The organism is Anaerostipes sp. 992a, assembly GCF_001940245.1.
GTDB lineage: Bacteria > Bacillota > Clostridia > Lachnospirales > Lachnospiraceae > Fimousia.
Genome location: NZ_MJIG01000003.1, coordinates 115344 through 173014 on the forward strand (window position 1 = coordinate 115344; position 57671 = coordinate 173014).

The window sequence follows — 57671 nt, forward strand, 5'->3', positions numbered from 1 at the left end:
AGCCCATATTGATTTTGATGGAAAACTGGTGTTGAGAGGAGAAGCGATTATTCGATATTCGGATTTTGAGGCTATGAATGCCAGCATTCAGGAAGTGGATGCAAAGTATAAGAATCCAAGAAACCTTTGCAGTGGTTCTGTGAGACAGTTGAATAATGAAGTGACGGCCAGAAGAAAGGTGCAGTTTTATGCATTTCATTTGGTAAGTGCAGAGGGAGTTGTGCTTCCCAATTCTGTCGAAGAACGTTTTGTGTGGCTTTCCAGCCTTGGTTTTCAAGTGGTGGAGTATGAACGAGTAACCCGTGATACCATTGCTCAGGCGGTAGAGCACTTTTCACAAAAGATTGGAAAGATGGATGAGCCATCTGATGGATTGGTTCTGATCTATGATGATATTGCCTATGGGGAAAGTCTTGGGAGAACAGCCAAGTTTCCGCGGAATTCCATTGCGTTTAAATGGGCAGATGAGACAGCTGTGACAAAGCTTTCTTATATTGAATGGAGTCCATCCAGAACTGGATTGATCAATCCGGTAGCGGTATTTGAACCAGTAGAATTGGAAGGATCAACGGTAAGTCGTGCCAGTCTTCATAATTTGAGCATCGTAGAGGGGCTGGAATTGGGAGAAGGCGATGAGATCACGGTCTATAAAGCGAATATGATCATTCCCCAGGTGGCCGAAAATCATACCAGAAGTAATACCATTGTTCCAGTTGCCTATTGTCCGGCCTGCGGTGGAGAGACTGTGGTAAAGGAAGAGAATGGGGTAAAATCACTGTATTGCTCCAATGAATTTTGCAGTGCTAAGAAGCTAAAGCTTTTTGGACATTTTGTATCCAGAGATGCTATGAATATTGATGGAATGTCAGAAGCGACGTTAAATAAGATGATCGAACAGGAACTTTTGACAGAGCTTCCGGATTTATATCGACTAAAAGAAGAAAAGGAAGCTATCGTTGCGATGGAAGGATTTGGAGAAAAATCCTACGACAATCTGGTAAAATCCATTGAAAAGTCTAGAAATGTATTGCTTCCAAATTTTATTTATGCATTGGGAATTTTAAATGTTGGATTGTCTAATGCAAAGCTGATCTGCCGGCATTTCCACTCTGATTGGGAATCCATTAAGAATGCAGATGTAGAAGAACTGATAACGATCGATGGAATTGGACAGGTGATTGCAGAATCCATTGTCCATTATTTTGCCAATGAGCATAACCAGAAGATTTTGTCTAAGTTGGAAGAAATCATTACATTTGAAAAAATGGAAGAAAGCAGTAAAGAAGCAATTTTTGATGGGGTAACATTTGTGATTACCGGAGCCGTTCACCACTTTAAAAATCGAAAGGAAGTAAAAGCCAAAGTGGAAGAGTTGGGAGGAAAGGTAACCGGATCCGTTACTTCAAAGACAGATTATTTGATCAATAATGATAAAAACAGCAGTTCCTCAAAGAACAAAAAAGCAAAAGAATTAGGAATTCCAATCATCACGGAGGAACAGTTTATAGATATGATTGGTTAGGAAGGTGGTCTTAGTATGCCGATTAGAATCGATAAGGAGTTACCGGCAAAAAAAATTTTAGAAAAGGAAAATGTATTTGTCATGGATATGGAGAGGGCAATCTCACAGGATATTCGTCCATTAGAGATTGTAATCTTAAATCTGATGCCTACGAAGCAAGATACAGAACTGCATCTGCTCCGAAGCCTGTCTAATACACCATTGCAGATTGACATTACATTTTTACAGACGGAAACATATCGCCCACGACATGCTTCCGAATCTCATATGGAGAAGTTTTATATGTTCTTTTCTCAGATCAAGCATAGAAAATTTGATGGAATGATCATTACGGGAGCACCGCTGGAGCAGATTGAATTTGAAGAGGTGAAGTATTGGGAGGAATTAAAAGAGATTATGGAATGGTCCAAGACTAATGTTACTTCAACACTTCATATTTGCTGGGGAGCGCAGGCTGGACTGTATTATCATTATGGGATTAAGAAGATTTTTCTGGATAAGAAGCTGTCTGGTGTGTACAAGCATTACCCAATACATAAAAAGACACCGTTGGTAAGGGGATTTGATGATATTTTCTATGTACCACATTCTCGCTATACAGCCAGTGATATGGATGCTATCAGGAATTGTAAAGAACTGACAATTGTAGGAGAGTCTGTAGAGGCAGGACCATATCTGATTATGAATGAAACGGGAAGTCAGATTTTCGTAACCGGACATCCGGAATATGATGTTCTGACACTGGATTATGAATATCGACGGGATGTGGCGAAGGGATTAGAAATTGATGTTCCACAGAATTATTATGTGGATGATGATCCGGCTAAGGGACCGATCAAATCCTGGAGATGCCATGCCAACATGATGTATACTAATTGGCTGAATTATTATGTATACCAGGCTACGCCATACGATCTGGGTAATCGAAAATAGACCGGATGGATTTTTAAATATATAGTATAAGAGGATGGAAAGATGATTAAATTAGTAATTACTGACGTAGATGACACCATTGTAGAAGAAGGCAGCAGGAATTTAAATCCAGAATATTATGACATTATACAAAAATTCAGAGAAAAAGGAGTCATTTTCGCGGTTGCCAGCGGGCGTCAGAAGCCTAGCATTAAGAAGACTTTTTTTCAGGTAAAAGATGATATTATTTATTTGGCAGATAATGGAACGGATATAGCAGCGGGTGAATTTGTGGCTTCTATGAAATTTGAAGATGAAGATTACCATCAGCTGATCAGGGATGCCAAAGCACTGGGAGAGGATTATGAGATTATGGCCTGCAGACCGGATTGCGCCTTTATTGGAAAGGATTCGCCTAAGTTTTATGAACGCATGACAAAAAGTTATGGTTATTGTGCCAAACAGGTGGAGGATGTGGAAGCATTGACGGATATCTGTAAGGTTTCTGTATATAATCGTAAGGGAATCTCTTCGGTAATAGAAGAGAAGATGCAAAAACTTTGGTCAGATGAGATGGATGTGTGTATGGCAGGAGACTTATATCTTGATTTTATGCCGAAGGATGCCAATAAGGGAAAAGGACTGTCTATTCTTCAGGAGCATTATGGAATTACTCCAGAGGAAACAGTTGCTTTTGGAAATGCGGACAATGACATTCCTATGTTAAAACGGGCAAAATACAGCTATGCAGTGGCAAATGCCAGTGAAAGATTAAAAGAAATTGCCAGGGAAACCATAGGTTCTATGACAGAAGATGCAGTATTGAAAAAAATGAAAGTAATATTAGAAAATTTATAGAAGGAGCAATGCTCCTTCTTTTTATATAGTTGAAAAAATATAAAAATCTTATTGACAAAGTAGGAAATACACACTATACTTTAATGAGAATAATTATCAATAAATAATAGTTATCAATTAGCTCTTTTGAAAGGGGATACAAAAGATGACATTAAAGGATTTAAAAATAGGAAAAACTGCAACCATTCTTTCTGTAGGTGGAGAAGGAGCACTTCGCCAGCATTTTCTTGATATGGGAGTGATTCCTGGTGCGGAAATTACAATGGTAAAATATGCACCCATGGGTGATCCCATTGAATTTGAGATTCACGGATATGAATTAACCTTAAGGCTGGCAGATGCTCAGAAGATTGAGATCAGTAATATGCATGAAAAAACGGAGAAAAAGCAAAGTACTAAAAGTAGAAAAGAAGCAAGGCATCCAGGACTGGGCGAGGGAGGAAAATTTCATATTAAGGAAGAGGAGCATCCTCTGCCAGTGGAGGAAAAGCTGACCTTTGCGCTGGCAGGCAATCAAAACTGTGGAAAAACTACGTTGTTTAATCAGTTGACCGGATCTAATCAGCATGTGGGAAATTTTCCGGGTGTGACGGTAGACCGAAAGGATGGTGTTATTAAGGGACAGCCGAATACACTAGTAACAGACCTTCCTGGTATTTATTCCATGTCACCGTATACCAGTGAGGAAATCGTAACGAGAGAATTTGTTTTAAACGAAAAGCCAAAGGGAATTATCAATATTGTAGATGCTACAAATATTGAACGAAATTTATATCTGACTATGCAGCTGATGGAGCTGGATACCCCTATGGTATTGGCATTGAATATGATGGATGAAGTCTGGGAGAATGGAGGTTCCATTTTGGTCAATGAGATGGAAGAGCTTATGGGAATTCCGGTTATTCCAATATCTGCGGCAAAGAATCAGGGAATACAGGAGCTGATTGACCATGCGGTTCATATTGCCAGATATCAGGAGGCACCAAAGCGAAAAGACTTTTGTGATTCTGATGAAAATGGAGGAGCGGTTCATCGATGTCTGCATGGAATTATGCATTTGATCGAGGACCATGCAAAAAAGGCAGGAATTCCGGTTCGATTTGCTGCCAACAAGCTGGTAGAAGGGGATCCATTGATTTTAAAAGCTCTTTCGCTGAGCCAGAATGAGGAAGAGATGATCGAGCATATCATTTTGCAGATGGAAGAAGAACGTGGCTTGGATCGGGCAGCGGCCATTGCGGATATGAGATTTTCTTTTATTCAAAGAGTGTGTGATGCAACCGTGGTAAAACCAAAGGAAAGTAAGGAACATGTAAGAAGCAGAAAGATGGATGCCATCTTAACGGGCAAATACACAGCAATTCCAGCCTTTGTTGGAATTATGGGACTGGTATTTTTTCTGACATTTAATGTAATTGGTGCTAAACTGTCTGAATGGCTGGAGGCTGGTATTGGGATGTTGACGGCTGTGGTAGATCAGGCGCTTTTGGCAGCGAATGTGAATGAGGTACTTCATTCATTGATTATTGATGGAATTTTCAATGGGGTAGGAAGTGTCTTAAGCTTCTTGCCGGTCATTGTAACGTTATTTTTCTTCCTGTCCATGCTGGAAGATAGTGGTTATATGGCAAGAGTTGCTTTTGTTATGGATAAACTGCTTCGAAAGATTGGGTTATCTGGAAGAAGTATTGTTCCTATGTTGATCGGATTCGGATGTACCGTTCCTGGCGTTATGGCCAGTCGAACGTTGCCATCTGAACGAGATCGAAAGATGACTATTTTACTGACTCCATTTATGAGCTGTTCTGCGAAGCTTCCAATCTATGCATTTTTTACAGCAGCATTTTTCCCTGGACATGGAGCATTGGTCATGGTGGGATTATATATGTTTGGTATTTTGATGGGGATTATTACTGCGTTGGTGTTTAATGGAACAGTGTTCAAAGGTGAGCCGGTGCCATTTGTAATGGAATTACCAAATTATCGTATGCCAGGAGCAAGAAATGTGACACAGCTTTTATGGGAAAAGGCAAAGGACTTTTTGCAGAGAGCATTTACGGTAATCTTTATTGCTACGATGGTTATCTGGTTTTTGCAGACTTTTGATATACATATGAATGTGGTCGTAGATTCTCATGACAGCTTATTGGCAGCAGTGGCAGGTGTGATCGCACCGATCTTTCGGCCGCTTGGATTTGGAGACTGGAGAATTTCTACAGCATTGATTACAGGATTTATGGCAAAGGAAAGTGTTGTTTCTACCTTATCCGTATTGTTTGGCTCTACAAAGAGTCTTGTAGGAGTGATTACACCAGTGGCAGCAGTGGCTTTGCTGATTTTTTGTCTGCTCTATACACCATGTGTGGCAGCAGTATCATCTGTGAAACGGGAACTGGGAGGTAAATGGGCGCTACTGGTCGCATTGGGACAGTGTGCCATTGCATGGGTAGCAGCATTTGTTGTTCATATCGTTGCGGGACTGTTTCTTCTATAAATAGAAAGTGAGGATAAGGCAAAATGTTAAAGGCTGTTATTTTTGATATGGATGGAGTGATTTCCGATTCAGAACGACTGTATGTGGATGTGAAAAACGAAGCATTGGCGTCTTTGGGGATATATGATGTACCGTACGAATACCACATGCAATTTATAGGAACAACTCATGAATATCAATGGAAGGTGATGAGCAGGGATTTTCATGCAGAGCATATTTCGACGGAGGAGTATCTGGAGGTGTTATATGCTACGAAGAACAGGATTTTCCGGGAAGCTGGGATTGCACCGATTCGAGGCGTTCTGGAGTTTATCGATCATGTCAAAAAAGCCGGGTATCCCATTGCGGTAGCTTCATCATCTACAATTGAAGAGATTAGGGAAATGTTGGATTCCTTTGGGATTACACAGTGGTTTGATGCGCTGGTCAGTGGCTGGGAGGTAGCACATGGAAAGCCGGCGCCGGATATTTTTTTCGAAGCAGCACGAAGAATGAAGATGAGACCAGAAAACTGTATGGTAATTGAGGATTCACCAAACGGAGCGATAGGAGCTAAGAAAGCGGGAATGTTCTGTCTCGGATTTTCCAATATGGATTTTCCAATGAGTGATATGAAAGAAGCGGATGCTGTATTTAAACAGTATGAAGATATTAGTGTAGAATATTGTAAAGAGCTTATGGAATAAAAGCCTCCGGCAAATGGCAGGCGTGTGAAAATGATAATGTCAGCAAAGCGGGCACACACGCCGCCACAAGGAGGCCGAATAGCATTCTTATAATTATTCGTTTAATAATTCCTGAGCAGTTAAGTGATCAGTGATCAGCACGTTGATCAAACCGGATTGTAAGGCCACTTTGATGGCCTCTATTTTTTTGGTACCATAGGCAATACCGACTCTGGTTGGAATTTTTCGAAGATCCTCCAGAGAAAGACCAATGATCTTTTGATCAAAGTCGCTGTGAATGGTCTGTCCGTTTTGGTCAAAGACACGGCCCAGAATTTCTCCTACGCCACCTTCTTTTTTTAGTTCACGAAGCATTTGCGCTTTTTCTTCATCCAGACACCCAATGGCAGAATCTTCATTGGGAAGTCCAATGCCGATTAGAGCAACCTGACATTGGGTTGCTTTTTTTAAGGTAATGGAAATTTCTGGTTCCTGGATCAAAAGGTTGTAAAGCTCTGGGTTCTTTACATACATAGGAGCTGGAAGACTGTAATTGATTCCGCGGATCAATTCGGCCAGTTTAGAGGATAACAGACTTGAGTAAGTAAGCCTCAGATAATCATTGTCCGTGGAGGAAGGGGAATTGGTCCCCAGAAACGGAACTACCTGGACTCCCTTGATCTTTAATGTCTTTCCCAGATTTTCTTCGTCAAAAGCGTCGATCAGACGCTTCATAGTCCGGCCCCAGGTCAGGCCAACTACCATATTATTTTTTAATACCCGTGCCAGATAACGGGCAGCCGTTTTAGATACTTCGTATTTTGATTCAGAAGGATTATTTACGAGGGCGACGCCGGCTTCCTTAATGTTATATTTCTTTTCAATCTGTTTTTCAATCTCCACAGAGGATTCGGTGGGAAAATCAAACACAATTTTAATATATCCGGCCTGTTTGGCAGAGGTCAGTGCGCGGGAAACGGTTGTCCTGGATATATTCAGCTTGGATGCGATCATATCCTGGGATAATTCATCGCGGTAATACATATCAGCTACTTTCATCAGAAAGCGTTCATCTCTTCGTTTCATGGCGGCTCCTTTCTTAAATAAATGAAGATGGAATGCACAAATGTGCAATTAAGAACATATTTTCTAATCTTATGATAAAATGAATTTTTTATGAAGTCAAGGATATTAATTGAAGAAAAAAATGAATGGTGATATAATCTTTACGTTGATATGTGTAGATTTCATCGGAATTGTTTCCGGTGATGAATAGATAGAATGAAATGGAGATTAGAAGATATGGGAAAATATTTTGGAACAGACGGTTTTCGTGGAGAAGCTAATGTAAATTTAACAGTAGACCATGCTTATCAGGTGGGCCGTTTTTTAGGATGGTATTTTGGAAGAGAGGATCACAGAGCACAGGTTGTGATCGGTAAGGATACCAGAAGAAGCAGTTATATGTTTGAATATTCTCTAGTTGCTGGACTGACTGCATCAGGAGCAGATGTTTATCTTCTGCATGTAACCACAACACCAAGTGTTTCTTATGTGGTAAGAACAGAGGGATTTGATTGTGGAATTATGATTTCGGCCAGCCATAATCCTTATTATGATAATGGAATTAAGATCATTAATGCAAAAGGTCATAAGATGGAAGCAGAAGTAGAAGAAAAGATTGAAGCTTATATTGACGGAGAATACGGAGAAATTCCGCTTGCAAAGAGAGAAAATATCGGAGCAACTACTGATTATTCTATGGGACGGAATTTATACATAGGATATTTGATTTCTCTTGCTACTCGTTCCTTTAAGAATATGAGAGTTGGACTTGACTGTGCCAACGGAAGTGCATATGCGATTGCAAAGAATGTGTTTAATGCTTTAGGAGCCCATACTTATGTAATCAATAACACTCCAGATGGAACGAACATCAATACAAATTGTGGTTCTACTCATATTGAAGTGCTACAGCAGTTTGTGAAGGACCATAAGCTGGATGTTGGATTTGCTTATGATGGTGATGCAGATCGATGCATTGCAGTAGACGATAAGGGTAATGTGGTAGATGGTGACTTGATCTTATATGCCTGCGGTACCTATATGAAAGATCAGGGCGCATTGAATAATAATACGATCGTCACTACGGTTATGTCCAATTTAGGACTTTATAAAGCTCTGGATGTGGCAGGTATTTCCTATGAAAAGACAGCTGTTGGTGACAAATATGTCAATGAAAATATGACAGAGCATGGACACAGCCTTGGAGGAGAGCAGTCTGGACACATTATCTTCAGCAAACATGCAACCACTGGAGATGGGGTTTTAACTTCATTAAAGATCATGGAAGCTATGCTGGAGCAGAAGATGCCGCTTAGCAAGCTTGTTGAGCCGGTAACGATCTATCCTCAGTTATTAAAGAATGTAAAAGTAAAGGACAAAAAGGCTGCACAGGAAGACAAAGACGTGATCGCAGCAGTGAAAGCAGTCGAAGAAGCACTTGGAGAGAATGGAAGAATTCTGGTAAGACAGAGTGGTACCGAGCCACTGATTCGTGTCATGGTAGAAGCAGAGACGGACGATATTTGCCTGAAATATGTAGATCAGGTAGTAAAGGTACTGGTTACAAATGGACATGTTGCCGAATAGCCGGAGGTTATGGATATGGAACATCTATTATCACAATTAGAGAAAGGGCCAATGTCACAGGAAATGGCAGAAGTCATGATGGAAGAGATTCTTACCGGCAGACATTCGGCGAAAGAGCTGGAAGAATGGCTGGATGCTATGAATCCGATAGAGCGGATTCCTTCTTCCGAGGAACTGGTTGGATTTGTAAAAGCGATTCGAAAGCACATGGCACTGGTTTCTGTAGACAGCGGTAATTATATGGATATTACTGGAACGGGAGGAGATGGAAAAGGAAGCTTTAACATTTCTACAGCGGCTGCATTTCTGACAGCAGCCTCTGGTATGCCAGTGGCAAAAACCGTGAATCGTGCGATATCCAGTCAATGTGGATCGGCAGATGTTTTGGAAACACTGGGCGTGAATATTATGGCGGATGGAGAGAAGGCAGCAAAAGCCATTACAGATGTGGGAATTGGATTTTTCTTTGGAGATAATTATTATCCACAGGTTCCTGAACTTTCAGATGCAATGAAAGGCAATCATCAGACTATTATTCATTTGATTCGACCACTGCTTAACATTACCAATGCAGAGAAGATGCTTCTTGGGGTGTTTCATCCAGAGCTGATTGAACCTGTCATTTATGCGATGAGGGAGCTTGGTTTTTCTCAGGCACTGGTTGTCAGTGCGGCAGATGGAATGGATGAATTTTCTATTCAGACGAAAAATTATGTAGGAGAGCTGATGCATGGGCAGATAGAGCTCTATACAGTAGATCCTGCGGATTATGGATTTGAAGCCAGTGAGCTGCAGGATATGATTCGGGGAGATGATCCTGGATTAAATGCACAGGTGATGAGGGCGATGTTTTTCGGAGGAAAAGGGTTCCGAAGAGATTTTGCCGTTCTCAATGCGGGTGCAGCTCTGTACATCGGTGGAGCCGCCGGATCCATTGAGATGGGAATTACGATGGCCAACGAAGCCATTGATTCTGGTAGAGCAGATTTGGTATTAAATTTGCTGGCGGATTTTACAAATTAACAGGAGTGAAGCAATGTCAAAGTTATATGCAGACATTATTATCAATATTTCACATGAGGCACTTGATAAGGTATTTCAATATGAGGTGCCTCTTCCTTTATGTGGGGAGATTTTTGTAGGGACCAGAGTAGTTGTTCCATTTGGACGGTGGAATAAAGAGCAAAGTGGTTATGTGGTGGGATTGTCTGAGACACCGGATTATGAAGAAGAGAAAATCAAACAGATTATAAGGATTTCTACGGAAGGAACGTCTCTGGAGGCAAAGTTGGTGCAGCTGGCATACTGGATTCGGGAAAACTATGGCTCCACCATGATCCAGGCGCTTAGAACTGTGCTTCCAGCAGCACAGAAGGTGGAGCGCAAGCAGGAGAAGATCGTAAGATTGTTGCTTTCAAAAGAAGAAACAGAGAGGGTACTGGAAACAGCAAGAAAAAAGAATCGAAAGGCACAAGTACGTCTTTTGGAAGAGATGAAAGAACAGACGGTTCTCTCTTGGGAGATGGTTGCGAAGAAGTTAAAGATCTCCAAATCCACTCTGGATCGTCTGAAGGAACAGGGAATTCTTGAGATACAAAAAAGAAATTTATATCGCAATCCCATTTCGTTTTCTATCTCAAAGGAAATACCCAAAAAACTGAATATGGAACAGCAGCGGCTAATAGATATGTTTGCCCATGACTTTTTAAATAAAAACTATAAAACTTATTTGTTGCATGGGGTAACGGGAAGTGGAAAGACCGAGGTCTATATGGCAGCCATTGAGACTGTGCTGGCACAGGGAAAACAGGCCATTGTCCTGATTCCGGAAATTGCACTTACGTATCAGACAGTTAAGCGGTTTTATCAGCGGTTTGGAAATCGGGTATCCATTATGAATTCTCGATTGTCTAAGGGAGAGCGGTATGACCAGATGCTTCGGGCCAGAGATGGCGAGGTCGACATTATGATCGGTCCCCGCTCGGCATTGTTTACCCCGTTTCAGAATCTTGGTCTGATCGTGATCGATGAGGAACATGAAAACAGCTATAAAAGCGAGAGTATTCCTAAGTATCATGCTAGAGAGACGGCCATTGCCCGGGCCGGAATGGAGGGGGCTTCTGTCATATTAGGATCGGCAACTCCAAGCATCGAATCCTATCAGAAAGCCGTCACTGGAGAGTTTGTCTTATGGGAGCTTACGAAGAGGGCAAATCCTGGAAGCAGGATGGCAAATGTCTATATTGAGGATCTGCGGGAGGAGCTAAAATCAGGAAATCGTAGTCTGTTTAGCCGCAGGCTGAAGGCCATGATGGAAGATCGTCTGGAAAAAGGACAGCAGATTATGTTATTCCTAAACCGAAGGGGGTATGCAGGATTTGTATCCTGCAGAAGCTGCGGACATGTCATGAAATGTCCGCATTGTGACGTATCGCTGACAGCTCATCGGGGAGGGCGCCTGGTCTGTCATTATTGCGGATATCAGGTTCCAATGCCAAAGGTGTGTCCAGAATGTCAGAGCCCTTACATCGGTACATTTGGAACAGGGACACAGAAGGTGGAGGTTATGGTTAATAAGGAATTTCCACAGGCAAAAGTACTTCGAATGGACATGGATACCACAAGAAAGAAGAACAGCTATGAAGAAATCTTATCAGCCTTTTCCAATGGAGAAGCGGATATTTTAATCGGAACCCAGATGATCGTAAAGGGACATGACTTTTCGAATACTACATTAGTTGGAATACTTGCGGCGGATATGTCTTTGTATGCTAATGACTTTCGTGCCAGCGAGCGAACCTTTCAGCTCTTGACTCAGGCAGCGGGAAGGGCAGGACGAGGGGCGTTGGCGGGAGACGTGGTGATTCAGACTTATCATCCGGAGCATTACAGCATTGTGACAGCTGCAGCACAGGATTATCATCAGTTCTATGAACAGGAAATAGCATATCGCGAATTTTTGCAGTATCCTCCAGTTTATCAGATGATGGTGGTGTTTATTGGCTGTGATCAGTTAGATATCGGGCAGGCAGCGGCAAATATGCTGGGAAAAGAGCTTCGAAGGCAGACGGCAGATTTAGACGGATATTGGGTTATCGGACCCAGTCAGGCTACCATTACAAAGGTGAAGGACGTATATCGCCATGTTATTTATGTCAAACATAAGGACTACGAGGCGCTGACCAGAATGAAAGATCTACTGGAACATTATATGGAGGATAAGGGAATTTTCGAAAAAGCGGTGGTCGCCTTTGACTTTAACCCTATGATTGGTTACTGATTTGTGGTATGATAGACAATGAGATAGATTAAGATAATAGAAGGGATTTAATAAAATGGCAATTAGAAATATTCGTGTAATGGGTGATGATATCTTAAGAAAGAAATCAAAGCCGGTAAAAGAAGTAACAGAAAGAATTCGTACGATGATCGATGACATGTATGAAACCATGTATGAGACCATGGGCGTTGGTCTTGCTGCGCCTCAGATTGGAATTTTAAAAAGAATTGTCGTGATTGATATTGGAGATGGGAATCAGATTACATTGATCAATCCAGTGATCGTAGAAAAGGATGGAGAACAGATTGGAGATGAAGGCTGTCTTAGTATTCCAAATAAAGTAGGAACTGTAAAACGTCCAAATCATGTAGTCTGTGAGGCTCTGAATGAAGAGATGGAACCAATTCGTGTAGAAGGAGAGGGCTTTCTGGCAAGAGCAATCTGTCATGAATGCGACCATTTGGATGGAATTCTGTATGCGGATGTGGCGGAAGGACCATTGGTTGATCTGACAGAGGCAGAACCAGAAGAGATCGAAGAATAGGAGGCTGCTTGTGAAAGTCATATTTATGGGAACACCGGACTTTTCGGTTCCAACACTGCAGGCGGTGATTGATCACCATGACGTCATTGCAGTAGTGACACAGCCGGATAAACCGAAAGGAAGAGGAAAAGCAATGGCATTTCCTCCGGTAAAAGAAAAAGCAATGGAGTACGGAATTCCAGTGTATCAGCCGGTAAAGGCAAGGGATCCGGAATTTGTAAAGATTTTAAAAGATCTGGCACCGGATGTGATCGTAGTAGTAGCATTTGGTCAGATTCTTCCAAAGGAGATTTTAGAGATACCAAAGTATGGATGCATCAATGGACATGCTTCTATATTGCCGATGTACCGTGGAGCAGGACCGGTTCAATGGGTGGTCATCAATGGTGAGCAGGAAACCGGAATTACAACGATGCGAATGGATGAAGGTCTGGATACCGGTGATATGATCGAGAAAGCGGTCATTCCGATCGAACCAAAGGAGACAGGGGGAACCCTTCATGATAAACTGATGGTTTTGAGTGGAGAGTTGATGGTATCCACGTTGGAAAAATTAGAAAAGGGAACGGCAGTCTTTACCCCTCAGGGAGATGGAAAGACTTGTTATGCAAGCATGTTGGATAAGAAGATGGGTGATATCGATTTTACCAAATCGGCAGTTGAGATTGAAAGATTGATTCGAGGTCTGAATCCATGGCCGAGTGCCTATACAACATTGAATGGAAAGACCATGAAGATCTGGGATGCAGATGTAGTAGCAGGGAAAGAAGGCGTTTTGCCAGGAACCGTTCTTGAGGTGACGAAAAAATCCATAATCGTTCAGACAGGAAAGGATGCACTTTCCTTAAATGAAATTCAGTTAGCAGGTAAAAAACGGATGAAGACAGAAGCATTCCTGTTAGGATATCACATCGAAACGGGAAGCAGACTAGGTGATTAATATGAGTCAGACAAGAGAGCTGGCATTGGATATTTTGCTGGACATTGATAAGAAAAAGAATTTAAGTCATCTGGTTCTTTCCGATACATTACGAAACTATCAGTTTATGGAAAAGAAGGACAGGGCCTTTCTTACCAGACTTTGTCAGGGGACTCTGGAAAATCAAATTCAGATTGATTATATCATCGATCAATTTTCAAAGGTTAAGATCCACAAATGCAAGCCGGTCATTCGGGCCATTTTGCGTATGGGAGTTTACCAGCTGAAGTTTATGAATCAGGTGCCGGATTCAGCAGTATGCAATGAAGCAGTGAAACTGGCGAAGAAAAGAGGTTTTCGGAATTTGACTGGCTTTGTCAATGGGGTGCTTCGCAATATTGCAAGAAATCTTGATCAGGTTATATACCCAGACCAGGAGAAAGAGCCGGTAAGGTATCTGTCTGTCTGGTATTCCATGCCAGAATGGCTGGTAAAGGAATTCTTATCTGAGTATGATAAAACTACCGTAGAAAAGATGTTAGAAAGTTTTTTAGAAGTAAAAGAAACCAGCATAAGGGCCCAGCTTACCAATGGGACAATGGAAGAACTGAGAAGATCCTTAGAAGCACAGCAGGTTGTAGTCGGAAAGGGTGCCTTTATGAAAGAGGCCTTTCGTATATCTGGCTATAATTATCTGGAAGATCTGGATGCCTTTTGTGAAGGAAAGTTCCAGGTGCAGGATGAAAGTTCTATGCTGGTGGCACAGCTGGCAGATCCGAAAGAAGGAATGCTGGTTATCGATGTATGTAGCGCTCCAGGAGGCAAGAGTCTTCATATGGCAGACCGGCTGAAGGGAACCGGCAGGGTCATTGCCAGAGATTTAACAGAGTATAAGGCGGAGCTGATCCAGGAGAATGTGAATCGTCTTAAATGTACCAATGTGAAAGTCCAGGTAGCAGATGCAAGGATATTGGATGAAGAGCTGATTGGAAAAGCAGATATTGTAATTGCAGATCTTCCGTGTTCCGGTCTTGGGATTATGGGAAGAAAAAGAGATATTAAATACAATGCAACAAAAGATGGAATTTTAGAATTATCAAAACTTCAGAAACAGATATTATCAGTTGTAATCCAATATTTAAAACCAAATGGCATTCTTATGTACAGTACATGTACCATCAGAAAAGAAGAAAATATAGAAAATGTGCAGTGGATGAGTAAGAATCTGGATATGGAGCTGGTAGGCTTTGAAGAGCTGATGCCGGATCAGCTTACTGTAGAGACAGCAGAGGAAGGATATATTCAGTTGCTTCCTGGCGTTCACCCATGTGATGGATTCTTTATTGCCAAGTTAAGGAGAAAATCAAATGCCGGATATTAAGTCGATGACGCTTACAGAGCTGGAGGAGTATGTCGAGTCTATTGGTGAGAAAAAGTTTCGTGCCAAGCAGCTGTATGAATGGATGCATAAAAAGCTGGTACGCAGTCTGGATGATATGACTAATATACCAAAAGCTTTAAAGCAGAAAATCAAAGAGGGAGTGGGAATGCTCTCTGTAACAGAAGTGGAGAGATTGACTTCTAATATAGATGGAACTGCCAAGTTCTTATTTGAACTCCATGATGGTAGTATCATTGAAAGTGTTTTAATGAGATATAAGCATGGAAATTCCGTATGCATCTCTTCTCAGGTAGGATGCCGAATGGGATGTAGATTCTGTGCATCTACGATTGGAGGACTGACAAGGTGCCTGGAGCCATCGGAGATGCTGGATCAGATTTATCATATTCAGCATGCCATTGGGGAACGGGTTTCCAATGTAGTTGTAATGGGAACGGGTGAACCTTTTGATAATTTTGATCATCTGCTGCGTTTTTTGGAATTGCTGACAGATGAAAAGGGTTTACACATCAGTCAGAGGAATATTACCGTATCTACTTGTGGAATCGTACCGAAGATTTATGAATTGGCGGATAAGCAACTGCAGATTACGTTGGCAATTTCGTTGCATTCTCCAAATGACGAGATGAGGAGAGCATTAATGCCGATTGCCAATCGCTATTCTATTCAGGAGATTATGGATGCCTGTGATGCGTATATTAAGGCTACCAATCGAAGGATTACCTTTGAATATAGCTTGGTAAAGGGAGTCAATGATAAACCAGAGCATGCGAAGATGTTGATTGACCTGCTTAAGGGAAAGCTGTGTCATGTGAATTTGATTCCAGTAAACCCGATTGATGAAAGAGATTATGAGCAGTCAACCAAAGATTCTATTTATGAATTCCAGCATTTGCTGGAGAAGCATCATATACGGGCTACGGTCAGACGGGAAATGGGAAGAGACATCAATGCTGCCTGTGGGCAGCTTAGAAAACGCTATGCCGAAAAGAAGGGGTTATAGTATGAAATCTTATGGAATGAAAGATATTGGATGCGTCAGATCAGAGAATCAGGATAATATATTCTATACGGACGCTCCAATCGGAATGTTAAGTAATTTATATATTGTTGCAGATGGAATGGGAGGCCACAATGCCGGAGCCTATGCCTCTAAATATGTAACGGATCAGCTTGTGGATAATGCAAGAAAATCAAAGGGGTGGGACGTGATCGCCTTCCTCGAAAATGTATTAAAGCAGCTGAATTATCAGCTTTTGAAAAAAGGTTCTGAGGAGGAAGCATATGCAGGGATGGGAACCACAACAGTAGCAGCATCGGAAAAGGATGGAAAGCTCTATGTGGTCAATGTTGGTGACAGCCGTCTGTATCATATTCATGATGGTGAGATGAAACAGATTACGGTGGATCATTCCTATGTACAGGAATTAATTTCAGCTGGAGTGATCGATAAAGAGGATGGAAGAAATCATCCAAATAAAAATGTGATTACCAGGGCAGTAGGTGCCCCGCAGTCTCTGAATGTAGATCATTTTATTGTTCCACTCAGCGAGGGAGATTATGTTATCCTGTGTTCAGATGGACTGCATGGGATGGTAGAGGATGAAGAAATCAAAGAAGTCGTGCTTGGAAACGGCTCAATCGAAGAAAAAACAAAGGAATTAGTCCGACGGGCAAAGCAGAAGGGCGGCAAGGACAATATTGCGGTTATTCTGGCAAGGATGGGAAACCGAGGTGATGAATTATGCTAGAAGCAGGAGCGAAGCTGGGAGGCCGTTATGAGATTATAAAGAAGATAGGGGCAGGCGGAATGGCAGATGTCTATATGGCAAAGGACAACAAATTGGGCCGTTTCGTTGCGATAAAGGTCTTGAAGGAAGAATTTAGCTCCGATGAGAATTTTTTAAGAAAATTTGATATAGAAGCACAGGCTGTGGCCGGATTGTTGCATCCTAATATTATTAATGTATACGATGTTGGGATTGAAGGAGATGTGCATTATATTGTCATGGAATTGGCAGATGGAATTACATTAAAGGAATATATCCGTAATGAAAAGCGATTAACTGCAGAGGATACAGTGAATTTCTCCATTCAGATCGCGGAGGCCATCGGATGTGCCCATGAGCATAAGATCATACACAGAGATATTAAGCCACAGAATATTCTGGTATCCAGCTATGGGGCCATTAAAGTAACGGATTTTGGAATTGCCAAAGCTGCCAATTCCAATACGATGACTTCGACAGCCATTGGCTCTGTTCATTATTTATCACCAGAACAGGCACGAGGAGGATTTTCTGATTCACGCAGTGATATTTATGCGCTGGGGATTACCATGTATGAGATGGTAACTGGAAGAGTGCCATTTGACCATGAGAATGGAGTTACCATTGCGCTTATGCATTTGCAAAATGATGCGATTCCTCCAAGGGAGATTAACAGCAATATTCCCAAAAGTCTGGAAAAGATTATTTTAAAATGCCTTGCCAAAAAGCCAGAGGAGCGTTATCAGACAGCCGGAGAGCTGATCGTTGATTTAAAAAAGGTATTTGAAGATCCGGAAGGAAGTTTCGTAAAAATGCCGGTTTTTGTGGATGATTCACCAACACAGCTGATCGGAGATGCAGAAATCAGCCAGATCAAATCTCAGATTGCAGATAGATCCATCGAAAAAAGTGAACTATCTAATACAGAAATAAAGAAACAGAAGGCATCAAAGCAGGAAGAAGGTATGGTAGATGGTGATGAAGAAGAGGATATAGCTGTCAGTGGAAAACTGGAAAAGCTGGTAGTGATTCTTGCCATTGTAGTAGCAGTGATCATTGCCATTGGAATTTTCTCCTTCATTGGAAAAGCCAGCGGTCTTTTTAAAGTTGGAAAGAACAACGTTACGACAGAGAATACAGCAAATGTTGCTGGAGATACCAGTACAGAAGAATATAAGACGACAACGGTACCGGATCTTTATAAGTTGACAGCAGAAGCGGCAGAAGAAAAGCTGGATGCAGAAAAACTGAAATGTCAGATAGAATATGAAGAAAGCGATGAAGTGCAGCTGGGATGCGTGATCCGTCAGAATATAGAAGCAGGGCGGGAAGTGGAAGAAGGAACCACAGTCATTATCACGGTGAATTCCGGAGAGGTGAAAAAAAGCGTACCTCAGGTGACCGGACAAACCCAGGCAGCGGCTACGAAGATTCTTCGCAATATTCCATTTCGGGTTTCCGTACAGGAAAAATATAGCGATGAGGTAGCAGAGGGAATTGTAATTTCACAAAGCCCTGATGCTGGAAAAAAGGCCGCGAAAAATTCTACAGTGACCATTGTAGTCAGCAAGGGAAGCAGTAAGGTTACGGTTCCTAGCCTGACCAATTATACACAGTCCGAGGCATCCAGACAGTTGCGCAACATGGGACTTGTGCTTGGTAATGTTGCTTCAGAATATAATGATGATGTAAAAAAAGGTTATGTGATACGACAGGGCGTTGCAGCTGGCACAAAAGTCAGCAATGGAACGGCAATCAGTATCGTCATCAGTCTGGGACCAAAGGCGACGGAGGAACCGACGACTACAGAGGAAGAACATGAGCCAGATACTGAGGAAGAGGAAGACTATGAATAATGTCCAGGGAAAAATTATAAAAGGAATTGCCGGATTTTATTATGTGCATGTGAATGAATATGGGATCTTTGAATGTAAGGCAAAAGGTGCTTTTCGAAGCAAAAAGATCAAGCCTTTGGTAGGTGACAACGTGCAGATTCAGATCATTAGTCTGGAGCAGATGACGGGCAATATCATAGAGATACTTCCGCGGATCAACGAATTGATTCGTCCAGCCGTTGCGAATATTGACCAGGCACTGATCGTATTTGCCATGAAGGATCCAAAGCCAAACTTAAATCTGCTGGATCGTTTTCTGATGATGATGCTAAAGCAGGAAGTGCCGACGATTATCTGCTTTAATAAGAAAGATATTACGGAAGAGCAGGAACAGAAGGAATTGGAGGAAATTTATAAAAATTGTGGATGCCGCCTTGTATTTACCAGCACATACACCGAAGAGGGCATGCAGGTCATCCAGGATCTGATCAAAGGAAAGACGACAGCGCTTGCCGGTCCTTCCGGTGTGGGAAAGTCTTCTATGCTCAATAAGCTTCATCCAGATGCCAACATGGAAACCGGCTCGGTCAGTGAGAAAATCAGGAGGGGACGCCATACCACCAGACATTCTGAGCTGATTCACATTGAAGAGGAGACGTATGTGATGGATACGCCTGGTTTTAGCTCTTTGTTCATTCATATGTTTGAGAAAGAGGAAATCAAGGATTATTTTTATGAATTCCGTCAATACGAGGCATACTGTAGATTTCAGGGATGTATGCACATCAGTGAACCAGACTGTGGAGTCAAGGAAGCGTTGGCAAAAGGAGAAATTAGTCAGGCACGTTATGACAGTTATCTGACGATTTACGAAGAACTAAAAAATCAAAAGAAAAAGTGGTAGCTATGCATATTTTAATTATTACAGGTGGAGGGATTGATATGCCCTTCACCCATTCTTATATAAAAGAACAAACATTTGATAAGATCATTGCAGCTGACAAAGGAGTACAGTATGCGATCCAGCTAGGGGTAAAACCAGATTTTATTCTAGGGGATTTTGATTCCCTAGGGGAAAAATGGAAAAAGAAGATGGAACAGTGGCAAGTACCAATCCTTACCTTTCCACCGGAAAAAGATTATACGGATACCCATCTGGCCATAGAATATGCCATTGAGCAGGGAGCAGAAGAGATTACCCTTTTGGGAGCGACTGGAACCAGATTGGATCATACCTGGGCCAATATCGGGCTTTTGCAGCTGGCAATGAAAAAAGGTGTTCATGCTCATATTGTGGATAAGCATAATCGGATTACGATGATTTGTGAAAAAACTGTGATAAAAAGGGAGGATGCCTTTGGTGATTTTATTTCTCTGATTCCATATACAGAAAAGGTGACAGGCATTACGCTGACAGGATTTTATTATCCATTAGAGGATGCAGAACTGACGCTTGGAATCAGCCTTGGAATATCCAATGAGCTGGTGGATGAGATTGGAATCATCCAGATTGGCAGAGGAAATCTGCTCGTCATAGAATCCAGAGATTAAACTTACCTGGAATTTCTGCGCAATATCTTGATAAATCGTGGAAATTGTGCTAGATTCTAAAGAATAAAGAACAGAAAGGAACGAAAAGAATGGCAAATATAATTACCGATGAAACCATCGATTATGTAGGCATTTTAGCAAAGCTTGAGCTTTCTTCAGAAGAAAAAGAACAGGCGAAGAAGGATATGGCTAATATGCTGGACTATATTGATATGCTGAATGAATTAGATACTGATGGAGTTGAACCAATGTCACATGTATTTCCAGTACACAATGTATTTCGTGAGGATGTAGTGGTCAACGGAGATGTGAGAGATGAAATGTTAAAAAATGCACCAGAAGAAAAGGATGGATCCTTCATGGTTCCAAAAACAGTTGATTAGGAGGAGCGCATGATGAGTCTTTTTAATATGACAGCAGTGGAGCTGGGCAAGAAGATCAAAGCGGGAGAAGTAACCGTTGTAGATGCCTGTAAAGCTGCATTAGAACAGATCAAAGCAACAGAAAAGGAATTAAACTGCTATGTTCAGGTACTTGAGGAGGCGCAGATTATGGAGCGTGCCAGAGAAGTACAGGAACAGATAGATGCAGGAGTTTTGACCGGACCTTTGGCAGGTGTGCCAGTGGCGATCAAAGATAATATGTGTACAGAAGGAATTACGACAACCTGTAGTTCCAAGATTTTATATAACTTTAAGCCAACCTTTAGTTCAGAGGCAGTGATCAATCTGGAAAAAGAAGGTGCGGTTATTCTGGGAAAAACTAATATGGATGAATTTGCTATGGGAAGTACCACAGAGACCTCCTATTTTGGTGAGACAAAGAACCCATGGAATACTCAGCACGTACCGGGAGGATCATCTGGAGGTTCTGCAGCAGCAGTGGCAGCGGGAGAATGTTTTTATGCATTAGGATCTGATACAGGTGGATCCATTCGCCAGCCGGCTTCTTTTTGTGGAATTGTTGGAATGAAGCCAACCTATGGAACGGTATCCCGTTATGGATTGATCGCTTATGGTTCTTCTCTGGATCAGATTGGGCCAATGACAAAGGATGTTACTGACTGTGCAGCAGTTTTAGAAGCTATTGCTTCTTATGATTCCAAGGATTCTACATCCTTTAAACGTGAGGACTATGATTTTATGTCAGCACTGGTGGATGATGTGAAAGGATTAAAAATTGGAATTCCAAAGGATTATTTTGCCAAAGGACTGGATGGGGAAGTCAAAGAAGCAGTACTGGGCGCTGTGAAAAAACTGGAAGAAAAGGGAGCGATTGTAGAAGAGTTTGATCTGCATATGGTGCCATACGCAATTCCAGCATATTATGTGATCGCATCAGCAGAAGCAAGCTCTAACTTATCCCGTTTTGATGGAGTAAAATATGGATACCGTGCTGATGAATTTGAAGGACTTCACAATATGTATAAGAAGACCCGCTCAGAAGGATTTGGACCAGAAGTAAAACGTCGTATTATGCTTGGTTCCTTTGTATTAAGCTCTGGTTATTACGATGCATATTACTTAAAAGCACTTCGTACGAAAGCATTGATCAAGAAGGAATTTGATCAGGCATTTGAAAAATATGATATTATTATCGGACCGGCAGCACCGACAACGGCTCCAAAGCTGGGAGACAGCCTAAGTGATCCATTGAAGATGTATTTAGGTGATATTTATACGATTTCCGTAAACCTTGCAGGACTTCCGGGAATCAGTGTACCTTGTGGAAGAGATCAGAATGGACTTCCGATCGGGGTACAGATGATTGCAGACTGCTTTAAAGAAAAAACATTGATTCAGGCTGCATATTCTTATGAGCAGGCAAGAGGACCATTTGATATCTGTCCTGCACAGAAAGGAGCAAAATAGAATGTCTAAACACTATGAAACTGTCATCGGACTGGAGGTCCATGTAGAATTAGCAACAAAAACAAAGATTTTCTGTTCCTGCAGTACCGAATTTGGAGGAGCGCCAAATACACATACCTGTCCAGTATGTACGGGAATGCCAGGCTCTTTGCCGGTTCTTAACAAGCAGGTAGTGGAATATGCCATGGCAGTAGGTCTGGCTACCAATTGTACGATTACACAAAATTGTAAATTTGACAGAAAGAATTATTTTTATCCGGATAATCCACAGAACTATCAGATTTCTCAGCTGTATCTGCCAATCTGCCGAGATGGCCATGTGGATATAGAAGTAGAAGGAAAGAAGAAATCCATCCGTATCCATGAAATTCATATGGAAGAGGATGCTGGAAAGCTGATCCATGATCCAATTACCGATTGTTCACTGGTTGATTTTAACCGTTCTGGGGTACCATTGATCGAGATCGTATCTGAACCAGATATGCGTTCCGCAGAAGAAGTAATCGCTTACCTGGAAAAGCTGCGCCTGATCATTCAGTATCTTGGAGCATCTGACTGTAAATTACAGGAGGGATCTATGCGTGCGGATGTTAACCTTTCTGTGCGTGAATACGGTTCTGAGGAATTCGGTACAAGAACAGAGATGAAAAACTTAAATTCCTTTAAGGCTATTGCAAGAGCTATTGAAGGAGAGACGGAACGTCAGATCGATCTGCTGGAGGATGGAAAGCAGGTAGTACAGGAAACCAGACGATGGGATGATGAGGAGGAATATTCCTATCCAATGCGTTCCAAAGAGGATGCACAGGATTACCGTTACTTCCCAGATCCAGATTTGGTACCTGTTATCATCAGTGATGAATGGTTGAATGAAGTCAAAGAGCGTCAGCCAGAGCTTCGTGATGAGAAGATGATCCGCTATAAGGAAGAATTTGGACTGCCCGAATATGACATTGAGATATTGACAGCATCCAAGCATCTGGCAGATTTATTCGAAGAAACCAATGCAATGGTTGAGAAGCCAAAAGAAGTATCCAACTGGCTGATGGGTGAGACGATGCGTCTTGTAAAAGAAAGTGAGATGGATGTGGATGATATTACCTTCTCACCAAAACATTTGGCAAAACTGATCGAGATGGTAGATGATGGAGCTATCAACCGAAAAGTGGCAAAGCAGGTATTTGAAGAAATCTTTAAAAAAGATGTGGAGCCAGAAAGCTATGTAGAGGAGAATGGATTAAAATCCATGAACGATGAAGGTGCACTTCGCACAACCATTGAAGAAATTGTAGCGAAAAATCCTCAGTCTGTAGAAGATTACCGGGCAGGTAAGAAAAAGGCCATTGGATTTTTGGTTGGACAGACGATGCGTGCCACTCAGGGAAAAGCAGATCCAGGTATGGTAAACAAAATTTTAAAAGAAATTCTGGGTTAATATAGGGTAAAAAATATTGACAAGTTATTCTGGAATGTTATAATAATTCAAGAAAATATTTTCTGATATAAAATGAACACGTTGATGAGACGAGTACATATAAGGAAATTGACAGAGAGAAGGCGTCATGGGCTGAAAGCGCTTTTCAGTGAAATTATATGGAAAACTACCTCGGAGTGGCTCTAATCAAGCCCGGTCGACACCGTTACCGTCAGTAATAAGTGGTTTAATGTATGGCTTTGCCATATCATCTGAAACAATCAGGGTGGAACCGCGGGTTATGAATATACTCGCCCCTTGCAGCTTTGTCTGTAAGGGGCATTTTTTATTACATAAGAAATTTTCCGAATTTCTTATGCAACAAAAAAACTCCGAGGGATGTACACGATGTGTATAGGAAGACTACCATGCAACCACACATCAGTACACAAAACGGAGCAAGGAAAAGGAGAAAGAAAGCAATGATTATTACATTAAAAGATGGATCAAAAAAAGAATATGAATCTCCAATGTCTGTATTGGAGATTGCATCTGATATCAGTGCAGGTCTTGGAAGGATGGCCTGTGCAGGTGAAGTAGATGGAGAAGTTGTAGATTTACGAACAGTAATTGAAAAAGACTGTGAATTAAATATTTTGACATTTGATAACAGTGAAGAAGGGAAAGCGGCTTTCCGTCATACGGCCTCTCATGTGTTGGCTCAGGCAGTAAAAAGATTGTATCCAGATGCAAAATGTGCCATTGGACCATCCATTGAGAATGGATTTTACTATGATTTCGATATGCCATCCTTAAATCGTGAGGATTTGGATAAAATCGAAAAAGAAATGAAGAAAGTGATCAAGGAAAATCACAAATTGGAATACTTCACTCTCCCAAGAGAGGAAGCAATTAAGCTTATGAAAGAAAAAGATGAGCCATATAAAGTGGAGTTAATCGAAGATCTTCCAGAAGATGCTATTATTTCTTTCTATAAACAAGGAGATTTTACAGATCTTTGTGCAGGACCTCATTTGATGAGCACAAAAGCGATCAAGGCATTTAAGTTGATTTCTTCTTCTGGTGCTTACTGGAGAGGAAATGAAAAGAACAAGATGTTAACACGTATTTATGGTACTGCTTATACAAAGAAGGCAGATTTGGAAGAGCGTCTTGCATATTTGGAAAATATTAAGAACCGCGACCATAATAAACTGGGAAGAGAGATGGAACTGTTTACAACTGTAGATGTGATCGGTCAGGGACTTCCACTATTGATGCCAAAAGGGCAGAAGATCATTCAGACCATGCAGAGATGGATTGAGGATCTGGAAGATAATGAATGGGGCTATGTAAGAACAAAGACACCATTGATGGCAAAGTCTGATCTGTATAAACTTTCCGGACACTGGGATCATTACAAGGACGGAATGTTCGTTCTTGGTGACGAGGAAAAGGATAAAGAAGTAATGGCACTTCGCCCAATGACTTGTCCATTCCAGTATTTTGTATATAAGAATTCTCAGAAATCCTACCGTGATCTTCCAATTCGTTATGGGGAAACATCAACCTTATTTAGAAATGAGGATTCTGGAGAAATGCATGGGCTGACTCGTGTGCGCCAGTTTACGATCTCTGAAGGACATTTGATTGTTCGTCCGGACCAGATGGTAGAGGAATTTAAAGGCTGTATGGCATTGGCAAAGCATTGTCTGACGACACTTGGACTGGAAGAAGATGTAACCTATCATCTTTCTAAATGGGATCCGGATAATAAAGAAAAATATATCGGAGAACCAGAAGTCTGGGAAGAAACACAGCAGCACATTAGAAATATTTTAACAGAACTGGATATTGATTTTGTAGAGGACGTGGGGGAAGCTGCATTCTATGGACCGAAAGTAGATATTAATGCAAAGAATGTATATGGAAAAGAAGACACAATGATTACAATTCAGTGGGATGCTCTGTTGGCAGAACAGTTCGATATGTATTACATTGATCAGAATGGCGATAAGGTACGTCCATATATTATTCATAGAACAAGTATTGGATGCTATGAAAGAACATTGGCATGGCTGATTGAAAAATATGAGGGACTGTTCCCAACATGGTTATGCCCAGAGCAGGTAAGAATTCTTCCAATTTCTGAAAAATATATGGATTATGCAAAGAAAGTGGAAAAAGAATGTAAGGCAAATGGCATTCAGGTAACGGTAGATGGACGTTCTGAAAAGATTGGCTATAAGATTCGTGAAGCAAGACTGAACAAAGTTCCTTATATGCTGGTTGTAGGTGCAAAAGAAGAGGAAGAAGGCAAGGTATCCGTAAGAAGTCGCTACTTAGGCGATGAAGGGGCTAAGGATTTACAGGTATTTATCGATGATATTTGCAAAGAAATTCGGACAAAAGAAATCAGAAAGATTGAAGTTGAGAATTAATCGGTGGAAAGGATTGCCGATTAGGAGAAAGAAGGAGGAAATAGGATGACGATATTGGCATACCAGGTGTTTTATGCAGTGGTAAAGGAACGAAGTTTTCAAAAGGCAGCAGAATCCTTAAATCTTACTCCATCTGCCATTAGTCATACGATTTCTTCCATGGAAAAAGAACTTGGTTTTCCACTTTTTGTACGAAGTAAGCAGGGAGTTCAGTTGACGGGATATGGAGAAAGTTTAAGACCATATATATTAAATGTTTTACAAAGTGAAGATTCTCTTCAGGAAGCCATTGCCCAGATGAATGGGTTGGAGAAGGGAACCGTAAAGATTGGTGCATTTAATAGTATTTGTACCACATTGCTTCCGCAACTGATCAAATCTTTTCGGGAGCAGCATCCTTCCATTGAAATTGAAGTATATCAGGGAACCTATGATGACGTGCTGAAATGGATCAAGAACGGCACTGTGGATTTGGGCTTTCTGTCTATTTCTAGTGCAGGAGGACTTCCCATCATTCCACTATTTAAAGATCGCCTGGTATCCGTAATGCCAAAGGGTACCAATGTAGGCGGTAAGGAATTTGTTCGTATGGAGGATCTTCGCGGAAAAGGCTTTGTATCTCAGCGGGAAAGTACCGATGCAGATATTCAAAATCTTTTGAAAAAATACGATGTGGAAGTGCAATCCAACTGTCATGTGGTAGATGACCAGTCTACCATTGCTATGGTAGAAAGCGGACTTGGCATCTGCATCATGCCATCGTTGTTGATGTCAACCATGCGAAGTGATGTGGATATCTATCCTATTGAGCCACCGGAATATCGTGTAATCGGTATCTGCACAAAGAAGGAGATGATCATCTCGCCTGCAGTTAATAGTATGAGAGAGCATATCATAAAAACTTTAAAAGAAATATAGGATAAAAACGGGCCGGCAAAACTGTTTGGGTTTTGCCGGCTTTTTCCATTTATTACATATAAATACCATTGGTGAAGGGAAGGTAGAAAGGAGTTAGAACGGGAGATATAATATACGAAGTAGTATTTTCAAGCTAAATACATAAATAATAACAGAAAGGGGAACAAAGATGATGAAATTGAAAAGGTAGAATGGGATACAGATTATACGGTACAGGGAAAGCCAGTTTTTATTGGAGGTATGGATTCGATTAAGGCCAAGATTACGTATAAAGATAGAACGGAAGAAACTGTAGTTTATAATGAGAATGGAAACTATGATCCTACCAGTCATGGGGATAGTATTTATCTGTCATGCATACAAGAAAGAAAAGATTCTCTGTATTGCATGGGATCAAGAAGTGAGTCTTATATTGAGATTAACGGCAAGGAGTATTGTACAACAGAGATTATTGTATGGGATATTGGAGAGGATGCAGCTGTATTTCGTGCCAAGGGAGATTCTGTTCAAGTGGTCCAGGAAGCAGGAAAAACAAAAAGAGCGATTATTTTATGTGAAAAAACAGGGAAATATGCATTGCGATATGAGAATCCCGATAATAAAAAAGAGGTTACCTTGAAAGGTTATGAGGAAGATTATAGTTTTGTCGATGCATATGATATATATCCTTTCAAGGGATATACCGGAGAAAGAGAAGATCGTTTTAATTACAGAGAAGCGAATATAGCATTAGAATTAAAAGCAGGAACTACTTATGTAGTTACGATGAAAAATACGACTAAAGGAACAATGAATTATCAGCTTTCATTGTTGGGAATTCCTAGTGTAACAAAGATTACTGTAAATAATGCTGAATCAGATGTAGAGGCTGGTGGCGATAACTGGTGGGGAGTCAATGGATGGCCTTTGGATGTTACTTATAGTGATGGAAGTGAACAACATTTATGGGGACCAAGAGATACGTATAAAGAATTTGATGAGGATGATCCCTATAGACCATATGATGATTATGGAAAAGCTTTCTACATCAAATTAAAAGATTCTAAACAGAAAAAAGCATTTCATAATCAAAAATTAGGAACGTATCCGGTTACGATTAAAGTCTCTGGAAAGACTTTTGAAGGAAAGTTAAAAATCAAGCGTTCTGTATCCAAGGCAGAGATTAAATTAGCCTATAATAGTTGTTATTATAATGGAAAATATCGTAAACCTGCTGTAAAATCAGTAAAAGTAGGTGATAAAGTTTTACAGGAAAATAAAGATTATCAGGTTAAATACAGTAGGAATAAGAATACTGGAATAGCAACGGTATGTATTATCGGAAAAGGAATTAATTATGCTGGAATGACATACAAGGATTTTAAGATTCTGCCAGCAAAAACATCATTAAAAACGTTATCTGCCAAATCCAAAGGATTTACAGTAAAATGGGAGAAACAGGATGTTCAGTCAACCGGATATCAGCTTCAGTATTCAACAAGTAAGAGCTTTTCTAATTCTAAAATAGTCACTGTAGCGAAGAAAAGTACAGTTTCTAAAACTATTGGTAAATTAAAAGCGAAGAAGAGATATTATGTACGGATTAGAACATATAAGCAGATCAAGTACCCGGATACAGGAAAAGCAATGAAGATTGTTTCTGGATGGTCAGAGGCAAAAAGTGTGGTAACCAAGTAAAAAAAATAGATCCACATAAAGAATAATAGGGGAGTATAATCATAATAAAAAACTGCAAAACCATTTTTCGGTTTTGCAGTTTTTGTGCTATAGTGCTATCTATACAATAGAAATCTTATAAGTGATTACTTCTGTCTTACCTGGTTCTAATAATTTCACGCCTCGTTTATGCTCAAAGATATCATCTTCTGAGGACATGGTAGCGGTTCCGGTCCATGGTTCTAATGCTACAAATGGTCCATCGTTGGAGCTGCTCCAGATCTGGAAGAAATCAAATCCCGGAAAATCTACACGAACACCATGGGAGGAATCTTTATGACGCAGGATTGCGTAGGTAGATCTTGGATGTTCTAGACAAAGGGCATCCTGATAGAACAGGTCATGGGTCATCGGAAGAATGGACTGGTTATCAAAGCGCAGCGTACGTTCTTCATCGATTAAAAGACCAGAATCGCTGATGGTTGGACATTTGGCGTATTCTGGACATTCCATCTCTACCACATAGTCCTCAAAGCGTTCGCCTTTGTGTGCCGGACAGTTAAATGCCGGATGTCCGCCAACAAAGTATGGCATGGTTTCATCTCCCGTATTTGTAATGATATGATTGATCGTCAGGCAATTTTCTTTCACCTTATAATTCATCTGTAATAGGAAAGGAAAAGGATAAGCTTCCAGCATATCTTCATCTGGAACCAATTCGTAGGTTAATTCGGTGTCCGCTGCATTTTTTAATACAAATTCATGTCTTCTGGCAAATCCATGGCGAGCCAGAGTCACAGTCTTTCCATTCAACAGCTGTGCGGTTCCGTCACGAAGACATCCGCAGATTGGAAACATGATCGGAGCCTGTCCGAACCAGTAAGCAGGTTCTCCCTGCCATAAATATTCAATATCATCCCGCATGATGGAAGTCAGACCTGCACCGAAGGAATCAACAGTTACACTTAAGACATCGGATTTGATTGTATGCTTCATATTTCTTACCTCACTTTACTATAAATTTCGAGCATCGTTTTACTTAATTATAGCATGGGTGGAAGGATATGAAAAATAGAAAGTGAGAATAAAAAAGGAAGATATGATAATTCCAGTTGCCAATCGATTTCTAAAATGGTATCATTGATAAAGTGCCCTATTAGGGCTTTTGGAAATAGTAATACAGTATTAGTACATTGGAATTTAAATAAATGGAGAAAATTATGAGTCAGATCAAAGATGAAATTAAGAAACGAAGAACCTTTGCGATTATTTCTCACCCGGATGCGGGTAAGACAACCTTAACAGAAAAGTTTTTATTATATGGAGGGGCTATTAATACTGCCGGTTCTGTAAAAGGAAAGGCAAACTCCAAGCACGCAGTGTCCGACTGGATGGAAATCGAAAAACAGAGAGGAATTTCCGTTACCTCCTCTGTATTACAGTTCCAGTATGATGATTTTTGCATCAATATTCTGGATACCCCAGGTCATGAGGATTTCTCAGAGGATACCTACCGTACTCTAATGGCAGCTGATTCTGCAGTAATGGTCATCGATGCTTCCAAGGGTGTGGAAAAGCAGACTATTAAATTATTTAAGGTTTGTACGATGAGAAATATCCCGATTTTTACGTTTATTAATAAGATGGATAGAGAAGCCAATGATACCTTTGATCTTTTGGATGAAATTGAACAGGTGTTAGGCATCGAGACATGTCCGATCAACTGGCCAATTGGTTCCGGTAAGGAATTTAAAGGGGTATACGAAAGAGACAAAAAGCAGATTTCCACCTTTGAGGCCGTGTCTACTGGAGGAGCAAAGGAAGCTAAGACCACATGTGTGGACATTGAGTCTGAAGATGCAATGGATATCATAGGGGAAGACAAATACGAACAGTTAACAGAAGAAATTGAATTATTAGATGGTGCAGCACACCCGTATGATCTGGAAAAGATCAGAGAGGGAAAGCTGACACCCGTATTCTTTGGATCTGCATTGACGAACTTTGGTGTGGAAACCTTTTTAAAACACTTTTTGAAGATGACGACAACACCACTCCCAAGAATCTCCAAGGGCGAACTGGTAGATCCGGTTGAAAATAATTTTTCTGCCTTTGTATTTAAGATCCAGGCCAATATGAATAAAGCTCATCGTGACAGAATTGCGTTCATGAGAATCTGTTCTGGTAAGTTTGAAGCTGGTATGGAAGTCAAGCATATGCAGAGTGGTAAGAAGATGCGGCTTTCTCAGCCACAGCAGATTATGGCACAGGATCGTAAGATTGTAGAGGAAGCTTATGCAGGGGATATCATTGGCGTATTTGATCCGGGAATTTTCTCCATTGGAGATACGGTATGTCTTGGCAAAGATGGATTTATATATGAAGGAATTCCAACCTTTGCACCAGAACATTTTGCCAGAATCGTACAGCTGGATACGATGAAGAGAAAGCAATTTGTAAAAGGAGTCAATCAGATCGCACAGGAAGGTGCCATCCAGATTTTCCAGGAACATGAGGCAGGTTATGCGGAAATTATCGTTGGAGTTGTAGGAACCCTGCAGTTTGACGTATTAAAATTCCGCTTAAAGAACGAATACGGATGCGATATCCGGTTAGAGCCGCTTCCATATGAATCTATCCGCTGGATTAAGGATAAAGAGACGGATATGAATAAATTAAAAGGTGTTTCTGAAGTGAAGAAGGTACGGGATATGAAGGGAAATCCGCTGTTACTGTTCAAAAATGAATGGAGCATTCGCTTTGTTCTGGAACGAAACGAAGGACTGGAATTAATTGAATTCGACAGAGATTAAAAAATAATGATTGACAACCAGATGGATACATGATATTATGTTATAGGTTGTGAAACAACGTAAAAGAAAGAAGAGTATCCACTCTCACCTTAGCACGAGCAAGTGACTTGGGTTAATATTTAAGAAATGATACATCGTCATGCTTGAATCAGATAGTGGATAGTCTATAACTATCCACTTTTTTTATATTGGAGGTGCAATACTATTAGCGATTTAATGATTAACGAGCAGATTAGGGACAGAGAAATTCGTGTGATTGGAAGTGACGGACAGCAGTTGGGAATCATGTCTTCCAAGGAAGCAATGAAAATTGCAAGAGAAGCAGATCTTGATTTAGTAAAGGTTGCTCCACAGGCGAAACCACCAGTATGTAAGATTATCGATTATGGTAAATACAGATACGAAATGGCTCGTAAAGAAAAAGAAGCAAAGAAGAAACAGAAAACGATCGATGTAAAAGAAATCAGACTTTCTCCAAACATTGATACCAATGATTTGAACACGAAGGTTAATCATGCAAGAAAATTCTTGAAAAAAGGTGATCGTGTGAAAGTGACTCTTCGTTTCCGAGGCAGAGAACTTGCACATGTAAATTCAAGCAAAGTCATTCTTGATAATTTCGCAGAACAGTTATCCGATTGTGCGGTAATTGAAAAACCTGCAAAATTTGAAGGAAGAAGTATGATCATGTTTTTAGGTGAAAAACGATAATAGAGTAGATACAGATAGAATTAAGGAGGAACTTAACATGCCAAAATTAAAAACAAAAAGAGCTGCTGCAAAAAGATTTAAAGCTACAGGTAGCGGAAAATTAAAAAGAAATAAAGCTTACAAGAGCCATATCTTAACAAAGAAATCTACTAAGAGAAAACGTAATCTTAGAAAAGCAACTATGACAGATGCTACAAACGAAAAAGTAATGAAGAAAATTTTACCATACCTGTAATAGATAGATTTTAAGGAGGAACGTAAGACATGGCAAGAGTTAAAGGCGGAATGAACGCAAAGAAAAAACACAATAGAGTATTAAAGCTGGCAAAAGGTTACAGAGGAGCCAGATCTAAACAGTATAGAGTTGCAAAACAGTCTGTTATGAGAGCATTAACAAGCTCTTATGCAGGAAGAAAACAGAGAAAACGTCAGTTCAGACAGTTATGGATTGCTCGTATCAACGCTGCAGCAAGAATGAACGGTTTATCTTACAGCAAATTAATGCACGGATTAAAATTAGCTGGTGTAGACATCAACAGAAAGATGCTTTCTGAAATGGCTATCAGCGATCCAGCAGCTTTCACAGCTTTAACAGAAGTTGCAAAAGAAAAATTAGCATAAGAAGTATATAACAGGAATATCCTGATTATGAGACTCCCGCTTATGAAATGTAAGCGGGAGTTTTGTCGTTTTATGGACAGATTGGATATTGAAGGATACCGGTTGTTTTTCTCAGAGGGATTTACTATAATAAAGATGGTTATTACGTAAGAAAAGGAGAATTAAATGAATCCGTATGATTTTAAAAATATTGGAGAAGAAATTAAGGATGCAGTTCAAAGGGCTATTGATTCAGAGGATTTTACCCAATTAAATCAGACCATTAAAGAAGGAGTGGAGAAGGCAGCCAGTGCGGTGGAAGACGGATTAAGGGCAACCGGCAAAGCTGCAGAAAAAAAGGTTCAGGAGACTGTAGAGCAGCATCCGTGGGTACAGGAGAAGCGGAGGAGAGAAACAGAACTTTCCATATATAAGAAAACAACAGGAATAAAGGCGGGAGCCATTTCTTGTATGGTCATTGGTTATATATGCGGCTTTGGACTGGGATTGGCATTGCTGATTCTTGGAATGGTAGCGGCAGCTATGGGAGAATTTCTATTGGGACTTCGTGTTCCGATCGCAGTTATGGTTCCACTGTTTTTCGTAAGCTTAGGAATCGGAATTGCAGGGCATTGGAATTTTTCCATGTTAAAGCGGTTTGAAAAATATAAGAGCTGTTTGAATGGAAAAACATATGGCAATCTCTCAGAATTGTCTTCCGAGATTGGAAAGTCGATCAAATATGTTCAGAAAGATATAAGAAAAATGATTATAAAGGGGTGGTTTCGTCAGGGGCATTTTGATGATGAAAATACCTGTCTGATCACTACAGATGAGACTTATGAAGACTATAAAGAGCTAAAGGAAAAGATCAGAAAGCAGAATGAGAGCCGGAAAGCAGTTACACCGGAAGTAGAAGAGGTTATTCGGGAAGGGGAAGCCTTTATTGATGCCATTCATAAGAGTAATGAAGTGATTCAGGGAGAAGAGATTTCCAGCAAAATTGCTTCTATGGAAGAAATCATAAAAAGAATTTTTGAAAGAGTGCAGCAATATCCGGAGATGATCGGAGAGATTAGAAAGTTGATGGAATATTATCTGCCTACCACGATTAAGCTGTTAAAGGCTTATGAGGAACTGGAAAAGCAGCCAGTACAGGGAGAGAATATTCTTTCTTCAAAAAAAGAGATAGAAGGGTCTTTGGATACTTTAAATATTGCATTTGAGAAACTATTGGACCGATTGTTTCAGGATCAGGCCTGGGATGTATCTTCAGATATCAGTGTGCTGAAGACTATGATCGCTCAGGATGGACTGGCAGAAGAAGATTTTTAACGAGGTAGAAAGATGAGTGAAAAAAGAAATGAAACAGAGTTTATGCCGGAACTTACCCTGACTCCATTTGAGGAGGAATCTCCGAAAATGGAAAAGGTGGAATTGGAAGAAGAGAAGGACTGGAATGATCAGATGTTATCCGAAGAAGAACAGAGAATGGTAGATCAGTTTGCTTCTCAGATCGATCTTAAGAATTCTACATTGATTCTTCAGTATGGAGCGGGTACCCAGAAGAAGATGGCAGATTTTTCAGAAAATGCCTTAGAAAAAGTAAGGACAAAAGATCTTGGAGAAGTGGGGAATCTGCTTTCTGATCTGACTGTGGAGCTAAAAAGCTTTGATGCTGGAGAAGAAAAGAAATTTTTAGGAATATTTAAAAAGGCATCCAATAAAATTACTTCTATAAAGGCTAAATATGCAAAAGTAGAAAACAATGTGGAGGAAATTGCCAGGGTTTTGGAAAATCATCAGGTACAGCTGTTAAAGGATGTTGCAATTCTGGATAAGATGTATCAGCTGAACCTTACGTATTTTAAGGAATTGTCCATGTATATTCTGGCAGGGAAAAAGAAGCTTTCAGATGTGCGTGCCAATGATCTGATGGAAGCATTGGATCGGGCAAAGCGAAGTGGGCTTCCGGAAGATGCACAAGCAGCAAAGGATTTGGAGTCCTCTTGTGACCGATTTGAAAAAAAGCTGCACGATCTTGAGCTTACCAGAATGATTTCAATACAGACAGCTCCGCAGATCCGACTGGTGCAAAGTAGTGATACCATGATGGTAGAAAAGATACAGTCTACCCTGGTAAACACCATTCCATTGTGGAAAAGTCAAATGGTGCTTGCTTTGGGAATGGAACATTCCAGTCAGGCAGTCAAAGTACAAAGAGAGGTTTCAGACTTAACCAACGAATTACTGAAGAAAAATGCTGAGAAGCTAAAGACGGCTACGATTGAAGTTGCAAAAGAGTCAGAACGTGGCATCGTCGATCTGGAGACTTTAAAGACGACCAATGCATCATTGATCTCCACATTGGATGAGGTGATGCAGATCCAGGAACAGGGAAAACAAAAAAGAAGAGAAGCAGAAGCAGAAATCGGGCGTTTAGAAGTAGAATTAAAGAATAAATTATTAGAAATTCGTTCGTAGGTTGGAGTGATGGAATTAAAGGAAATATTAAATTTTACTACAGAGATAGGCTATCTTATGATCAGCTATGGTGCAGATATATCCCGTGTTGAGAGAGAAATCAAAGAGCTGTGTGAAGCCTATGGAGTAAGAGAGACGGATGTTTTTGCCGTACCCTCCAGTCTGATCGTTACATTGTCGGATGGAATCAATTACTGTACTAAGAGCAGAAGAATTGTTGCAAAGTGCAATGATCTGGATAAGGTGTCTAATATTATTCAATTGTGCGATTGGATGAAGGAAAAAAGACCAGATCGATTCTATGTGTTTCAGACGCTGGAGGAAATCAAGCGTCAGCCTGTTTATCCAGCCTGGGTCATTGTACTGGCTAATATTGTCATTTCGGGAACCTCTGCTGTGTTCTATGGTTCCGGATATGTGGATGGGATTTTTGCGGGAATGATAGGAGCCATCATTTATCCAGTGCAGCAAATGGTAAAAAAATTTCAGGGAAGAAGTTTATTCTTTTCCAATCTATTATGCAGCAGTATTTCTACCAGCTTTGTGGCACTTGCTATGAAATGGGGGTGGATTATCAGTCCGTCGCCGGTAATTATCGGTATTATGATTACTATGATACCAGGGATGGCCATAACCAATGGTATGCGAAATTTTATTAACGATGATTTTTTTGCAGGAATCATACAGATGCTGGAGGCGTTAAGTGCGGTTCTTGGCATTGTGGGAGGGATTTTCTTTCTGATCTTTGTTACCGATATGCCATTGTTATAAGAGAGGAGTGTAAGATGGTACAGATTATTTGTGTATTTTTCTTCTGTATTGGATTTGGCATCCTGTTCCACATACGTGGATGGAATCTTTTCTTGGGAGGCATTGGCGGCTGTCTGGCGTGGCTGACCTATCTGTTAACAGACTCCATTGGCAGAACGGATATTATGGCGTATTTTTGTGGGACGGTAGTTATGACTTTATATGCTGAAATTGCGGCATATTATCGAAAGGTTCCGGTATCCGTGTTTTTGGGGGTGGAGATGATTCCGCTTGTTCCGGGGAAAATCTTCTTTTATACGATGGTGAACTTATTTTTTGGATATGAGCGCTTCGTATATGAGAAAGGAGTGTATGCACTTCAAATTGCCGGGGTCATTGCTATTGGAATCTTTCTTACTTCAACAGTTGTAAGGATGTATCTGCGGATGCGCAAGACTGCGAAAACATGGATAAGGTCATTGGTTGACAAAGAGGGTCGGCCTTGAGTATAATATTTTTTAGAATACTACGCAGGAGAAGAGTTATGTTCAGAGGAAAGATTGTCCGTGATTCGCGGAGTTTAGGAAGTAGATTTTATGCAGAAATTGAAGGCGAGCGTTTATTCGATGCGGAGGTACCATCTTCTCTGTCTGTTCAGAAGTTCTATTTTAAAAAGGATGGGAAGCAGGTATATCTGATTCGTTTTAATCCTTCTGAAGGAATTAAGAATGCAGCCAGAGATGGAAAAGATCGGAAGAATGATCTGTATGACATCATTAATTTCCGAAATAAACTGATTGGAAGTATTTGTGAGCGAACGGATCACGCATTATTATCACCATGCAACTATGGAGAGATTAAGTATGGACCGATTATGTATGAAGGGTATGTACTTTGTGCAGAAGATGGTATCAAAGCCTTTATCATTGAACAGGATACAGGGAGACAGGTGGCATTGGGCGAAAAGACAGAGGAAGGATATGATCTGTACGGTCTGTCTGAGATTGCTTTAAAGGTACTCAGTATTTTTATTGTAATCGGAGAGGTGAAGACGAAACATAAGCATGCCATGGTATCTTTCGAACCGAAGAGGCCGACCAAGAATAAAAAGATTCTCAGCAAGTATGATTGTAATTTTAAAAACAGGTAAGGAAAAAGCACCATCTGCGATTTTGTCGATTTCGAAAATAATTAAAAAAATTGAAAAAAGATGTTGACAAACTGACAATTTTAATAGTATAATATTGCTGTTGTCAGATGACACAGATAAGTGCTCATAGCTCAGTTGGATAGAGCAATGGCCTTCTAAGCCATGTGTCCGGGGTTCGAATCCCTGTGGGCACGTATGCGGGAATGCTGGAATTGGCAGACAGGCAAGACTAAGGATCTTGTGCGTCTTGTGCGCGTGTGGGTTCAAGTCCCATTTCCCGCAGTTTCGTTTATTCTAAGCGGTTTTCAGTAACATTAGGTTGCTGGAAGCCGTTTTTTTGTTAGGCTTTAAGCCTGTTCATCATTGTGGAGTTTCTCAGGCAGAGAAACGAAACTTTGAGGAACAAAGAAACCACCGGCTCAGCCGGTGAGTCAGCATTGCTTCAGCTTACAGTAAAAAACCTCCAATGATATAATTATGTTGGTTCGCCAACCACATAAAATCAAAGGAGGTTATCCAAATGGATATTAGTAGTTTATCACATACAAAATGGAATTGTAAGTATCATATTGTTTTTGCACCAAAATATAGAAGAAAAGTGGCATACGGAAAGTTAAAACAAGATATAGCTAATATTCTGAGTATGCTATGCAAAAGAAAAGGTGTAGAAATAGTGGAGGCAGAAATCTGTCCAGATCATGTACATATGCTGGTGAGGATTCCGCCAAGTATAAGTGTTTCAAGTTTTGTAGGGTATTTAAAGGGAAAAAGTACACTCATGATATTCGAACGACATGCAAATTTAAAGTATAAATATGGAAATAGACATTTCTGGTGTCGAGGATATTATGTAGATACTGTAGGGAAGAATGCAAAGAAAATACAAGAGTATATTCAAAATCAGTTAAAAGAGGATTTAGAATATGATCAAATGACACTAAAAGAGTATATTGACCCGTTTACGGGTGAGCCAGTAAAAGCAAATAAATAAAATGAGCCCTTTAGGGCTCCATAGGTAAATGATGTTGCAGTTGGCGAACCATTCGATGAGTCTTTAGACTCTAGTGCCGGTAATTTGCCCTTATAGGGCAAGTACAAACCACCGGCTGAGCCGGTGGTTGTGATTTATGCACTAGATTATCGGTTGAAAAACAATATAGTCTTGTGCGTAAGGAGGGCAAAAGAATGGCACGAAAACGAATAAAAATATCCAATAATGAAGGTATCATAACTTTAGAAGAGGCTTTTTCTAATTTTATCCGAAAATCAAACGTTAAGAATCTTTCCAGCGAGACGATAAAAACATACCGATATGCAATCGAAGTATTTTTTGAGTTTGCGGGAGATTCAAATCTGGTAAGCGAGATAACAAGAGATACAATAGATGATTACATTATATGGCTACAAGAGCATAAAGAAATTAAAGATACAACAATTGTTACATATATTAGGCATTTAAGGGCATACTTATATTTTTGCATGGATTCTGGCTATGTAAAAAAATTTAGGATATGCTTACCAAAATACAACAAGGAAATCAAAGAAACGTATACGGATGATGAATTGAAACGATTGCTGAAAAAGCCAGATGTTAATAAATGCTCATTTGTGGAGTATCGGACATGGGTATTCGAGAACTATCTACTTGCCACTGGTAACCGAATTTCTACGGCTTTAAACCTAAAGATAAAGGATATAGATTTTTCTAGTGGTGTGATTATCCTTAGAAAAACCAAAAGTAGAAAGCAACAAATAATACCATTATCAGATACTCTGGCAGATGTGTTAACGGAATATCTTGTGTATAGAGATGGGAGTGGGGATGATTACGTATTTTGCAATGAATTTGGAGAACATTGCGCAAGTAGAACATATCAACAAGCCGTATCCCGTTACAACATTAAGCGGAATGTCAATAAGACATCATGTCATTTGTTCCGTCATACGTTTGCAAAGAAGTGGATTCTTAACGGTGGGGACATCTTCCGGCTACAAAAAATTCTTGGACATTCGTCAATTGATATCGTCAAAGAATACGTAAATATGTTCTCGTGTGATTTACAGATGGGCTTCTCTGACTTTAACCCTTTAGACACGCTGGCAAACACAAGCAGAACAAAGATAAAGATGGGTGGTGCTGGCAGATGTTAAAGAAGATTGATGTTGATGAGTTATTGGATATTATAAAAAAGGAAAAGAGAACGGAAATCAAGTTTTTTGTTAATGGTAAGGATATCTCTGGTTATGATTTGGTACTGGAACGGGCTTATATAGCCGATGATGCTATAGTGCTACGTATAGAAAAAGCAACATTAGAGGTAGCAATAAGGTTTTCTCATATTGCCAGTATTTGGCTTGAAGATAGGCTAAAAACCGTAATTACCGATATAAAAAATGACGAAGCATATGAAATATTCTTTTTATTTGGTGGGGTGTGAAAATGAATAGGAAGAAAGCATTAAAAGCAACGTCAGAGGCTCTAGCAGAGTTTGTAATTGAACATGATGCAATGATTGATTACTACATTGGTAAAGGTGCTAAAATGGATTTAAAGGCTGATATTGAGCGTGTACAGCGTGTATATCCGTTTGTTACTGATGTTTTCGTGCGTGGTGATTACGCACTTATTAAAACGGTGTTACCAGAAATTAGGTTGCTTGCATATCGAAGGTACAACGAGGACGGCTGGTATCATCTTATTATAAAAATTAAATAAATAATACGGAAGAGAAGGATATATTCCTTCTCTCAGACTGTAGACAAAGTTGGTGCTGGAGATAATCTCCAGCACCACTTTTCTTTGAAAAATGACTTTTCTTTTAATAACCGCCAAATATTATGGATGGTTGAGATTCTTTCTTCCCTTTTGGCCAGTATCCTGGCCAGTTTTTTCAGGTTCATACATGCAAAAGTAAGCCCCGCTTTCATCTCCATCCGGGCTTTTCCTATGTATTGTGTATAACGAAATCCATGCTGCTCTTTGGCTGTTCCGAAAATCCTCTCGATTGTCTCCTTTCTTAAGTCATATATCTGTTTATTGCCAAGTGTATGCCTGATGTCCTCTGCTTTCTCCATATATTCTTCCCACACATGGCGGGTGATCACTTTTATATGTTCTTTGCTTTCCGTACATCTATGAAGATTTGGACAACTGGCACATATTTCTCCGCAGCTTACGTATTCCCTATAACCCTCCCTGTTTGTCGTATGATAGGATAATATATGGTTTTCCGGACATATATAGCAGTCATAATACTCATCATATACATACTCATATTTTCGGAAAAAACCTTCCTTTGTCATTGGCCTTTTGTATGGGAACAGCGGCTCGATACCATCTTCTAACAACTCATGGGCGATTGCTGGTGTACGATAACCGGCATCTGCTATGATCATAGCCGGTGAATAGATCTTTATCTTGTCATAAAGTGTTTTGAATGTCCGGCTGTCATGTTCATTCCCCGGATGAATGCTGTATTCCAGGATCCAGCCATGTTTATCACAAGCTGTTTCCACTGCATAGGCAAAAACATGTTTATGCTCGCCTTTACGAAACCAGCCGCTTTCCGGATCACTGATACTGCATTTCTGCGTTTTAATTCCTTCTGGAATTTCTTCTTCCTTTGTATTATCACCGCTCCCGCTGCCGGATGGGGGATCATTTTTGTCTTTTTCTTTCAAAGGCTTTTTCCCATGCGCTTCACGATCCCTGGATATTTCCTTCTGTAGTTTCTCTTCATACCAAAGGGCCTGTTCCTGTGCAACTCTTTTTCGCATTTTTTTGCTGTTTGCACATGCTTTCACATGAGTGGAATCCACAAAGATCTGATCGGTGTCCACCAGTTTAAATTTCATGCAGTCTTCCAATATTTTTGCAAAGATCTGCTCAAAAAGATCTGTGTCCTTAAAACGGCGTGTATAGTTTTTTCCAAAGGTTGAAAAATGTGGTACCGGATCCATCATGTCTAATCCAAGGAACCATCTGTAAGCAACGTTTACTTCAATCTCCTTGATAGTCTGTCTCATACTTTTAATTCCATAAAGGTATTGAATAAAAGGAATTTTGATCAGCATAACAGGATCCATGCTGGGTCTTCCATTATCAGAACAGTATTTTTCTTCTACAAGATCATAGATAAAAGTCCAGTCGATGGCTTTATCAATCAAACGCAGCATATGGTTTTGAGGAACCATGTCATCCATACAGAACATCATCATCTGTTCCCTTTTTTTGTCTGCATTTTTTGTCATCATAAAAAACACCGCCTTTCTGATATTTCAATTATATCAGAAAAACGGTCGTAAACATAGAAAAGCCCGGCTTTCGCCGGGACTTTGTCTACAGTCTGAGAGAAGGATATATTCCTTCTCTTTTTGTTTGCGCGCCATGGGCGCGCTCTAACGGGTGAAAGTCCCGAACACGCCTAGGCAACGAGGAAGTGTATAGCCGAACAGCAAGGGTGTCCATCGTGAGGTGGAATCTGAAGGAAGCTGTAAGCAAACTCTTGGTCCGACGGACAGAAATCACATATAAGGCTCGGAAATACGGATAAGTCTGCAAAAGGAGATGAAGTCCAAAAGTTGCTGGAAGTACGAGTAAATGTGGCGGATAGATGAGAGGAAAGAGCGTGCACCTTAAGCGTGGAGGTCTCACAGAGGTATCATCAGCCTAGTAACAACGAACTGTGAGAAATCAGCCGAGCCCATAGTAGTGAAGAAGTCTCTGTAATGGGGATGGAGTGAAGGGGCGAACAATCAATCAGTTTGAGTATGTCTCGTATTGCAGAAATGACAACATCTGCCGTAACCAATCGGGTAAAAGATGGTCAAATCAAGCGAGACGGAAAGGAAAGAACGCATGGACACAAGTAATCTAATGGAGCAGATATTATCTAGTGATAATCTCAACAGAGCATATCTGCAAGTCGTACGAAACAAAGGTGCAGAGGGAGTGGACGGAATGAAGTACACAGAACTCAAGGAACATCTTGCAAAGAACGGCGAAATCATCAAGGAACAGTTGAGGACAAGAAAATACAAACCTCAACCAGTACGAAGAGTGGAGATACCAAAGCCTGATGGTGGTGTCAGAAACCTAGGAGTACCAACGGTAACAGACAGATTTGTACAACAAGCCATTGCACAGGTACTAACACCAATCTATGAGGAACAATTCCATGACCACAGTTATGGATTCAGACCGAATAGGTGTGCACAACAAGCAATCCTAACAGCACTTGATATGATGAATGATGGTAATGATTGGATTGTAGACATTGACTTGGAAAAGTTCTTTGACACAGTAAATCATGACAAGCTGATGACCTTAATTGGAAGAACAATCAAGGATGGAGATGTCATCTCCATTGTGAGAAAGTATCTTGTCAGTGGAATTATGATTGATGATGAGTATGAAGACTCTGTAATAGGAACACCGCAAGGAGGAAATCTTTCTCCGCTATTAGCGAATATCATGCTCAATGAACTTGACAAAGAAATGGAAAAGCGAGGGCTCAATTTCGCGAGATATGCGGATGACTGTATCATTATGGTTGGGAGTGAAATGTCTGCAAATCGAGTAATGAGAAATATCTCTCGATTCATTGAGGAGAAACTAGGGCTTAAGGTCAACATGACAAAGAGTAAAGTGGATAAACCGCAAGGACTCAAATACCTTGGATTTGGATTCTATTTTGATTCAAGAGCACACCAATACAAGGCGAAGCCACATGCAAAATCAGTTGAGAAGTTCAAGAAGAGGATGAAGGAACTCACCTGTCGTAGCTGGGGTGTAAGCAACAGCTACAAAGTGGAGAAACTCAATCAACTTATCAGAGGATGGGTTAACTACTTCAAGATAGGGAGTATGAAACATCTGTGCAGGGAAATGGATAAACATATCCGATTCAGACTTCGTATGTGTATATGGAAACAATGGAAAACACCACAAAACAGGGCAAAGAATTTAATGAAACTAGGCGTGCCCCAATGGGCAGCAAAGCGAACATCCTACGCTAAAGGGTTCGCAAGAGTATGTCGAGGTTCAGATGTATGCCAAGCTATAAGCAATAAGAGACTAACCTCATTCGGATTAGTCTCAATGTTAGATTACTACACCGAAAGGTGTGTTACTTGTTAAGTTGATTGAACCGCCGTGTACCGAACGGTACGCACGGTGGTGTGAGAGGTCGGAATTTCTCAATCAAGAGAAATTCCTCCTACTCGATTAAACCTCAGAAGCAGCAGGAATTATTATTTTGCTCTGATTGTGAACAATATATATAATATTTGTTGTGAAAAGTTGCTGAAATGGAATATATTGAAAAAATAAGAATTCTTCTATATTTCCCGATGTCAGATTGGCTTGTTTATGCGGTTTTTTAATTGGAAAATTAAGAAAAATAATTACATTTTGGATTAAAAATCTGCTTATTTAAGCCTATTATTGGTTGTCCTGTCACTAGATTTTTCATAGAAAACAGTAATTATTCCCATGACAATGCTAATTTATAATTATTTTTGTAATTAAGGGCTGATAGGCTTTATCATGGGGTTTTATTAAAGTATGTAAAAATAGAATATAGCCTAACTTTACGTTAAGAAATGCCAGATTTATGTAAAAATAGAATTAAAATATTAATTATTTTACATATTGTAGGATATATCTTGATTTTATATTTATATTATGCTATCTTATATATATAATAACAGATATAGAGTAATAGATATATATTAATATAATAGTATTAATAATATTATATTAATATAAAGGGGAAGGAGAAAGAAGATGAATGTAGCTTATGTGAGAGTATCTACGATAGAGCAGAACGAGGCAAGACAAGTTGAAGCTATGAAGGAGCATGACATTGATAAATACTTCGTTGAAAAGGTTTCAGCAAAGGATAGGAACAGACCGAAACTTAGAGAAATGTTAGAATTCGTTAGGGAAGGAGATACAATATACATCCATGATTTCTCTCGTTTGGCACGCTCTACAAAAGATTTACTAGAAATCGTGGAAGAATTAAAGGAAAAGAAAGTAAACCTCATCAGCAATAAGGAAAACATTGATACATCAACCCCTACTGGCAAGCTGATGCTCACCATGGTAGGAGCAATAGCGGAATTCGAACGGCAGAATCTGTTAGAACGCCAAAAAGAGGGCATTGCGATAGCCAAAAGAGAAGGAAAATACAGAGGAAGGAAAAAAGTTGCTGTAAATGATGAGTTTAGGGAATTGTATGCAGAGTATAGTGTCAGAAGAATCAATAAAACACAATTTGCTAAGGCTCTGAATATCTCTCGTCCTACACTCGACAGAATGATGAAAGAATATGTTGATTCTATTTCTGGATGATTTGAAAAGAGCCAGATTGTAAATTGCATTTAATAGGAAAGAATAGAAACGGGGCAATTAAAACTTTTAAGTAATTGCTCCTTTTTCTGGTGGCGTTAGTCCGTTCTTTTGAAGAAACATGGTGAAATTATCGAAAAAAATTTAAAAAAGTACTTGACAACTTGATTCATATATGCTATTTTGATAAAAAATAATTATATTTATATATTTCAAATCTGATTCGATAAGAGTCGATTCTTTTATTTTCTGCCAGCTCGGCAACATTATTTCAAGCAAATTTAGGAAAAATATTAGGAGGAACAATGCTTATATGAATGAAGTCTCGAACCAATTTACAAATTATGGAAAAGAAGAAAACGATGAAAAGCCTGTGATGAGGGCAAATATGATATGTATTCCGCATCTTATCATAGATAATAAGGATGTTCCAGCAAAAGCTACATGGCTATTTGCGGATATTGTAAATCAAATTGTTATCGAAAAACGTCCACTGGTTGTACAGTCGGAGATAAGAGAAAGATTAAAAATGTCTCAACCAACACTGAAAAAGATGCTCGACTTATTAGAGGCTGCCGGACTCTGGAAGCAGAATAAAGCTGGAAACGGGTATCTGACGATTAAACTGAACCAATGGGAAGGACAATACGAAATGATTAATCCAGCGGTTCTAGATGATTTTTATGGGGCTGGAAAAAATGCTTCTCAGTATTTTCGGCAGTTTGTTTTTATTTTGCAGTTTTTCAATGCTAATCTTGGGTATGCTTACCCCTGTCACGAAAACATCTCTAAGCGGGGCAGAATCCGCCTCGGAAACATCAAAACTAACAATGAATGGTTGGAAAAACATGGATTCATAAAGGTTGTACGTGGATTTGATGAAGATAAATACCAATTTACGGCAAATAAATACGTAATCCTCAGGAGATGACGTTCATTTTGGCATGCACTTTCGAAAAACCACATTCATTTTGGCATGCACTTTTGAAATACCACGTTCATTTTGGCACTCACTTTGTAAAATGGATATACATTTTTTTGTATAAAGATATACAGTTTTTTTTAATGCTATTTACATTATTTTCTAAGTTAACATGTTTTGGCAAAATATAAATTATATAAACTAATAAACGTAAATAAATATAGGTTGCCAATTTTTTGTTTTCTTTAGATGATAAATAAATATATTAACAGATAACAACTAACGTTGTTATCCGTATTTCTCGCCCAGCTCGAAATGCCTTTTAATTATTTATTGATTAAGGTCGCCACGCTCCCACTTTCCTCGCTGGTGTTATTCCTATAATCAAGATAATCCAAGTATCAAGATTATCGGATAATAGAAGAAAGCTATAATGCGTAACATAGAAGTATAACCCGTTACAAAAAAATGTATATCGGTAGCAACACGATTTTTTTAAAATTATGAAAAGAAAGGAAATGTTTAAAGATGATTAGATTACCAAAAACAAAGAAACTAGACGATAACATCGTTAACCGTCTGTACGCCAGCAATCCAGACAAAAAAAGAAAATATCTGCCGGAATTAATTCATGATGACGATGGAAAAATCAAGAGTATTACAGAGCCAAATAGTGAATATGGGATTAATAGTTTCTACGAACATCCAGAGATAAAAGGGCTTTATGGGTCAGTACCAAACGCTGAAATCATATCTATGAGAAGCGGAGAAGCTCGATTTGTGGGGTCTATAAATAATGATAAGGGACAAGGATATAAAAGAGTCTATTATCGGGATAAAGACGGTAAAAAAACTTACATCTACTCTCATATTTTTATGGCTGATTTGTTTTTTGGGGGTGATAGGAATATTGTTCATCACATCAAAAAAGACAGAAAGAATCCTAATATCATATATTTGGAGAATGCAAAAAATAGAAGCCTACACAGGAGAATCCATGATGATATCAAAAGACTTTGGTATCTAAAAAATGATAGATGGATAGAATTATCAATCCCTAATTTATATTTTTTGGCTTGTCTGCTACACACAGGAATCGACTATGTTTATGATATTTTCGAAAGTCAGAAAGAGAAGTTAAATGATGAAGAAAATAGATATATTGTCCGCGGGAAAGTAGAAACATACGATAAAGGTCAGCAAGAAGCTGTCCTAAAAGTGGAGACTTGGGATTGACATACACGCCTTCTTGCTGTATTCTAGATACAGATAGTCTAGTGTTATTACAACATCTAAATCTAGCGAGATTGGCTTAAATAGGGGGAAAACTGGGACAGGCAGACAGGCAAGACTAAGGATCTTGTGCGTCTTGTGCGCGTGTGGGTTCAAGTCCCATTTCCCGCAGTTCGAACCTCCTTTATATTTAAAGGGGGTTTTTTTATCATATAGGAAACTGCGGAGGATCTCGCAAAGCGAGATTCTTTTTGAGTGATAAGAAATTCTAATGAGGTTAATGGCAATGAAGATAGATGAGAAAAGAAAGCTCCCCATCGGATTCATGGACTCTGGATTGGGAGGATTGAGCGTATTAAAAGAAGCAGTTAGAATTATGCCAAATGAGGATTTTATCTATTATGGGGATTCTTTCCACGCTCCTTATGGAACAAAGCATCCGGATGTCATCCGCGAGCTGACGTTTACAGTTGTGGAAAAGTTATTGGATCAGGGAATCAAGGGATTGGCAGTAGCATGTAATACGGCTACCAGTGCAGCGGTTGCAAAGCTGAGAGTGATGTATCCAGATCTTCCTATTGTTGGAATAGAGCCTGCCATAAAGCCTGCAGTGAAGATGAGCCGTGGGGGTACTATATTAGTTATGGCCACGCCAATGACCATTAAGCAGGAGAAATTCCAGAGGTTATTAGGATTATATCAAAAGGAGGCTAAGATTATTCCGATTCCATGCAAGGGATTGATGGAATTTGTAGAGCACGGAGATTTGAATGGGAAGTTTCTGGATGAATATTTTGATGAGCATCTGAAGCCTTATTTGTCTGACGACACAGAAACGATCGTATTGGGATGCACCCATTATCCGTTCTTACGTCCTCGTCTAAGAACCTATCTTGGAGAAAGACAGATTGCACTGATTGATGGAAGTCTTGGGACTTCCCGTGAGTTAAAGAGGCGATTAGGAGAGAAAGGGTTGCTGCAAGAAGAAGAGCGGAAAGGAAGCATAACCATTGAGAATTCTCTTGATCGAAAAGAAATGATCGATTTGAGTTGGAAATTGTTAGAATTGCCAATTGAATAAATGTTGACAAAAAATCTCCAGTTCTATGTTTTGGGCATAGAGCTGGAGATTTTTTATACAATTTCAAATTGTGAAATATAATAATCTACATGCTGCAGACGTTCTTGCAGAGAACTTCCGATTTCCCGACTGATGCCATTTCCAAACAGTTCAATGAGAAAATTGATACCAATCTGTGAGGAAAAGAAGGTATTGCTTCCGATATCAATGCGAAAGGTCTTGTCTGCCAAAGCGGGAAGTGTAGTATTATTGGTATCAGTGATCAGAATAATCGATGCACCTTTATCGTGAGCCATCTGAAGAGCTACCTTGTCGATTTTGGAATAGCGTGGAAAGCTAAACAGGATCAGGCAGTCATCTTTTTGAATATCGCACATATGATCGATGGCAGTGCCGGTATTTAAGCCCGTCGTATAGACATCTGGAAGAATTTGCTTTAAGATAAAATACAATCTGCTTCCCAGACAGATATTGGATCGGCTGGATACAATATATTTTTTCTTTGATTGCAGAATCAGCTGAATAGCTTCTTTAAATAGCTGATGACCATTTAGAGAAAATACGCTTCGCAGACTGGCATCTGCAATTTTCAATGCTTCAATTCCGTAATGTAATTCACCGGGATGGGGCTTTAAGGTTTCGGCAAAGCGCTCAGATGGAAAAACAATCTCATCGGAAATTTTCGTGATCGTCTCCAAATGACATTGCTGTAAATACTTCTGGAAATCCATATAACCGGAAAATCCGATTGCTTTGGCAAAACGGATGACAGAAGCTTCGCTTACCTGGAGCTGGGTAGCCAGCTCAGTAGAAGTCATAAAACAGGCTTCTGTTGTATGAGCAAGTACAAAGTTCCCAATAATGTTCCCTACTTTTGTCAATTTTGCAGTGCTGATGATTTCATGAAGTTCTTTCATAAATTCCTCCTTGTATAAAAAATACACAAAAAACAATTTAAATGTTCTGAATAACCTGATTATAGTTACTAAGATAACTTTATTTTATAATAAAATCTGATAAATTGCCACCATTAAAGGCATAGTAATGACACAAAAAATTACGGACATTACATTAAGAGCGCTGGCATAGAGGGCATCTTTATGATAAAGCTGGGATACCTGAGTTACATTGGCGGCACATGGTGCAGCAGCAGCTAATAGAGTGACCAAAAGAATCTGTGGAGCTTGTTGATGGAGATTTAAAATACCGGAAAAACAAAATACCAGTATAGTAATCATAGGGTAAAGGCAAAGTCTTCCACAGCTGATCAGATAAGCACGGGGATTGCGAAAGACAGAAGAAAGCTTCATGTTTGCAATCAGCATACCGATGACCATCATGCTGGCAGGACCGATCATAACACCCAGTGAAGAAGTACAGGTATCGATGGTGGATGGTAGTTTATAGTTGGTGACGAAGAAAATCAGACCTAGAATAATAGCAATGATATTAGGATTTTTAATTACCTTCATAAGCTCCATATGGGGTTCTTCACAAATAACAGATTTTCCATGACTCCAAAATAATATTGTACTTACGATGATATAGGCACAGGAATAGAACACCCATTCTTCTCCCAATGTGGCAGTTACCAGAGGGATGATCAGATTACCAGCATTCGAATAGACCAGGGATGCTTTTTCAATATTGCTAAGCCCAAGGAATATTTCTCCCAATTTGCTTAGCAAAATATAGATGATATGAACGACGGTTGCACCTAAGATCGCTACCATGAGACCGGCAAAGGTTTCCTTCGTGTAATCAGCATTCACAAAGGATTGGATGATCACACAGGGGGAAAAGACATAGACCACGAGTTTGGCCAGTACATCGCTGTCTTCTACCGTCAGTAGCTGTATTTTGACCAGGAAAAAACCCACGATCATCATTAAAAATAAAGCAATGATCTGTTGGGCTAATAATAGACTTAATTCCATAAACGTCTCCTTTCTTAGCTTGTTGTGGCGATATAAGCCAAAATAAAGTATATCGGCTTTTATGAAAAAGTCAATAAGTAGCAAAATTGTACTTGGAGAAATACAATCTGAAATAGTTAAGCCTCTGTAGCGTGCCGACTTGAATTGGAGTTCAAGAATTGTTATGATTTAGAATATAGTAAAAAATAGAAAGGAAGAATTATGATTAAGATTGGTTCTCATGTAGGAATGAGAGGAAAAGAAATGATGTTGGGATCTGCCAAAGAGGCGGTATCTTATGGGGCCAATACCTTTATGGTTTATACAGGAGCTCCTCAGAATACAAAAAGGAAACCGATAGAAGAATTACGGATCGAAGAGGCATGGCAATATATGCACACACATGGAATCGAAGAATTTATTGTGCACGCACCCTATATTATCAATCTGGCGAATACAGTAAAGAAGGAAACTTTTGAAATTGCAGTGGATTTTTTAAAGATTGAATTAGAACGTACAAAGGCAATGGGATCTGATACTTTAGTGCTGCATCCAGGTTCTCATGTTGGAGCAGGTGTAGATGCTGGAATTGCCCAGATTATCAAAGGGCTTGATGAAGTTATGACAAAGGACATGCAGGTTTCTATCGCGCTTGAGACAATGGCTGGAAAAGGCAGTGAGATTGGACGAAACTTCGAAGAACTGGCACGGATTTATAATGGGGTAAAATATCCAGAGCATCTCAGAGTGTGTTTTGATACCTGTCATGTTAATGACAGCGGGTATTCGATAGCAGAAGATTTTGATCCGGTGATAGAGGAATTTGATCGGATCATCGGAAAGGAGCAAATTGCAGTATTTCATATCAATGACAGCAAGAATCCACTGGGTGCAGGAAAGGATCGTCACGAGAATCTGGGATTTGGACATATTGGATTTGATGCATTGAACAAGATAGTATATCATCCAGAATTTTTGAATATCCCTAAGATTTTGGAAACGCCATATATCAAAGAGGAAGGAACAAAGAAATCCTATCCTCCATACAAATATGAGATTGAGATGCTCCGAAAGCAGAAGTTCGACAGTAACATATTGGAAACAATAATAGAAGAAAGCAGGAGATAGCTATATGAAGGTGACATTTATTGATCATAGTGGATTTTTGGTAGAATTAGAACATACGGTATTGTTATTTGATTATTATAAGGGGGAGAAGATTCCTCATGTTCCAGGTAAGAAATGGTATATATTTTCTTCTCATTTTCATGAAGATCATTTTCAAGAAAAGATTTTTCATTTGAGGGAAGTTTATGATGATGTTACCTATATTCTTTCCAAGGATATCAAACAGCACCGCAAGCATCAGCTGGAAGAGCCATACGAGCTGGTTAGCTGGAACGAAACCTATCAGATTGGAGGTTTAAAGCTTCATACGCTTCAATCTACGGATGAAGGATGTGCCTTTTATGTTGAAGTGGAAGGAAAGTATATTTACCATGCGGGAGATTTGAACTGGTGGCATTGGATTGGAGAACCGGAAGCAGACAATGAATATATGAAGAAAGCCTATATAGAACAGATGGAATATCTGAAGGATAAACCAATTGATCTTGCCTTCGTGCTTTTGGATCCACGTCAGGAGGAAGCATATGACTGGGGAATGAATTATTTTATGGAACATACAAAGGCTAAGCTGGTTATGCCAATGCACATGTGGGGACAGTTTTCCTGGTGTGAAAAGTATCTGCAGTCAGAAAAAGGAAAGAGGTATGCGAAACGCTTTTGTCCAGTCCATGAAACAGGAGAGGTATTTTCGCATAGGATATAAGAAAAAGAATGTGGAGCAGTCATGCGAAATGAAAAGCTGGAAGAACAGTTGAATCTGGCATTGTCTATGCCAGCGGCGGAAAGGGCAAAAAACAGTGAATTAGATGCCGGATTTGATGCGGAGACAAATACCTGGGAGCTGGTCGTACGATTTTCCAGTGGGAATGTGGAATTTCAGAATCTGGTTTCTCAATATGAAGGAAATGCGGATGTTTTATTTGGACAGTATGCTATCGTTGTCTTGCCGGAAGAACAAATTGATGCTTTTTCCAGAGAACCAGAGGTCATCTATGTGGAAAAGGCAAAAAATATGCGTCTGGAGGTGCGGGAAGGAATAGAGAGTTCCTGTCCTCTTCGGCCAGGCAATCAAACTGGTTTGAATGGAAATGGAGTACTGATCGGAATCGTAGATTCTGGAATCGATATGCTTCATCCTGATTTTATTCGTCCCGATGGAAAAAGTGCAGTGATCGGCATCTGGGATCAGACAGATCAAAGTGGACCACCGCCAGAGGGATATCGAATGGGAAGATACTATTCGGAAGAAGAAATTGCTCAGGCAATTGAGGAAAACAGATCTCTGATCAGTGATCCTTCCGGACACGGAACACACGTTGCGGCAATTGCGGCTGGAAATAAGGGGGTTGCCAACAGAGCACAGATTCTTTTTGTGAAGCTTGGACGAGGAAGGCAGGGAGAATTATCCAGGACTACCAGCCTGATGAGGGCGGTAGATTTTCTTATGAGAACCGCACAGATAAGAAAGCAGCCCATTGCCATTAATCTTAGCTACGGAACCAATTATGGAGATCATTTTGGAGGAAGTCTCTTAGACTCCTATCTGGATACGGCAGCAGCTCTGTGGCAGAATGTAATCTGTGTCGGAACCGGCAACGAAGGAGATACCGGACGTCACCATCAAGGAAAGCTCGTGCTTGCCACAACAGATGTCATCGAATTTTCTGTGGCACCTTATGAAACATCACTGAATCTACAGCTTTGGAAGGAATATAAGGATGAGGTGGAGATTATCATTCGTTCCCCCTCTGGAGAAGAACGAACTATTGAGAACCAGATTGGATTTGGACAAAGAAGTTTTGGAAGCACTAGATTGTCTTTTTATTATGGAACACCCACACCCTATAACCGCAGACAGGAATTATTCTTTTCTTTTCTTCCAGTGTCCGGAGAAATAGAAAGTGGAATCTGGACCATATTTTTGTTTCCGAAGAAGATCAGCAATGGAAGCTATGCCATGTGGCTTCCGGTATCGGAGACGACGAATCGAAATACCAGATTTTTGATGCCGACGCTGGATCTGACATTAACCATACCATCCACAGCTTTCAGGGTCATATCTGTGGGAGCCTATGATGGGAGAAACCTGTATTTTGCACCATTTTCTGGAAGAGGCTCATACAGACAATGCATCTTAAAGCCGGACCTTGCTGCTCCCGGGGTGGATATTCTGGCTGCATCACCAGGAGGCGGGCAGACGGTAAAAAGCGGCACCTCTATGGCAGTTCCCTTTGTAACAGGTGCCAGTGCCCTGTTGATGGAATGGGGAATTATCAGAGAAAATGATGTATTCTTGTATGGAGAAAAGATAAAATCTTATCTCCAGAAGGGGGCTAAGCATCTTCCATTTATATCGGATTATCCCAATAATGAGATTGGATGGGGTGGACTTTGTATTAGAGATAGTTTTCCAGAAGAATGAGAAATAGGAACACTGCTCTTAAGCGAGAATCGGGGAGATACTCGTTTAAGAGCATTAGTTTCTAAAATTTTTTGTGTTCCTTTCTCCATTGACTTGGAGGAATGTGATAGATATTCTTAAATGCTCGTGAAAAGTGAAGCTGGTTTGGATATCCAACGGATTTTCCGATTTCTGCAATGGAAAGTTCGGTAAAACGCAAAAGTTCAGAGGCTTGATTCATTCTATAAAGAATCAAAAATTGTTGGGGTGTTTTATTTACCATTTCTTTAAAAAGCTTTCCTAAGTAGCTTCGATTAAGATTGCAAAAAGTTGCAATATCTTCTATTGTAATATCCAGATGATAGTTTTGTTCTACAAAGGTAATTGCTTGTTGGATATATACTTCTTTTAGTTTTACAGTATTTAAATTCTTATAATAGAAAGAAGAATGCACCATTAAGTCTAAAAAGGTGTAGAGATGACCAATCTGATATAGGGAAGAACGCTCATGACCATAGATGATCGCTTTTAATTCTTCGATCATAGGTTGGATGTTTTCTTTTTTATGGGTTTTAAAAATCGGAGTATTGCAGGAAAGACCGGCGTTGTCCAACCATTCCTTTGCCTTTAGTCCATCAAATTCGATCCAGGCATATTCCCAAGGGTCGCGTTCATCAGCGATATAGGTATTCACCTGTCGGGGTGAGATCAAAAATCCTTCATGTCTTTTGAGATGGAAGACATGAGTTTGACCATCAGTGGAGTTTGAGTATAAAGTTCCCTTTCCATTCAAAATAAAGTGAAACAGATAATGGTTACGAATGGCAGGACCATAGGAATGAGCAGGGGTGCAGGTTTCTCTGCCATATTGATATAAGGTTAGATCCATATAGGATTCATTGGGAAAAACACGATAAATATTAGGTTCCATGGCAATGCTCCTTTCTGTTATTACTGCTCTTATTATAAAATATACCATAATTTTACGCAACTATATGTTTTGTAATAAAATCTAGCATTATGGTATATTTGTTATGCGATATCCTATGTTTTTTTTTAGATAATAAGCTTATAATTTTAAATGTAAAAAGGATATATTTTATAAAATTTATCTAGAATGATATGTATCCGGCCGGATATCTTGTTACATTATTTATTTTGATACAATACTCATTTTGACATATAGAGTATGAATCAATAAATAAAAAATTAAATGATGAATCAAAAAGGAGGATGCTTTGTGAAAAGATTAAAAAGAATGGTTGCCGTTTTTATGATGGTAGTCCTGGTTCTTGCATTGGCAGCCTGTGGAAAAAGTTCTAAAACAAAGGATGGAAAGACATTGCTAACTTTTCAGATCTGGGATGTGGCACAAAAAGACGGAATGCAGGCGATTTGTGACGCATATAGCAAGAAAAATCCAGACGTTAAAATTGAAGTACAGGTTACAAGCTGGGACGAGTATTGGACCAAGTTAGAGGCAGCAGCTGTAAGCAATCAAATGCCGGATATTTTTTGGATGCATACCAATGAAATTTTAAAATATGCTGATTATGGAAAGCTAGCAGATTTGACTGACCTTTACGAAGATGAGAATTACTACAAGGAACATTTCTCAGATGTTTCCATTGCTAATTCTCAGGGAAGCGACGGACATATTTATGCAGTTCCAAAGGACAAGGATACCGTATGTCTGGTTTATAACAAAGAAATGTTTGATGAAGCAAAGGTTAGTTATCCAGATGAAAACTGGACATGGGATGATTTAACAGAAGCTTCTCAGAAAATTTATGATGCAACAGGCAAATATGGTTATATGGCTTACGGAGATGATCAGTTAGGATATTGGAATTTCGTATATCAGAATGGCGGTTATATCTTAACAAAGGACAAAGAAAAGGGTGGATTTGATCAGAAAGCCACCAGAGATGCTATGAAGTATTATATCAATCTCCAGAAAGAAGATTGGTGTCCGGATCAGAATTATTTTGCAGAAACATCTCCTGGAACAGCTTTCTTTTCTGGAGAAGGAGCAATGTTCCTGGAAGGAAACTGGAACCTGCTATCCGAAATGAAGAACTATCCGGACATGGTAGGAAAATGGGATGTGGCAGTTCTTCCTAAATGCCCAAATCCAGAATCAGGTGATGGACGGGCAACCATTTCCAATGGCTTAGGTTATGCTACATCTGCAACAGGTAAAAATCTGGAAATTGTAAAAGATTTCTTGAGATTTGCCGGAAGCGAGGAAGGACAGAGGATTCAGGGTGAATCTGGAGCTGCGATTCCTGCTTATGAAGGGTTAGAAGATACATGGATCAAAGTATTTGATGATTTTGATTATGTTATTGATGTACAAAAATGTGTAGATATGTTTGATTACAGTGTTCAAAGCGTAAATAATAAATACCGAAGTGTATGGAAGCCAAAAGTAACAGAAGAGCTGTTAAAGATTTATTCTGGAAAAGTATCCATTGATAAAGGTTTGGACAAGATTAATGAATATATCAATACAGCAAAAAATGATGAATAGGGGGTATTGACATGTCAAAAGCGAAGAGACAGGAAGCGTTTTGGGGCTACCTTATGGTTGCACCGACGATTATTGGATTGATTGTATTAAATTTCTATCCATTCTTCGATACATTAAAACTGAGTTTCGCGAAAACCTTGCCATTTGGACTTTATAAAATGCAGGGAATCGATAATTATGTAAAGATGTTTTCTAGTGCAGAATTCTGGAAAGCAACATGGAATACCATTTACTTTTGTATTTTAACAGTGCCAATCGGAGTTTTTATCTCCTTGATCGTAGCAATCATGTTAAATTCTAAAATTAAGGGAAGGACAGCCTTTCGTGCAATCTTCTTCCTTCCAATGGTAGTTGCTCCTGCAGCAGTAGCTATGGTATGGAAATGGATGTTTAATACGGAATATGGTATTATCAACAGTGTTTTGCATGCACACATTAACTGGGTTTCTAATCCACATATCATTATGATTACGTGTGCCATTGTAGCAATCTGGAGTGCTGTTGGATATGATGCAGTGCTTTTATTGTCAGGACTTCAGAATATTTCAAAATCCTACTATGAAGCAGCAAGTTTGGACGGTGCAAGTAAAATTCAGCAATTTTTCCATATTACACTGCCGATGGTATCCCCAACATTGTTTGTAGTAATTATTACACGTTTGATGGCGTCCTTAAAGGTATACGATATCATCTACATGATTGTAGAACAGTCCAATCCGGTACTTACTGATGCACAGTCACTGATGTACTTGTTCTATAGGGAATCCTTTGTATCTGGTAACCAGGGATTAGGATCTGCCATTGTTATCTGGACGGTATTCCTGATTGGTATTGTAACAGCGGTACAGTTTGTTGGCCAGAAAAAATGGGTTAACTATGAAATATAAGAAAGGAGCGAGCGCATGAATTCTTCATTATCAAAAAGTAAAAAACGAAGAACCGTAGGAATTTACATTTTCTTTATCATTGGTTCCTGTATTATGATTTTTCCATTTGTCTGGATGTTGTTAACCAGCTTTAAGACAGTGGGCGAAAGTATGCAGATTCCTCCTACAATCTTACCAAATTCATGGAGTCTGGATACCTATAAAGATGCTCTCAAGAGCTTACCATTCCTGGCACTTTATAAAAATACGATCTTGCTGATTTTCTGGCGTGTTGTATGTGCAGTTGTATTCAGTTCAATGGCTGGGTATGCATTTGCTAAGCTGGAATTTAAGGGAAAAAATATATTGTTTGCTATTGTATTGATGCAGATGATGCTGCCGTCTCAGATCTTTTTGATTCCGCAGTATAAGATGCTTGCAAAACTTGGTTTGACAAATTCTATTTTCGCATTAGTATTCCCAGGTCTGGTAAGTGCCTTTGGTACCTTCTTCTTAAGACAGGCCTATATGGGAATTCCAGACGAGATTGCGGAAGCTGCTCGTTTGGATGGATGTAATCAGTGGCAGATTTTTTCCAAGATTATGGTTCCACTAACCACTTCTTCTATGGCAGCACTGGGTATCTTTACAGCAGTGTTTGCATATGGAGATTTGATGTGGCCGTTGGTTGTTAACACAGATATTAATATGATGACACTTTCTTCTGGTCTCGCAACATTGAGAGGTCAGTTTAGTACCAATTTCCCTGTGCTGATGGCGGGATCCTTATTAGCGATGCTGCCAATGGTAATCATTTATCTGGTATTCCAGAAGCATTTGATTGAAGGCGTGGCTATGACCGGAGGAAAATAAAAAAATAAACGTAATTGGAGGCTAATAATATGGCAGTCAGATATTTTGAAGAGACAAAAACTTTTATATTGGAGACGAAGCAGACAACTTATCAGATGAAAATGGATCAATATGGTTATTTATTGCATTTATATTATGGTGAGAAGATAAAGG

Annotated in this window: 53 protein-coding genes, 3 tRNA genes and 1 other annotated feature (2 of these 57 cut by a window edge); of the genes, 50 read left to right on the forward strand and 6 right to left on the reverse strand. The window is 39.8% G+C overall.

What is annotated here, in order from left to right:
* From ligA to BHF69_RS02225, 5 genes are all read left to right on the forward strand, one after another.
* A protein-coding gene (gene ligA, locus BHF69_RS02205; RefSeq protein WP_075669453.1) for an NAD-dependent DNA ligase LigA crosses the window boundary here: on the forward strand, nt 1-1522 show its 3' portion. 431 nt of this gene lie to the left of the window's left edge; the window shows 1522 of its 1953 coding nt (coding positions 432-1953); its start codon lies off the left edge, out of view; the stop codon is at nt 1520-1522.
* Between the two features lie 15 nt (nt 1523-1537).
* Nucleotides 1538-2455, forward strand: coding sequence for a homoserine O-acetyltransferase MetA (gene metA, locus BHF69_RS02210; RefSeq protein WP_075669454.1), 918 nt, complete (start codon nt 1538-1540; stop codon nt 2453-2455).
* 42 nt (nt 2456-2497) lie between these two features.
* Entirely contained in the window at nt 2498-3292 is a 795-nt protein-coding gene (locus BHF69_RS02215; RefSeq protein WP_075669455.1) for a Cof-type HAD-IIB family hydrolase, read from the forward strand.
* Between the two features lie 145 nt (nt 3293-3437).
* Nucleotides 3438-5786 carry a ferrous iron transport protein B gene (gene feoB, locus BHF69_RS02220; protein ID WP_075669456.1) on the forward strand — a complete coding sequence of 783 codons (2349 nt, stop codon included), beginning with the start codon at nt 3438-3440 and terminating at the stop codon, nt 5784-5786.
* 23 nt (nt 5787-5809) lie between these two features.
* Nucleotides 5810-6472: an HAD family hydrolase gene (locus BHF69_RS02225; RefSeq protein WP_075669457.1), complete on the forward strand. Its 663-nt coding sequence runs from the start codon at nt 5810-5812 to the stop codon at nt 6470-6472.
* 93 nt (nt 6473-6565) lie between these two features.
* Here the strand turns inward: BHF69_RS02225 and BHF69_RS02230 are convergent, their stop codons facing one another.
* The gene (locus BHF69_RS02230) at nt 6566-7537 is read right to left on the reverse strand and encodes a sugar-binding transcriptional regulator (RefSeq protein ID WP_075669458.1); all 972 of its coding nucleotides are present in this window, start codon (nt 7535-7537) and stop codon (nt 6566-6568) included.
* A gap of 216 nt (nt 7538-7753) precedes the next feature.
* Here BHF69_RS02230 and glmM point away from each other — a divergent pair, with 216 nt between their 5' ends.
* The 17 genes from glmM to BHF69_RS02315 all read left to right on the forward strand — a co-directional run bounded on the left by glmM (nt 7754) and on the right by BHF69_RS02315 (nt 28724).
* Nucleotides 7754-9103 carry a phosphoglucosamine mutase gene (gene glmM, locus BHF69_RS02235; protein WP_075669459.1) on the forward strand — a complete coding sequence of 450 codons (1350 nt, stop codon included), beginning with the start codon at nt 7754-7756 and terminating at the stop codon, nt 9101-9103.
* Nucleotides 9104-9118: 15 nt separating this feature from the next.
* Complete coding sequence (gene trpD, locus BHF69_RS02240; RefSeq protein ID WP_075669460.1) at nt 9119-10126, forward strand: anthranilate phosphoribosyltransferase; 1008 nt, start codon at nt 9119-9121, stop codon at nt 10124-10126.
* Nucleotides 10127-10139: 13 nt separating this feature from the next.
* Nucleotides 10140-12383: a replication restart helicase PriA gene (gene priA, locus BHF69_RS02245; protein WP_075669461.1), complete on the forward strand. Its 2244-nt coding sequence runs from the start codon at nt 10140-10142 to the stop codon at nt 12381-12383.
* A gap of 55 nt (nt 12384-12438) precedes the next feature.
* Nucleotides 12439-12927: a peptide deformylase gene (gene def, locus BHF69_RS02250; RefSeq protein WP_075669462.1), complete on the forward strand. Its 489-nt coding sequence runs from the start codon at nt 12439-12441 to the stop codon at nt 12925-12927.
* 10 nt (nt 12928-12937) lie between these two features.
* Nucleotides 12938-13867: a methionyl-tRNA formyltransferase gene (fmt, locus tag BHF69_RS02255; RefSeq protein WP_075669463.1), complete on the forward strand. Its 930-nt coding sequence runs from the start codon at nt 12938-12940 to the stop codon at nt 13865-13867.
* A 1-nt stretch (nt 13868) separates the two neighbouring features.
* Nucleotides 13869-15227 (forward strand): 16S rRNA (cytosine(967)-C(5))-methyltransferase RsmB, encoded by a 1359-nt coding sequence (rsmB, locus tag BHF69_RS02260; RefSeq protein ID WP_075669464.1) that lies wholly within the window; start codon nt 13869-13871, stop codon nt 15225-15227.
* Nucleotides 15214-16251, forward strand: coding sequence for a 23S rRNA (adenine(2503)-C(2))-methyltransferase RlmN (gene rlmN, locus BHF69_RS02265; protein WP_075669465.1), 1038 nt, complete (start codon nt 15214-15216; stop codon nt 16249-16251). Before rsmB ends, rlmN begins: the two co-directional genes overlap by 14 nt.
* A gap of 1 nt (nt 16252) precedes the next feature.
* A complete protein-coding gene (locus BHF69_RS02270) occupies nt 16253-16999 on the forward strand; it encodes a Stp1/IreP family PP2C-type Ser/Thr phosphatase (protein ID WP_075669466.1) in 747 nt (248 codons plus the stop codon).
* Nucleotides 16993-18873 (forward strand): Stk1 family PASTA domain-containing Ser/Thr kinase, encoded by a 1881-nt coding sequence (pknB, locus tag BHF69_RS02275; protein WP_075669467.1) that lies wholly within the window; start codon nt 16993-16995, stop codon nt 18871-18873. Before BHF69_RS02270 ends, pknB begins: the two co-directional genes overlap by 7 nt.
* Complete coding sequence (gene rsgA, locus BHF69_RS02280; RefSeq protein ID WP_075669468.1) at nt 18866-19756, forward strand: ribosome small subunit-dependent GTPase A; 891 nt, start codon at nt 18866-18868, stop codon at nt 19754-19756. The genes pknB and rsgA overlap by 8 nt, the downstream gene beginning before the upstream one ends.
* Before the next feature lie 2 nt (nt 19757-19758).
* Nucleotides 19759-20403, forward strand: coding sequence for a thiamine diphosphokinase (locus BHF69_RS02285; RefSeq protein ID WP_075669469.1), 645 nt, complete (start codon nt 19759-19761; stop codon nt 20401-20403).
* Between the two features lie 89 nt (nt 20404-20492).
* A complete protein-coding gene (gene gatC, locus BHF69_RS02290; RefSeq protein ID WP_075669470.1) occupies nt 20493-20786 on the forward strand; it encodes an Asp-tRNA(Asn)/Glu-tRNA(Gln) amidotransferase subunit GatC in 294 nt (97 codons plus the stop codon).
* Between the two features lie 12 nt (nt 20787-20798).
* Entirely contained in the window at nt 20799-22274 is a 1476-nt protein-coding gene (gene gatA / locus BHF69_RS02295; RefSeq protein ID WP_075669471.1) for an Asp-tRNA(Asn)/Glu-tRNA(Gln) amidotransferase subunit GatA, read from the forward strand.
* A 1-nt stretch (nt 22275) separates the two neighbouring features.
* Nucleotides 22276-23709: an Asp-tRNA(Asn)/Glu-tRNA(Gln) amidotransferase subunit GatB gene (gatB, locus tag BHF69_RS02300; protein ID WP_075669472.1), complete on the forward strand. Its 1434-nt coding sequence runs from the start codon at nt 22276-22278 to the stop codon at nt 23707-23709.
* Nucleotides 23710-23781: 72 nt separating this feature from the next.
* Nucleotides 23782-24010: a binding site (T-box leader), on the forward strand.
* Between the two features lie 160 nt (nt 24011-24170).
* Nucleotides 24171-26129: a threonine--tRNA ligase gene (gene thrS, locus BHF69_RS02305; protein ID WP_075669836.1), complete on the forward strand. Its 1959-nt coding sequence runs from the start codon at nt 24171-24173 to the stop codon at nt 26127-26129.
* A gap of 45 nt (nt 26130-26174) precedes the next feature.
* Nucleotides 26175-27047: a LysR family transcriptional regulator gene (locus BHF69_RS02310; protein ID WP_075669473.1), complete on the forward strand. Its 873-nt coding sequence runs from the start codon at nt 26175-26177 to the stop codon at nt 27045-27047.
* A 240-nt stretch (nt 27048-27287) separates the two neighbouring features.
* Complete coding sequence (locus BHF69_RS02315; protein WP_075669474.1) at nt 27288-28724, forward strand: fibronectin type III domain-containing protein; 1437 nt, start codon at nt 27288-27290, stop codon at nt 28722-28724.
* A gap of 99 nt (nt 28725-28823) precedes the next feature.
* Here the strand turns inward: BHF69_RS02315 and BHF69_RS02320 are convergent, their stop codons facing one another.
* On the reverse strand, nt 28824-29699 hold the full coding sequence (locus BHF69_RS02320) for an aldose 1-epimerase family protein (protein ID WP_075669475.1): 876 nt from the start codon (nt 29697-29699) through the stop codon (nt 28824-28826).
* 224 nt (nt 29700-29923) lie between these two features.
* Here BHF69_RS02320 and BHF69_RS02325 point away from each other — a divergent pair, with 224 nt between their 5' ends.
* The 15 genes from BHF69_RS02325 to BHF69_RS02395 all read left to right on the forward strand — a co-directional run bounded on the left by BHF69_RS02325 (nt 29924) and on the right by BHF69_RS02395 (nt 39927).
* Complete coding sequence (locus tag BHF69_RS02325) at nt 29924-31516, forward strand: peptide chain release factor 3 (RefSeq protein ID WP_075669476.1); 1593 nt, start codon at nt 29924-29926, stop codon at nt 31514-31516.
* Nucleotides 31517-31732: 216 nt separating this feature from the next.
* The gene (gene infC, locus BHF69_RS02330) at nt 31733-32227 is read left to right on the forward strand and encodes a translation initiation factor IF-3 (RefSeq protein ID WP_075669477.1); all 495 of its coding nucleotides are present in this window, start codon (nt 31733-31735) and stop codon (nt 32225-32227) included.
* A 37-nt stretch (nt 32228-32264) separates the two neighbouring features.
* On the forward strand, nt 32265-32462 hold the full coding sequence (gene rpmI / locus BHF69_RS02335; protein WP_075669478.1) for a 50S ribosomal protein L35: 198 nt from the start codon (nt 32265-32267) through the stop codon (nt 32460-32462).
* Nucleotides 32463-32491: 29 nt separating this feature from the next.
* A complete protein-coding gene (gene rplT / locus BHF69_RS02340) occupies nt 32492-32848 on the forward strand; it encodes a 50S ribosomal protein L20 (RefSeq protein ID WP_075669479.1) in 357 nt (118 codons plus the stop codon).
* 165 nt (nt 32849-33013) lie between these two features.
* Nucleotides 33014-34162 carry a 5-bromo-4-chloroindolyl phosphate hydrolysis family protein gene (locus BHF69_RS02345; protein WP_075669480.1) on the forward strand — a complete coding sequence of 383 codons (1149 nt, stop codon included), beginning with the start codon at nt 33014-33016 and terminating at the stop codon, nt 34160-34162.
* A gap of 12 nt (nt 34163-34174) precedes the next feature.
* Complete coding sequence (locus BHF69_RS02350) at nt 34175-35311, forward strand: toxic anion resistance protein (protein WP_075669481.1); 1137 nt, start codon at nt 34175-34177, stop codon at nt 35309-35311.
* Nucleotides 35312-35320: 9 nt separating this feature from the next.
* The gene (locus BHF69_RS02355) at nt 35321-36082 is read left to right on the forward strand and encodes a threonine/serine ThrE exporter family protein (protein WP_075669482.1); all 762 of its coding nucleotides are present in this window, start codon (nt 35321-35323) and stop codon (nt 36080-36082) included.
* 14 nt (nt 36083-36096) lie between these two features.
* On the forward strand, nt 36097-36567 hold the full coding sequence (locus tag BHF69_RS02360) for a threonine/serine exporter family protein (RefSeq protein WP_075669483.1): 471 nt from the start codon (nt 36097-36099) through the stop codon (nt 36565-36567).
* A 38-nt stretch (nt 36568-36605) separates the two neighbouring features.
* Nucleotides 36606-37211, forward strand: a complete 606-nt coding sequence (locus BHF69_RS02365; RefSeq protein ID WP_075669484.1) for a hypothetical protein — start codon at nt 36606-36608, stop codon at nt 37209-37211.
* Between the two features lie 120 nt (nt 37212-37331).
* Nucleotides 37332-37405: transfer RNA gene (locus BHF69_RS02370), tRNA-Arg, on the forward strand.
* A 3-nt stretch (nt 37406-37408) separates the two neighbouring features.
* Nucleotides 37409-37493, forward strand: a tRNA-Leu gene (locus BHF69_RS02375).
* 238 nt (nt 37494-37731) lie between these two features.
* Nucleotides 37732-38202 carry an IS200/IS605 family transposase gene (tnpA, locus tag BHF69_RS02380; protein WP_075669051.1) on the forward strand — a complete coding sequence of 157 codons (471 nt, stop codon included), beginning with the start codon at nt 37732-37734 and terminating at the stop codon, nt 38200-38202.
* A gap of 194 nt (nt 38203-38396) precedes the next feature.
* The gene (locus BHF69_RS02385; RefSeq protein WP_075669485.1) at nt 38397-39362 is read left to right on the forward strand and encodes a tyrosine-type recombinase/integrase; all 966 of its coding nucleotides are present in this window, start codon (nt 38397-38399) and stop codon (nt 39360-39362) included.
* Nucleotides 39356-39649: a hypothetical protein gene (locus BHF69_RS02390; RefSeq protein WP_075669486.1), complete on the forward strand. Its 294-nt coding sequence runs from the start codon at nt 39356-39358 to the stop codon at nt 39647-39649. The genes BHF69_RS02385 and BHF69_RS02390 overlap by 7 nt, the downstream gene beginning before the upstream one ends.
* A gap of 2 nt (nt 39650-39651) precedes the next feature.
* Complete coding sequence (locus tag BHF69_RS02395) at nt 39652-39927, forward strand: hypothetical protein (RefSeq protein WP_075669487.1); 276 nt, start codon at nt 39652-39654, stop codon at nt 39925-39927.
* 32 nt (nt 39928-39959) lie between these two features.
* Here BHF69_RS02395 and BHF69_RS02400 read toward each other — a convergent pair whose 3' ends face one another.
* Nucleotides 39960-41465, reverse strand: coding sequence for an IS1182 family transposase (locus BHF69_RS02400; RefSeq protein ID WP_075669488.1), 1506 nt, complete (start codon nt 41463-41465; stop codon nt 39960-39962).
* A gap of 604 nt (nt 41466-42069) precedes the next feature.
* On the opposite strand from BHF69_RS02400, the gene ltrA reads away from it, so the two are divergent.
* The 6 genes from ltrA to murI all read left to right on the forward strand — a co-directional run bounded on the left by ltrA (nt 42070) and on the right by murI (nt 47801).
* Nucleotides 42070-43350, forward strand: a complete 1281-nt coding sequence (gene ltrA, locus BHF69_RS02405; protein WP_158022527.1) for a group II intron reverse transcriptase/maturase — start codon at nt 42070-42072, stop codon at nt 43348-43350.
* 648 nt (nt 43351-43998) lie between these two features.
* Complete coding sequence (locus BHF69_RS02410; RefSeq protein WP_075669489.1) at nt 43999-44568, forward strand: recombinase family protein; 570 nt, start codon at nt 43999-44001, stop codon at nt 44566-44568.
* Nucleotides 44569-44878: 310 nt separating this feature from the next.
* Entirely contained in the window at nt 44879-45496 is a 618-nt protein-coding gene (locus BHF69_RS02415; protein WP_075669490.1) for a MarR family transcriptional regulator, read from the forward strand.
* A 519-nt stretch (nt 45497-46015) separates the two neighbouring features.
* Nucleotides 46016-46723 carry a hypothetical protein gene (locus tag BHF69_RS02420; protein WP_075669491.1) on the forward strand — a complete coding sequence of 236 codons (708 nt, stop codon included), beginning with the start codon at nt 46016-46018 and terminating at the stop codon, nt 46721-46723.
* A gap of 83 nt (nt 46724-46806) precedes the next feature.
* A tRNA-Leu gene (locus tag BHF69_RS14105) sits at nt 46807-46891 on the forward strand.
* A gap of 115 nt (nt 46892-47006) precedes the next feature.
* Nucleotides 47007-47801, forward strand: a complete 795-nt coding sequence (gene murI, locus BHF69_RS02425; RefSeq protein ID WP_075669492.1) for a glutamate racemase — start codon at nt 47007-47009, stop codon at nt 47799-47801.
* Nucleotides 47802-47854: 53 nt separating this feature from the next.
* On the opposite strand, the gene BHF69_RS02430 is transcribed toward murI, so the two are convergent.
* Both BHF69_RS02430 and BHF69_RS02435 read right to left on the reverse strand, forming a co-directional pair.
* The gene (locus tag BHF69_RS02430; RefSeq protein ID WP_075669493.1) at nt 47855-48718 is read right to left on the reverse strand and encodes a MurR/RpiR family transcriptional regulator; all 864 of its coding nucleotides are present in this window, start codon (nt 48716-48718) and stop codon (nt 47855-47857) included.
* An 84-nt stretch (nt 48719-48802) separates the two neighbouring features.
* Nucleotides 48803-49738, reverse strand: a complete 936-nt coding sequence (locus BHF69_RS02435; protein WP_075669494.1) for an AEC family transporter — start codon at nt 49736-49738, stop codon at nt 48803-48805.
* Nucleotides 49739-49939: 201 nt separating this feature from the next.
* Between BHF69_RS02435 and BHF69_RS02440 the strand changes: the two genes are divergently transcribed.
* From BHF69_RS02440 to BHF69_RS02450, 3 genes are read left to right on the forward strand one after another with little or no spacing between them, the layout of a single operon-like run.
* Nucleotides 49940-50845, forward strand: a complete 906-nt coding sequence (locus BHF69_RS02440; RefSeq protein ID WP_330393044.1) for a deoxyribonuclease IV — start codon at nt 49940-49942, stop codon at nt 50843-50845.
* Nucleotides 50846-50849: 4 nt separating this feature from the next.
* The gene (locus BHF69_RS02445) at nt 50850-51548 is read left to right on the forward strand and encodes an MBL fold metallo-hydrolase (protein WP_075669495.1); all 699 of its coding nucleotides are present in this window, start codon (nt 50850-50852) and stop codon (nt 51546-51548) included.
* A gap of 21 nt (nt 51549-51569) precedes the next feature.
* Entirely contained in the window at nt 51570-53267 is a 1698-nt protein-coding gene (locus BHF69_RS02450) for a S8 family peptidase (RefSeq protein WP_075669496.1), read from the forward strand.
* A 61-nt stretch (nt 53268-53328) separates the two neighbouring features.
* Here the strand turns inward: BHF69_RS02450 and BHF69_RS02455 are convergent, their stop codons facing one another.
* Complete coding sequence (locus tag BHF69_RS02455) at nt 53329-54177, reverse strand: AraC family transcriptional regulator (RefSeq protein WP_075669497.1); 849 nt, start codon at nt 54175-54177, stop codon at nt 53329-53331.
* Between the two features lie 327 nt (nt 54178-54504).
* Here BHF69_RS02455 and BHF69_RS02460 point away from each other — a divergent pair, with 327 nt between their 5' ends.
* The 4 genes in view from BHF69_RS02460 to BHF69_RS02475 are tightly spaced (at most 29 nt apart) and all read left to right on the forward strand, a layout consistent with a single transcriptional unit that may run on beyond the window.
* Nucleotides 54505-55779 carry an ABC transporter substrate-binding protein gene (locus BHF69_RS02460; protein ID WP_075669838.1) on the forward strand — a complete coding sequence of 425 codons (1275 nt, stop codon included), beginning with the start codon at nt 54505-54507 and terminating at the stop codon, nt 55777-55779.
* Between the two features lie 5 nt (nt 55780-55784).
* Entirely contained in the window at nt 55785-56666 is an 882-nt protein-coding gene (locus BHF69_RS02465) for a carbohydrate ABC transporter permease (RefSeq protein ID WP_442855839.1), read from the forward strand.
* A 15-nt stretch (nt 56667-56681) separates the two neighbouring features.
* Entirely contained in the window at nt 56682-57518 is an 837-nt protein-coding gene (locus BHF69_RS02470; RefSeq protein WP_083650970.1) for a carbohydrate ABC transporter permease, read from the forward strand.
* Between the two features lie 29 nt (nt 57519-57547).
* On the forward strand, nt 57548-57671 hold the start of the coding sequence (locus tag BHF69_RS02475) for an alpha-galactosidase (RefSeq protein WP_075669499.1). 2075 nt of this gene lie beyond the right edge of the window; 124 of the gene's 2199 nt are visible here — the first part of the coding sequence; the start codon lies at nt 57548-57550; the stop codon falls past the right edge of the window.

Coding starts and splice junctions, on each gene's coding strand:
- rlmN (WP_075669465.1), top strand. CDS start 15,214: ATGCCGGATATTAAGTCGATGACGCTTACAGAGCTGGAGGAGTATGTC.
- BHF69_RS02445 (WP_075669495.1), top strand. CDS start 50,850: ATGAAGGTGACATTTATTGATCATAGTGGATTTTTGGTAGAATTAGAA.
- def (WP_075669462.1), top strand. CDS start 12,439: ATGGCAATTAGAAATATTCGTGTAATGGGTGATGATATCTTAAGAAAG.
- glmM (WP_075669459.1), top strand. CDS start 7,754: ATGGGAAAATATTTTGGAACAGACGGTTTTCGTGGAGAAGCTAATGTA.
- BHF69_RS02430 (WP_075669493.1), bottom strand. CDS start 48,718: ATGAAAGAACTTCATGAAATCATCAGCACTGCAAAATTGACAAAAGTA.
- BHF69_RS02285 (WP_075669469.1), top strand. CDS start 19,759: ATGCATATTTTAATTATTACAGGTGGAGGGATTGATATGCCCTTCACC.
- BHF69_RS02400 (WP_075669488.1), bottom strand. CDS start 41,465: ATGATGACAAAAAATGCAGACAAAAAAAGGGAACAGATGATGATGTTC.
- BHF69_RS02310 (WP_075669473.1), top strand. CDS start 26,175: ATGACGATATTGGCATACCAGGTGTTTTATGCAGTGGTAAAGGAACGA.
- BHF69_RS02410 (WP_075669489.1), top strand. CDS start 43,999: ATGAATGTAGCTTATGTGAGAGTATCTACGATAGAGCAGAACGAGGCA.
- BHF69_RS02345 (WP_075669480.1), top strand. CDS start 33,014: ATGAATCCGTATGATTTTAAAAATATTGGAGAAGAAATTAAGGATGCA.
- trpD (WP_075669460.1), top strand. CDS start 9,119: ATGGAACATCTATTATCACAATTAGAGAAAGGGCCAATGTCACAGGAA.
- BHF69_RS02355 (WP_075669482.1), top strand. CDS start 35,321: ATGGAATTAAAGGAAATATTAAATTTTACTACAGAGATAGGCTATCTT.
- BHF69_RS02390 (WP_075669486.1), top strand. CDS start 39,356: ATGTTAAAGAAGATTGATGTTGATGAGTTATTGGATATTATAAAAAAG.
- BHF69_RS02455 (WP_075669497.1), bottom strand. CDS start 54,177: ATGGAACCTAATATTTATCGTGTTTTTCCCAATGAATCCTATATGGAT.
- gatB (WP_075669472.1), top strand. CDS start 22,276: ATGTCTAAACACTATGAAACTGTCATCGGACTGGAGGTCCATGTAGAA.
- ltrA (WP_158022527.1), top strand. CDS start 42,070: ATGGACACAAGTAATCTAATGGAGCAGATATTATCTAGTGATAATCTC.
- tnpA (WP_075669051.1), top strand. CDS start 37,732: ATGGATATTAGTAGTTTATCACATACAAAATGGAATTGTAAGTATCAT.
- BHF69_RS02365 (WP_075669484.1), top strand. CDS start 36,606: ATGTTCAGAGGAAAGATTGTCCGTGATTCGCGGAGTTTAGGAAGTAGA.
- BHF69_RS02225 (WP_075669457.1), top strand. CDS start 5,810: ATGTTAAAGGCTGTTATTTTTGATATGGATGGAGTGATTTCCGATTCA.
- rsmB (WP_075669464.1), top strand. CDS start 13,869: ATGAGTCAGACAAGAGAGCTGGCATTGGATATTTTGCTGGACATTGAT.
- BHF69_RS02440 (WP_330393044.1), top strand. CDS start 49,940: ATGATTAAGATTGGTTCTCATGTAGGAATGAGAGGAAAAGAAATGATG.
- BHF69_RS02435 (WP_075669494.1), bottom strand. CDS start 49,738: ATGGAATTAAGTCTATTATTAGCCCAACAGATCATTGCTTTATTTTTA.
- BHF69_RS02415 (WP_075669490.1), top strand. CDS start 44,879: ATGAATGAAGTCTCGAACCAATTTACAAATTATGGAAAAGAAGAAAAC.
- BHF69_RS02385 (WP_075669485.1), top strand. CDS start 38,397: ATGGCACGAAAACGAATAAAAATATCCAATAATGAAGGTATCATAACT.
- pknB (WP_075669467.1), top strand. CDS start 16,993: ATGCTAGAAGCAGGAGCGAAGCTGGGAGGCCGTTATGAGATTATAAAG.
- BHF69_RS02350 (WP_075669481.1), top strand. CDS start 34,175: ATGAGTGAAAAAAGAAATGAAACAGAGTTTATGCCGGAACTTACCCTG.
- BHF69_RS02470 (WP_083650970.1), top strand. CDS start 56,682: ATGAATTCTTCATTATCAAAAAGTAAAAAACGAAGAACCGTAGGAATT.
- feoB (WP_075669456.1), top strand. CDS start 3,438: ATGACATTAAAGGATTTAAAAATAGGAAAAACTGCAACCATTCTTTCT.
- murI (WP_075669492.1), top strand. CDS start 47,007: ATGAAGATAGATGAGAAAAGAAAGCTCCCCATCGGATTCATGGACTCT.
- BHF69_RS02450 (WP_075669496.1), top strand. CDS start 51,570: ATGCGAAATGAAAAGCTGGAAGAACAGTTGAATCTGGCATTGTCTATG.
- BHF69_RS02420 (WP_075669491.1), top strand. CDS start 46,016: ATGATTAGATTACCAAAAACAAAGAAACTAGACGATAACATCGTTAAC.
- BHF69_RS02270 (WP_075669466.1), top strand. CDS start 16,253: ATGAAATCTTATGGAATGAAAGATATTGGATGCGTCAGATCAGAGAAT.
- rplT (WP_075669479.1), top strand. CDS start 32,492: ATGGCAAGAGTTAAAGGCGGAATGAACGCAAAGAAAAAACACAATAGA.
- BHF69_RS02460 (WP_075669838.1), top strand. CDS start 54,505: ATGGTTGCCGTTTTTATGATGGTAGTCCTGGTTCTTGCATTGGCAGCC.
- rpmI (WP_075669478.1), top strand. CDS start 32,265: ATGCCAAAATTAAAAACAAAAAGAGCTGCTGCAAAAAGATTTAAAGCT.
- BHF69_RS02320 (WP_075669475.1), bottom strand. CDS start 29,699: ATGAAGCATACAATCAAATCCGATGTCTTAAGTGTAACTGTTGATTCC.
- BHF69_RS02395 (WP_075669487.1), top strand. CDS start 39,652: ATGAATAGGAAGAAAGCATTAAAAGCAACGTCAGAGGCTCTAGCAGAG.
- priA (WP_075669461.1), top strand. CDS start 10,140: ATGTCAAAGTTATATGCAGACATTATTATCAATATTTCACATGAGGCA.
- BHF69_RS02315 (WP_075669474.1), top strand. CDS start 27,288: ATGGATTCGATTAAGGCCAAGATTACGTATAAAGATAGAACGGAAGAA.
- rsgA (WP_075669468.1), top strand. CDS start 18,866: ATGAATAATGTCCAGGGAAAAATTATAAAAGGAATTGCCGGATTTTAT.
- gatC (WP_075669470.1), top strand. CDS start 20,493: ATGGCAAATATAATTACCGATGAAACCATCGATTATGTAGGCATTTTA.
- gatA (WP_075669471.1), top strand. CDS start 20,799: ATGAGTCTTTTTAATATGACAGCAGTGGAGCTGGGCAAGAAGATCAAA.
- BHF69_RS02230 (WP_075669458.1), bottom strand. CDS start 7,537: ATGAAACGAAGAGATGAACGCTTTCTGATGAAAGTAGCTGATATGTAT.
- infC (WP_075669477.1), top strand. CDS start 31,733: ATGATTAACGAGCAGATTAGGGACAGAGAAATTCGTGTGATTGGAAGT.
- metA (WP_075669454.1), top strand. CDS start 1,538: ATGCCGATTAGAATCGATAAGGAGTTACCGGCAAAAAAAATTTTAGAA.
- BHF69_RS02325 (WP_075669476.1), top strand. CDS start 29,924: ATGAGTCAGATCAAAGATGAAATTAAGAAACGAAGAACCTTTGCGATT.
- BHF69_RS02215 (WP_075669455.1), top strand. CDS start 2,498: ATGATTAAATTAGTAATTACTGACGTAGATGACACCATTGTAGAAGAA.
- BHF69_RS02360 (WP_075669483.1), top strand. CDS start 36,097: ATGGTACAGATTATTTGTGTATTTTTCTTCTGTATTGGATTTGGCATC.
- thrS (WP_075669836.1), top strand. CDS start 24,171: ATGATTATTACATTAAAAGATGGATCAAAAAAAGAATATGAATCTCCA.